Source organism: Gordonia sp. VNK21 (assembly GCF_046098115.1).
Lineage (GTDB): Bacteria > Actinomycetota > Actinomycetes > Mycobacteriales > Mycobacteriaceae > Gordonia.
Map to the genome: position 1 here is coordinate 372,123 of NZ_JBJURU010000001.1, position 56,227 is coordinate 428,349.

Consider the following 56,227-nt stretch of genomic DNA (forward strand, 5'->3'; position numbering starts at 1 on the left):
GTCCTGCCTGTCGTCGCAGCTGAATCCTGGCCCTGGTCGGGCCCAACGGCTGCGGCAAGTCGACGCTGCTGTCCGTCCTGGCGGGTATCCGCTCCCCCGAATCCGGCTCGGTGCACATCGGCGAGCAGCCGGTGGACGCCCTGTCCATGCGCGATCTGGCCCGCTACCGGTCGATGGTCACGCAGACCAACCGCATCGACACCCCGTTCACGGTGCGCGAGGTGGTCGAACTGGGCCGCTACCCGTGGACGCGCACCCCCCAGGCGCGGCTCAACGAGGAGATCATCGACGATGCCGTGGCCGCCTGCCAGATCGGCGAGCTGCTCACCCGCCCGTTCCCGGAGCTCTCCGGCGGCCAGCAGGCCCGGGTCTCGGTGGCCCGGGCCCTGGCCCAGGACGCCCCGGTGATGCTGCTCGACGAGCCCACGGCCGCCCTGGACATCGGGCACAGCGAACAGGTGCTGCAGATCCTGCGGCGCAAGGCCGCCGACGGCATCACCGTCGTGCTGGTGGTGCACGATCTGTCGCTGGCCGCGGCCTACGCCGACCGGATCGCGCTGATGAAGCAGGGCACTCTGCTGGCCACCGGCACCGTCGGCGAGGTGATGACCGCCGACCTGCTCGGCCGGACCTACGATCATCCGGTGTCGGTGGTACCGCACCCGGAGACCGGTGAACTGATCATCACGCCGCGGCGCGACTGACGCAGACCCTCTGACGCCGACCCGCTGGCGCCGACCCCCTCGAGACCACAACGCCGACGGCCGGCCCCGCTCCGGGACCGGCCGTCGGCGTGAGTGATCGCTGTGATCAGCGCGACGGGTACTGCTGTCCCGGGTACTGCTGCTGACCGGGGTACTGCTGCTGGCCGTACTGCTGGGCCTGCTGTCCCAGGTACGGCTGCTGACCATACTGCTGGGCCTGCTGACCGTACTGCTGGGCCTGGCCGTACTGCTGCTGAGCCTGGTGACCGTACTGCTGCTGGGCCTGCTGACCGTACTGCTGCTGGGCCTGCTGGGCGGCGGCGTACCCGGCGGCCTGTGCCGGGTGCTGCTTGCGCTCTTCGAGCACCACGTACAGCGCGTAGCCGCCGGCGGCGAGCAGACCGAGACCGGCGACCAGAGTCAGATACAGACCGAACGATGCACCGGCGTCGACGTCGACGCCCGACCCGGCCGGCACATCGGCCATGTCGGCGGCGTCGGCGAGGTCGGCGATGGCCAGACCGGCGATGATCAGGCCTGCGGCCAGGGCGCCGCCCGCCGCGGCCAGCCGCAGCTGCGGGGTCTTGGTCCACAGGAAGACGGCGGCTGCCGCCAACGCGGCCGCGATCAGGCCGAAGAGCAGGGTGACGACGCCGTCACTGCCGTCGGTCCCGGACACCGAGCCGCTGTCGCTGAAGGTGGCCCCCATCACGGAGCTGGACACATCCCAGCTGGCCCACGGCAGAAAGGCCGAGATGAAGGCGAGAATGCCGAACCCCGCGACGGCGTAGAGGGCCGGGGCCTCCTTGGGCTTGGGACCGCTGAACAGATCCGTGCCCGCGTTCTGCTGCCCGTAGGCCTGCTGGCCGTACTGCGGCTGCTGCCCGTACTGCGGTGTCTGCGCCTGACCGTACTGAGGAGCCTGCTGACCGTAACCGGCCTGCTGCTGACCGTAGCCGGCCTGCTGCTGTCCGTACTGGGGCTGCTGCTGCTGGGCAGGCTGACCGTACTGCGGGCTCTGCTGGCCGTACGGCGCTCCCCCCTGGTTCGGCTGCTGGGGGTTCTGGCCCCACTGCTGGCCTCCGGTGCCGGTCATTCGGCCGTCCTTTCGTCGGTAATTCGGTCCGAACATACCCGGCGCACCCGCACGGACGCGCGCCGACCCTCCCCCGAACGAATGAACACCGTCACCCCGGGGGTCGATATGTCCGGGTTCGCGGCGTCGCGGTCAGGGCCGGTAGCCACCGGGCAGCAGGCTGAAGAAGTCGCGGGTCACATTCACCGCATTGGTCGAGTCGCCGCCGAGCACGATCAGCGTCGCGAAGGCCAGGTCGCCGCGATAGCCCGCGAACCAGGCGTGCGATCCGCCGTCGACCTCCGCCTCGCCGGTCTTGCCGAAGACCGGTCCCGATCCCGCGATCGAGGTGGCGGTGCCCTCGGTGACCACCGCCCGCATCATCGGTCGGAGTTGCTGGTAGACATCGGCTTTCAGGTCCGGTCGCGGGCCGACGACGGCGGTCTTCCGGCCTTCGATCAGGTAGGGCACCGGAGGCTTTCCGGTCGCGGCGGTGGCCGCGACCAGCGCCATGCCCAGCGGCGAGGCGAGCACGGTGCCCTGCCCGAAGCCGTCCTCGGCCCGGAGAACCAGATCCGGCTCGATCGGCACCGAACCGGACTTGGACTCGATACCGGCGATCTCGTACTGTGCGCCGAGACCCATCGCGGCCGCGGCATGCGCCAGATCGGACGGGCCCATCCGGCTGGCCAGCTCGGCGAAGGTGGTGTTGCAGGAGTTCGCGAAGGCCCGCTCCAGCGAGACCGTGCCCAGCGAGAACCGGTCGTAGTTGGGGATGACGCGTGGTCCGATCTGGATCTCCCCGGGGCAGGGCACCAATGCGCCGGGATCGGTCAGCCCGCCGGACATGCCCGCCGCGGCGGTGACCATCTTGAAGGTCGAGCCGGGCGGATAGCTGCCCATGGTGGCCAGCAGGCCGCCTTTGTCGGCGGCCGGGTTCTGCGCGATGGCCAGCAGCTTTCCGGTGGAGGCCTGCATCACCACCATCATGGTCTGTTTGCCGATCGCATCGACCGCCTGCTGCGCGGCGTTCTGCACGGTCCGCGACAGGGTCAGCGACACCGCCGGCGCCGGGGTGGCCGGCTGATCGTCGAGCACGTCGGCGACCAGGCCGTTGGGATTCAGGACTGTGATCCGCCGGCCCGGCTGTCCGCCGATCTCATCGTTGACGGCCGTCTTGACCTGGGCGAGCACCGCCGAGGCGAACCTCGGGTCGCGCGCGGTGAGTACGGCCTGGTCCTGGGTGATCACTCCCGGTACGGCCAGCTGATCGCGCAGCCGGTTGTAGTCGGCCTCGGAGATCCGGCCGATCGGCAGCGGATCCGGGGCGGCCGTCGCCTTCTCGGTGATCGCCTGGGCGTCCAGGCCCGGGAGCAGCGGGCCGAGCACCGCCACCATGCGCTGCACGGACTCGAACGGGGAGACGCCCTTGTCCTGGGCCGCCTTGGCATCGAAGCTGATCGCGACGATCGTGCCGTCGCCCATCACCTCGGAGCCGTCGGACTCGTTGACCGCCGCCCGCGGTGCGGCATAGGTGTTCAGTGCCAGCCGTTGATCGGCGCCGAGTTCCGGGTGGACGTCGGTCGACGACCAGCGCACCGCCCAGCCGGTGTCACTGCGGCCCATCGTCAGCGAGGCGTCGTACTTCCACTTCTCGTCGCCGGGCAGGGTCCAGGTGTAGGTGATGTCGACGTCGGCGATGTCGTGATCCATCCGGACCCGGCCCACCCGGGTGTCGAGCCCGGTGGCCTGCAGTCCCGACCAGGCCGCCTCGAGGAAGGGTTCGGCGCGCTCGGGTGCGGTGGTCTTGGCGGCCGCCGCCGCGAGGTCCCGGTCGGCGAAGTCGTCGAGGAAGGCGGTCGCCACATCGCGCGGGCCGTCCTCGTCGCTGCCGCAGGCGACCAGTCCCACCGCCAGCACCACGGCCAGCAGCAGTCCCAGTCCGGCCCGGCCGGCCCGTTCGAATGCTCGCATCGTCTCGATCTTTTCAGACGCAGCGCCGGCTGCGGGCAAAGGACACGGCCGCAGGTCCGCGCCGCGCCGGGCCGCTCAGTCGACGAGCACCGTCGCAAAGGTGCCGACCTGCGCGAAGCCCACCCTGCGGTAGGTCTCCCGGGCGGCGGTGTTGAAGCCGTTCACATAGAGGCTCGCCGTGCGGCCCTGCCGGGCGATGGCGGCGGCCACGGCGGCGGTTCCGGCAGCGCCGAGTCCGCGGCCGCGCAGTTCCGGATCCACCCAGACCCCCTGCACCTGGCCCACCTTGCGCGACAGCGAACCGATCTCGGCCTTGTAGCTGACCCGACCGTCGTCGAACCGGGCGAAGACCCGGCGGGCAGAGATCAGGGTGGCCAGCCGGCGCCGGTACGAGCGGCCGCCGTCGCCGAGTCGCGGGTCCACGCCCACCTCACCGATGAACATCTCGACCGCCGCGGGAAAGTACGCGTCCATGTCGGCGGCGGTGACCAGCCGCACCTGCGGATCCGGTTCGACGGCCGGACCGCCGTCGAGGGCGAGCAGCGGCTGACAGTCCCGGATCTCACGGGGCGGACCCCAGGCGGGCGCCAGTCGCTCCCACAGCCCCATCGCCAGTCCGGCGTCGCCGACCACCGACGTGCACTGCCGCGGTGAGGCCAGCGCCCGCTCAGCGAAGTAGTCGAGCTGCCCCGGCGTCCCGGACAGGGGCATCAGGTTGGCGCCGGAGAAGCACAGCGAGTCCTCCGGGGCCGAGGCCGTCCAGAGTTCGCCGCCGAGGAAGCGCGGGGCCAGTCCGTAGGCCTCCACCCGGGCGGCCACCATGCAGGTGGAGACGGGGTCGGCGTCGAGGGCCCGCGTCACGGCCGCCGCATCGCGCGAGCCGAGAGGCTTGTCTCCCAGCAAACCGAGCATCCTCACCTCCTGATCGCGTCTGAAAGCACCGCTGCCGCACCGGAGTCCGGCGGACCGGAGGCGGCTAGCCGACGGTCACCACCGGGGCGCCACCTCCAGTGTCCCCCGACTCTTCGGCGATGCGCAGCGCTTCTTCGATCAGAGTCTCCACGATCTGCGCCTCCGGCACGGTCTTGATCACCTCGCCCTTGACGAAGATCTGCCCCTTGCCGTTGCCCGAGGCCACACCGAGATCGGCCTCCCGGGCCTCTCCCGGGCCGTTGACGACGCAGCCCATCACCGCGACACGCAGCGGCACCTCCATGCCCTCGAGCCCGGCGGTCACCTCGTTGGCCAGTTTGTAGACGTCCACCTGGGCCCGCCCGCACGACGGGCAGGAGACGATCTCGAGCTTCCGGGGACGCAGGTTCAGCGACTGCAGGATGGCGTCGCCGACCTTGATCTCCTCGGCCGGCGGCGCCGACAGCGACACCCGGATGGTGTCGCCGATGCCCTCGGAGAGGAGCGCGCCGAAGGCCACCGCGGACTTGATGGTGCCCTGGAAGGCCGGACCGGCCTCGGTGACGCCCAGGTGCAGGGGGTAGTCGCAGGCGGCGGCGAGCTGGCGGTAGGCCTCGACCATGATCACCGGATCGTTGTGCTTCACCGAGATCTTGATGTCGCCGAATCCGTGTTCCTCGAACAGACTCGCCTCCCACAACGCCGACTCGACCAGCGCCTCCGGGGTGGCTTTGCCGTACTTCTCCAGCAGGCGCTTGTCGAGCGATCCGGCGTTGACACCGATGCGGATCGGGATGCCGGCGTCACCGGCCGCCTTCGCGACCTCCTTGACCCGGCCGTCGAACTCCTTGATGTTGCCCGGGTTCACGCGCACCGCGGCACAGCCGGCGTCGATCGCCGCGAAGATGTACTTCGGCTGGAAGTGGATGTCGGCGATCACCGGGATCTTGCTCTTACGGGCGATGGCCGGCAGCGCCTCGGCGTCCTCGTTGCGCGGGCAGGCCACCCGGACCATGTCGCAGCCGGAGGCGGTGAGCTGCGCGATCTGCTGCAGCGTCGCGTTCACGTCGTGCGTGGGCGTGGTGCACATGGACTGCACCGAGATCGGGTGGTCGCTGCCGACCCCCACCGAGCCGACCATGATCTGCCGGGTCTTCCGGCGCGGAGACAGCACCGCCGGGGCCACCGGGATTCCGAGACCGATCGGTTCAGCCACGTGCACATCACTCCTTGTCAGCGGATCGCCCACCGGTCCCGGACGCGGCGCCGGCGTGGGCAGAACGACAGCGGGCGCCCGGCGGGGCACGTCCTCGATGGTACCCGCAGAACCGGCACCGGCGATCGCCCCCGTTGAGGCCTGCGCCACGTCGCCGATGCCCCCGATCCGGTCATGCGGTCAGAACACCCGGATGGGATTGATGATGTCGGCGGTGACGGTGAGGATCATGAAGGCGCCCATGACCACCACCACCGTGTAGGTGACCGGCATCAGTTTGTAGTAGTCCACCGGACCGCCCTTGATCTTGCCCCGCCGGCGCCGGACGGTGTCGCGGAGCTTCTCGTAGAGGGCGATCGCCATGTGCCCGCCGTCCAGCGGCAGCAGCGGCACCAGATTGAAGGCGCCGAGGAAGAAGTTCACACTCAGCAGCAGTCCGAGGAACATGTCCCAGTAGCCGCGTTCGACGGCCTCACCGCCGAGCCGGGAGGCGCCGACGACGCTGACCGGGGTGTCGTCGCCGCGATCGCCGCCGGTCACCGCCTGCCACAGGTCGTCCACCTTGGACGGCAGCGACAGCAGCGCGTTCCAGGTCTCCCGGAACATGTCGCCAGTGAAGCCGATCGCCCCGCCCCAGACGGTGACGGCATTGTAGTGCCGGATGGTCTCGGTGTCCAGGGTCACCCCGATCGCCCCGACGGTGGCGCTGTAGCGGGTGCCCTCGGAGTCCTGCACCATCCGCTGCACCTGCTGGACCGGCAGCTGCAGCCGGCTGCGGTGCCCGTCCCGTTCGATCGTCAGATCCACCGAGGCACCGGCGCTGGCCTGCACCTTGCTGATCAGATCTCCGCGGCTGCTCACGGTGTGCCCGTCGACGGCCAGGATCCGGTCCCCCGTCTGCAGTCCGGCCTGCGCGGCCGGGGCCGGTCCGGTGCACGGATCGAGGGTGCCGTCCGGCTGACTCGACGGCGCCACGCATTCCATGGCGGCGACGGTCACGGGCTGGTTGCCCAGAATCGGCAGACCCCAGCCCAGCCCGAGGACCACCACCAGCACAAAGCCGAGCAGGAAGTTCTGGAACGGACCGGCCGCCAGCACCACCAGTCGTTTCCAGGTCGGCTGGAGGTACATGGCCCGCTCGCGGTCCTCCTCGGCGAGCTCGTCGTACGGGGTCATGCCGGCGATGTCGCAGAAACCGCCGGCCGGAATCGCCTTGAAGCCGTACTCGGTCTCGCCGCGCCGGGTGGACCAGAGGGTGGGGCCGAAGCCGATGAAGTAGCGGCGCACCTTCATACCGGTCAGCTGTGCCGCCCACATGTGGCCGGCCTCGTGCCAGCCCACCGAGATCACCAGCGCCGCGGCGAACAGCACCACCCCGAGGACGAAGCTCACTTCCGGTGTCCTGCCTTACTGTGCTCGAGCGGTCCGGACCGCTCGGGTGATCGTGGGGGTCGGCGCCGGGCGCTCACGCCCGGGCTGCGGCGGCGACCAGGGCCGCGGCCCGTTCCCGGGCCCACCTGTCCGCTGCCAGCACCTCGTCCACACTACCCGGCTCGGTGCGCCACTGATCGGCCTCCGCCAGCACGTCGCCGATGATCCCGACGATACGCGGGAAAGCGATGGCGCCGGCGAAGAAGCCTTCGGCGGCCGCCTCGTTGGCCGCGTTGAAGACGGCGGTCAGACTGCCGCCGGCCTCACCGGCGCGGCGGGCCAGCGCGATGGCCGGGAAGACCTCCTCGTCGACCGGTTCGAAGGTCCACTGCGCGGCCGTGGTGAAGTCGCACGGGGCCGACGAGCCGGGCACCCTGTCGGGCCAGCCCAGCGCCAGTGCGATCGGCAGCTTCATCGACGGCGGCGAGGCCTTGGCGATGGTCGCGCCGTCGACGAAGGTCACCATCGAATGCACGATGGACTGCGGATGCACGGTCACGTCGATCCGGTCGTAGGGCACGCCGAAGAGCAGGTGCGCCTCGATCACTTCGAGCGCCTTGTTCACCAGGGTCGCCGAGTTGAGGGTGATCATCGGCCCCATCGACCAGGTGGGGTGCTTGCCGGCCTGCTCCGGGGTCACCTCCCGCACCTGCTCGGCGGTCCAGCCGCGGAACGGGCCGCCGGAGGCGGTGAGGACCAGCCGGTCCACCTCCTGCGCGGTGCCGCCGCGCAGGCACTGGGCGATGGCCGAATGCTCCGAGTCCACCGGCACGATCTGGCCGGGCGCCGCCGCCGCCAGCACCAGCGACCCGCCGGCCACCAGGGACTCCTTGTTGGCCAGCGCCAGCCGGGCCCCGGAATCGAGGGCGGCCAGCGACGGACCCAGTCCGATCGACCCGACCACCCCGTTGAGCACCACATCGGCCGGCGCCGCCTCGATCAGCCCGACCATGGCCTCCGGCCCGCTGTGCACCGCTCCCCCGAGTTCCCGGGAAAGCTCCTGTGCCGCAGCCGGATCGGCGACGGCCACCTGTTCGGGGCGCAGGCCCAGGCTGCGCACCTGCGCGGTGAGCTGAGGCAGGTTGGAGCCTCCCGCGCCGAGTCCGGCCACCTCGAAGCGTTCCGGGTGCTCGGCGATCACCTCCAGGGCCTGAGTTCCGATGGATCCGGTGGAACCGAGAATCAACACGCGTTTGGTCACACCGGTCATTGTCGCGCACCGCCGACGGGTTATGCTGAGACCCTGACTACTACCGGTCGTCATACCCGACGGATTGCATGAGGAGTGGACGTGGCAAGCACTGAGGTCGAGCAGATCGATACCGGCTGGGTTCGCGAGGATCCCGACGCCCCTTCGGCCCGCTTCGGCTGGTCCGGCACCGCCCCGCGCACCTACGCCGTCAGCGCCTTCGTCGTCGGCATCATTCTGTTCTGCATGTTCGTCGGCAACCACGTCGGCCACGTGGAGGACATCTGGCTCGGCGTCATCGGCGGCGTGCTGATCCTGTACGCGGGCTACAAGATGATTCCCCGCAAGAACGCCTGGAAACGCTGACCGGCGTCTCCCGTCCCACGCGCAACGCTCCCGCCTCCGCCCGGATGCGGGAGCGTTCTTCTGCCCGGGGCCGGCGCGGCTCTACGCCTCTTCGGCCGCCAGCTGACCGCAGGCCGCGGCGATCTCCTGACCGCGAGTGTCCCGGACGGTGCACGAGACGCCCTGCTCACGCACCCGGCGGACGAACTCGCGTTCCGCCGGCTTCGGACTCGCATCCCACTCCGAGCCCGGCGTGGGATTGAGCGGAATCAGATTGACGTGCACCAGTGAGCCCAGTGCCTTGTGCAGCTTCGCACCCAGCAGATCGGCCCGCCACGGCTGATCGTTGACGTCCCGGATCAGCGCGTATTCGATCGACACCCGGCGTCCGGTGCGGTCGGCGTAATAGCGGGCGGCCTCGAGCACCTCGGAGACCGGCCAGCGGTTGTTCACCGGCACCAGGGTGTCGCGCAGTTCGTCGTCCGGGGTGTGCAGGGACACCGCCAGCGTCACCGACAGCCCCTCGTCGGCCAGCCGCCGGATGGCCGGTGCGAGGCCCACCGTCGAGACCGTCACCGAGCGGGCCGAGATGCCCAGCCCGTCCGGCACCGGTGAGGTGATCCGGCGGACGGCGTCGACCACCCGCTTGTAGTTGGCCAGCGGCTCACCCATGCCCATGAAGACCACGTTCGAGAGCCGTCCGGGTTCGCCGAGCTCGCCGTCGCGCAGTGAGCGGGCCGCCGCCCGCACCTGGTCGACGATCTCGGCGGTGGACAGATTCCGTTCCAGACCGCCCTGACCGGTGGCGCAGAACGGGCAGGCCATGCCGCAGCCGGCCTGTGAGGAGATACACAGCGTATTGCGGTCGGTGTAGCGCATCAGCACCGACTCGAGCAGCGTTCCGTCGTGCAGGCGCCACAGGGTCTTGCGGGTGGAGCCGTCGTCGCAGGAGATCTGGCGCACCGGGGTCATCAGCTCCGGAAAGAGCTGGGCGCCGAGCTCGCCGCGCAGGCCGGCCGGCAGGTCGGTCATCTCCTCGACGTCGGCCGTGAGCCGGCCGAAGTAGTGCTTGGCCAGCTGATTCGCCCGGAACTTGGGCAGCCCGAGGTCGGCGGCGGCCGCGAGGCGGCCGGCCTCGTCGAGGTCGGCGAAGTGCTTCGGAGGACGCCCGCGCCGGGGCGCGTCGAACACCAACGGGAGAGACGTCATGGATCCATTCTCGCACGGGCGACGCGCCGGTCCGGACCACGCGTGTACACCGGAGATGCCCGGGTGCGCGTGCCATGATGGGCAGATGAGCACTCCGGACCCCCACACCGATCCCACCGCGGGCCCCGCCGGCGCCCCCGAACCGGTTCCGGCCCCCGCCGATCAGCATGTTGCCGATCAGCACGCCGCAGATCAGCATGACGAGAACTTCCTGCTGCGGGATGCTCAGCGGGCCGCGGCGAAGGTCAAACACACCCGGTCGCGGGCGACCTACCTGGGCTGGATCGTCGGCGTGGTGGTGGCGGTCCTGCTGCTGGTGTTCATCATCCAGAACGGCGACTCCCAGGAGATCGATCTGGTCTTCGGCAAGGTGGACCTGCCGGTGGGCGTGAGTCTGCTGATCGCGGCCCTGCTCGGCGCGATTCTCACCATGGCGGTGGCCGGCGCCCGCATCGTCGAACTGAACCGGGCGCTGAAGAAGGTCGGTAAACCCGCGAAGAAGCGGAAGAAGTAGCCGGTTCGGCCGGGTCAGTCCGGCGCTTCGGTGAGCTCGTCGCCGGCCGGGAAGGGCAGCACGTACTCCTCCCCGAGGTCCCCGACCGCATCGGTGAGCGCGGTGGTCACCACGATGTGCTCGTCGTCGACCGTGCGGATCCGCACTCGCCGGCCGCGATAACCGAATGCACCGGTCAGGAAGCCCAGTCCGATCTCCTCGATCCGCTCCTCGGCGGCGACCCAGTCGGCCACCGCCGGCATGGGGCGGCCGAGCCGGTCGACGGGAATGAGATCCGGCGCGGCGGAGGTCATGTCGATCCAGCCGACCAGTTCGCCGTCGGCACGTCGGTGGGCGATCCAGTGCCCGGGCACCCCGCTCACAGCAGTGCGGCGAGGATGCCCCAGGTGACCAGGGTGGACGGCAGGATGGAGTCGATCCGGTCCATGATGCCGCCGTGGCCGGGCAGTAGGGCTCCCATGTCCTTGATGTTCAGGTCGCGTTTGATCTGCGACTCCACCAGGTCCCCGGTGGCCGCCACGATCACCAGAACCGGGCCCAGCACCAGACCCACCCACCAGTGGGTCTCGAGCATCCACTGTGCACAGCACACCGCGCCCACGGTGCCGGCGACGAGCGATCCGCCCAGCCCCTCCCAGGACTTCTTGGGACTGATCGCCGGGGCCATCGGATGCTTGCCGAAGAGCACGCCGGCGGTGTAGCCGCCCACATCCGAGCAGACCACCACGATCATCATGGTGAACACCCGTTGAGCACCCTGATCCTGCTGAACCAGGTCGACGGCGAAGGCGCCCATCAGCGGCAGCCAGATCAGGACCAGCAGCGACATCGCCACATCGCGGGTGTAGTTCTCCGGGGGCGTCGTCAGCCCCTGCGCGAAGAGCTTGTAGACCATGATCGCCAGGCCGGTGATGGCCAGCGACACCAGTGCGCCGGTCATCCCCCACGGCCAGGTGGACCAGATGATCGCCTGAGTGCCCAGCTGCAGCGGGATCTCGGCGACCCGGTAGCCGCCCTCGCGCAGCCGCTTGCAGACCTCCCAGGTGGCGATGGCCAGGGCCACCGCCACCACGCCGAACCAGACGCGCGGCGCCAGAAGCAGGACGGCGATGACGCCGCCACCGAGGAGGACGCCGACGCCGATCGCCGCCGGCAGGTCCCGCCCGGCCTTGGAGGTCTTCTGCTGCGGCTGTGCGGTCATACTTCGAGCAGCTCGGCTTCCTTGTTCTTGACCAGTTCGTCGATCTGCTCGGTGTAGCCGTGCGTGGTCTTGTCGAGTTCCTTCTCGGCGCGGGTGACCTCGTCCTCGCCGGCCTCGCCGTCCTTCTGGATGCGCTTGAGCTCGTCGACGGCCTTGCGGCGGATGTTGCGGACCGCGATCTTGGCCTCCTCGCCCTTGCCGCGCGCCTGCTTGCCGAGATCCTTGCGGCGCTCCTCGGTGAGCTGCGGGATGGCCACCCGGATCACGTTCCCGTCGTTGGTGGGATTCACGCCCAGATCCGAGTTGCGGATGGCGGTCTCGATCTCGCTCATCAGCTGCTGCTCGTACGGCTTGATCACCACCAGCCGCGGCTCCGGGGTGTTGATGCTCGACACCTGGGTGATCGGGGTGAGAGTGCCGTAGTACTCGACCATCACCCGGCTGAACATGGCCGGATTGGCCCGGCCGGTGCGGATGGAGGCCATGTCGTCGCGCGCATGCGCCACGGCCTTCTCCATCTTCTCCTCGGCATCGAGCAGAGCGTCGTCGATCATCATGGTCCTATCGCTGTCGGGTGGCGGGTGGTGGTGCAGTGCTGCGGCGCCTGAGGGGCGCCGACGGTCGTGGGTGCCGGGTCAGGAGGCGACGAGCGTGCCGATCCGCTCGCCGGCCACGGCCCGGGCGATGTTGCCGCGCTGCAGAAGATTGAACACCAGAATCGGCATGTTGTTGTCCATACAGAGCGAGAAGGCGGTCGCGTCGGCCACCTTCAACTCCTTCTCCAGCACCTCGCGGTGGGTGATCTCGGTGAACAGCTCCGCGTCGGGCTGCACCCGGGGGTCGGCCGAGTAGACGCCGTCGACCGACTTGGCCAGCATGACCACCTCGGCCTTGATCTCCAGCGCCCGCTGGGCCGCGGTGGTGTCGGTGGAGAAGTACGGCATGCCCATGCCGGCGCCGAAGATCACCACGCGCCCCTTCTCCAGATGACGGACGGCCCGCAGCGGCAGATACGGTTCGGCCACCTGGCCCATGGTGATGGCCGTCTGGACGCGGGTGGTGACCCCGCGCTTCTCCAGGAAGTCCTGCAGGGCAAGGCAGTTCATGACGGTGCCGAGCATGCCCATGTAGTCCGAGCGGGACCGGTCGAGGCCGCGCTGCTGCAGTTCGGCGCCGCGGAAGAAGTTGCCGCCGCCGATCACGATGCCCACTTGAACACCGTCCGAGACCACCTCGGCGATCTGGTCGGCGACGGTGGCCACCACGTCCGGATCCAGGCCCACCTGGCCGCCGCCGAACATCTCACCACCGAGCTTGAGAAGTACCCGCCGATAACCGCCGCGCGGCGCACTGACCGGGGACTGCGAACTCATGGACCCTCTTCCGTCGACATCGCCCGCGACCAACCGGACATTCGGGTGTCCCGGCGACACGGGGTACGCCGGGACCGATCCCGTCCATCTTAGAAGAAGTCCGCCGCGCGGCGCCGACCGGCCGTGGAGCGCGTCGCGGAACGCTCTCCGGCGGTCACCGTCGCCGCATCCCGCTACACACCCCGGCCCCGATACACCCCGGCCCCGATGCACCCCGGCCCCGATGCACCCCGGCCCGGAACTCCACGCGGGAGTTCCGGGCCGGGGCGTGTTGCGGTCGGTCCGCAGCCGGGGCGGCTGTCAGGACTGGCCCACCTCGAAGCGGGTGAAGGCGGTGACGGTGGCACCGGCCTCGTCCAGGATGGCCTTGACCGTCTTCTTGGAGTCGGTCACCGACGGCTGGTCCACCAGGACGACGTCCTTGTAGAAGCCGTTGACGCGGCCTTCGACGATCTTCGGCAGGGCCTGCTCCGGCTTGCCCTCGGCCTTGGCGGTCTCCTCGGCGATGCGGCGCTCGTTCTCCACCACGTCGGCCGGGACCTCGTCGCGGCTGGCGTACTTGGCGCGCAGCGCAGCGACCTGCATGGCAGCGCCGCGGGCGGCCTCGGCGGCGGCGTCGCCGTCACCGGTGTACTGCACCAGCACGCCCACGGCGGGCGGCAGGTCCGAGGCACGCTTGTGCAGGTAGACGGCCACTGCGCCGTCGTAGGCGGCGACGCGGCGCAGGACCAGCTTCTCGCCGATCTTGGCCGAGAGCGCCTCGACCGCCGCGGCGACGGTGCCGTCGCCGAGCGGTGCGGCCAGCAGCGCGTCCACATCGTTCGAGCGCAGCTCGATGGCCGCGCCCAGGATGTCGTCGGCGAGCTGCTGGAACTCGTCGTTCTTGGCGACGAAGTCGGTCTCGCTGTTGAGCTCGATCATCACGCCGTCACGGGCGGCGACCAGACCCTCGGCGGTGGAGCGCTCGGCGCGCTTGCCCACGTCCTTGGCGCCCTTGATGCGCAGCTCTTCGACGGCCTTGTCGAAGTCGCCGTCGTTGTTCGCCAGGGCGTTCTTGCAGTCGAGCATGCCCGAGCCGGTCAGTTCGCGCAGACGCTTGACGTCCGCTGCGGTGTAGTTCGCCATCGGTGGCGACCTCCTTCGGTGAGGTAAGTCCGGTCCGCTCAGACCCCCGGGCTGGGGGTCTGAGCGGCTGAGGGTTCTTGCGGGTGACGAAAGCCGTCGGGGCGAGGGCTTACTCGGAGGCGGCGGGCGCCTCGGCGGCCGGGGCGCTCGCCTCGACCAGCAGATCCTTCTCCCACTCGGCCAGCGGCTCGCCGTCGCCGGCTTCCGGCTTGGCGTCGCCGGTGGTCTTGCCGGCGCGGGCCTGCAGGCCCTCGGCCACGGCGGAGGCGATCACCCGGGTCAGCAGCGCCGACGAGCGGATGGCGTCGTCGTTCGCCGGAATCGGGTAGTCCACCAGGTCCGGATCGCAGTTGGTGTCGAGGATGGCAACGACCGGGATGTTCAGCTTGCGCGCCTCACCGACGGCGATGTGCTCCTTGTTGGTGTCGACGACCCACACCGCGGAGGGCACCTTGGCCATGTCGCGGATACCGCCGAGCGTGCGCTCGAGCTTGTTCTTCTCGCGGGTCAGCATCAGGATTTCCTTCTTAGTGCGACCCTCGAAGCCACCGGTCTGCTCCATGGTCTCCAGCTCCTTCATGCGCTGGAGACGCTTGTGCACGGTGTTGAAGTTGGTGAGCATGCCACCGAGCCAACGCTGGTTGACGTACGGCATGCCGACGCGAGTCGCCTCGGCGGCGATCGCTTCCTGCGCCTGCTTCTTGGTGCCGACGAAGAGGATGGTGCCGCCGTGGGCGACGGTCTCCTTGACGAACTCGTAGGCCTGATCGATGTAGGTCAGCGTCTGCTGCAGATCGATGATGTAGATGCCGTTGCGGTCGGTGAAGATGAAACGCTTCATCTTCGGGTTCCACCGGCGGGTCTGGTGACCGAAGTGGGCGCCGCTGTCCAGCAGCTGCTTCATGGTGACGACAGCCATGAATGTTCCTTTTTCTCGCAGTTGTTCCCGGCTGCCGAGGTCCGGCGGCCGAGCCTGGCGCCTGCCGCCGAAGTCGCCCGGAGTCCGGGACCGCGATCTTCGGTCGGGGTGTCCCCGCCCCGCGCCGGAGGACCGGCGGTGACGGTGGACGCGCAGACGCGCGAAGTCACCTCATCCCCGGAGGGACGAGATGCAGTTGTCCAGTCTACGCGCCGACACGCCGGGGACAAAACGGATCCCGATGCCGCCGGCCTGCGTCCAACCTGTATGAACCGTATTCCGCTCCTTCGCGGCATCGCCGCCCCGCTGATCGCGCTGACCGTGCTGGCCGTTCCGGCCGGCAGCCTGCCCACACCACTCGCCCCGGGCCGGCCGGGCACCGTCGCGGCCGCCCCCTCGCCTGCCGGCTACGATTGGCCGCTCGCGCCCCGGCCCGCCGTGGTGCGCCCCTTCGATCCGCCGGCCCGGCGCTGGCAGGCCGGGCACCGCGGGGTGGATCTGGCTGCGCCCGAAGACGCGGCGGTGATCGCCGCCCGCGCGGGGACGGTGCGTTTCGCCGGATCGGTTGCGGGACGGCCGCTGGTCTCGGTCGGTCATTCCGACGGCCTGATCACCACCTACGAGCCGGTCCGTGCCACCGTGCGGGCCGGCCAGCAGGTCAGCCGCGGGCAGGTGCTCGGTTTCCTCGATACGGGCCATCCCGGCTGCCGCGCCGCCGCCTGCCTGCACTGGGGCGCCCGGATCGGGTCGGGGAAGCAGGCCCGCTACATCGATCCGCTCTGGCTGCTGGGCCTGCTGCGGATCCGGCTCAAGCCGTGGGAGTAGAGGCCGGCGTTCACGCCCGCGGGTGGGCCTGCTCGTGCGCCTTGCGCAGCCGCTCCACAGACACATGGGTGTAGAGCTGCGTGGTGGCCAGCGAGGAGTGGCCGAGCAGTTCCTGCACCACGCGCAGGTCCGCGCCGCCCTCGAGCAGGTGGGTGGCGGCACTGTGCCGCAGACCGTGCGGGCCGATGGAGGTGCCGGCCTCGCCGGTGGCGCGGTGCACCACGGTGCGGGCCATGCGCTGGTCGAGGCGGCCACCGCGGACGCCGAGCAGCAGCGCCTCTCCCGAGGCCGCCGTCGCCAGTTCCGGCCGTCCGCGGGTCAGCCAGTCCTGCAGTGCCCGGGCCGCCGGCGGACCGTACGGCACGCTGCGCTGCTTGTCGCCCTTGCCCACCACGCGCAGCACCCGCCGGTCGGCGTCGACGTCGCCGCAGTCCAGACCGCACAGTTCACCGACCCGGATGCCGCACGAGTAGAGCAGCTCCAGGATCAGGCGGTCGCGCAGGGCGACGGGTTCGTCGGGCTCATCTCCCGCGGCGGCGGTCACCGCCCGGTCGGCCTCGTCGGCGTCGAGCACCGTCGGCAGCACCCGATGCGCCTTGGGCGCCTGCAGCCGCAGCGCCGGATCGGCCGGCAGCACGGATTCGCGCGCCGCCCAGGCACAGAAGGTCTTGGCCGAGGACACCTGACGGGCGACGGTGGTGCGGGCGGCCCCGCGGCGGGTGTGCTCGGCCAGCCAGGCACGCAGCAGCGGCAGATCGATGTCCCCCACCGGGACTGCCCGTGCCCCGGCGAAGGCGATCAGGCCCTTCACGTCGCCGGTGTAGGCGCGCACGGTGTGCTCACTGTGCCCCTTCTCGAAGCGCAGGTAGTCCGCGAACCGCGTCAGCACCCCGGCCATGAGCCGAGCCTACTTGGCCCCGCCCCGCTTGCCGAAGACGGCGCGCGCCACCGAACGCGGGCCCTTGGCGGTGTCACCGCCCGCGGCGGCCCGCTCGTCGGCCTTCCACTGCCGGAAGCCCTCCTCGGTGCGGCCCCGGCGCCAGTAGCCGGAGATCGAGGCGGCCCGTTTCGCGCTCACGCCGCGCTCCTTGCGGATGTACGGGCGCAGGTTCTTCATCACCGTCTGGGCTTCACCGTGGACGAAGACCTGCGGCTCGCCGTCGAGCCAGTGCGCCGTGCGCACCGCTTCGATCAGCGGCGCATTGTCGCCGGCCACCTCGTCGCCGGCCGCATCGGAGGACGCGCCGCGGTGCACCCAGGTGATCTCGGCGCCGGCCGGGGCGGTCAGGGGCAACTCGTCCTCCGGTCCGCCCACCTCCAGGAAGACCTTGGCGACGGTATCGGCGGGCATCGCCTCGAGAGCCGCGGCCACCGCGGGCAGACCGGACTCGTCGGCGACGAGCAGGTGCCACGGAGCCTCCGGGTCGGGCCGGTAGCCGCTGCCCGGGCCGAAGAAGTTCACCGTCTCCCCCGGCTGCGCACGGGCCGCCCACGGTCCGGCGATGCCCTCGTCGCCGTGGACCACGAAGTCGATGGCGAGCTCCCGGGCGGCCGGGTCGTAGCGGCGGATCGTGTAGGTCCGCAGGATCGGCTGCTGGTCCTGCGGATAGTCCCGCGCGATCGCCTCCGGATCGAACGGCTGCGGGTACTCGACACCGGCCGGTGCGAAGATCAGCTTCACGTACATGTCGGTGTCGGGCGCCTCGGCGGAGCCGGCCGGGGTGAAGCCGTCGAAGCCGTCACCGCCGAGCCAGACCCGCACGAAGTGCCCGGAAAGCTGCTCGGTTCGCAGCACTGTCATCGTGTTCAGTTCACGCGCCATGACATCCACGCTACCCGTCGGACGACGGCAAGTCAGGGTGCCCTAAGTTACATCCCGAGGGCCGGTCAGGCCCGCCGGTCGCAGTGACCAGCGGCCCGAGGCGCCGTCGATCAGACCCTCCACCTCCAGCATGGCCAGCGCTGCCCGCACCCCGGCGGTGGGCAGCCCGGAGACGAAAGCGATCTCGTCGATGCCCAGTGCCCCGCGGGCCGGCAGCGCCTCGATCACCTTGAGCTGGTCGGGCGCGAGCCCGTCGAGCGGCCGCGGCGCCGACGGACGGTGGTTGTCGTGCCCGTCCGGCTCGATCAGGGCCAGCACCGCATCGGCGTCGGTCACCAGCGCCGCCTCGCCGTCGGCGATCAGTTGGTGGCAGCCGACCGAGGTGGCGCTGGTGACCGGTCCGGGCACCGCCCCCAGCGGCCGGCCCAGTCCGCGCGCCCAGGCCGCGGTGTTCGCGGCCCCGGAGCGGCGGCCCGCCTCGACCACGACCACCGCCCCGGCCAGGGCCGCGACGAGCCGGTTGCGGGTGAGGAATCGGTACTTGGCCGCGGTGGTGCCGGGTGCGTACTCGCTGATCACCAGTCCGGTGCGGGCGATCTCGGCGAGCAGCCCGGCGTGTCCGCTGGGATAGTCCCGGTCGATGCCGCAGGCTAGGATGGCCGCCGTCGATCCGCCCGCGGCCAGGGCTCCGCGATGGGCGGCGCCGTCGATTCCGTAGGCGCCGCCGGAGAGCACCACCCGATCCCGGGCAGCCAGCTCGCCGCTGAGCCGGCCGGCCACGTAGTCGCCGTACGAGGAGGCGGCCCGCGAGCCCACCACCGACACCGCCCGGTCGCCCAACCCGGTCAGCGGGCCGGGACCGCGCACCCACAGGGCCAGCGGAGCCCCGGCACGTGCGGCGCTGCCGGCCCGGTCGAGCGCCAGCAGCGACCAGGCGGGCCAGTCGTCGTCGTCCCGGGTGACCAGCCGTGCCCCGATCTTCGCGCAGGTCTGCAGATCCTCCGCCGCCGTGTCGATTCCGGCGCGCGCCTCGGTGGCTTCGAGCAGCCCGCCGGCCGGGAGCCGACGCGCGCGGATCAGCTGCGCGGCGTCCTCCGGACCGATCCGTTCGGCCAGCGCGATCAGCGGCGTGCACGGCGGTTCAGCCACCGCGGCGAGGTAGGCCCAGGCCCGCAGCCGCGCGTCGTCGCCGCTCACGCCGCACCGGCCCGGTCGCGGTACATCAGTGCCTGGGCGACGTCGTCGACGCCGGGCCCGTCGGCGCCGCGCAGATCGCACAGGGTCCAGGCCAGTCGCAGTGCACGATCGGCGCCGCGGGCGGTGATCCGGCCTTCGGCGAGATAGCGCTCGACCGGGGCCCGCACCGCCGGCGGCAGCGCATACCGGCGGCGTAGCGCACTGCCGGGCACCTCCGAGTTGCTCAGCCAGCCCTCGGCGCGCCAGCGCTCCCGCGCCGCCTCCCGGGCCGCGGCCACCCGCGCGGCGATGGCCGCGCTCGGCTCCCCCGGCTCGGACATCAGGGCCGCGTTGCCGGGCGGCTCCATCTGCACCCGGATGTCGATGCGGTCCATCAGCGGTCCCGAGAGCCGCCCCAGATAGCGGCGACGCACCACCGAACTGCACACGCAGTCCACGTCCTGCGCCGGTGCGCACGGGCAGGGATTGGCGGCCAGCAACAGCAGAAAGCGCGCCGGATAGGTGGCCGTCGCATCCCGCCGGGAGATCCGCACCTGTCCTTCCTCGAGCGGCTGACGCAGGGCGTCGAGCACCTTGGGTCCGATCTCGGCGCACTCGTCCAGGAACAGCACCCCGCGGTGAGCGCGGGAGACCGCGCCCGGCCCGGCCACGCCGGTGCCGCCGCCGAGCAGACCGGCCACGCTCACACTGTGGTGCGGGGCCACGAACGGCGGTGCGGTGATCAGCGGATGGCGTTCGGGCAGTGTGCCCGCCACCGAATGTATGGCGGTCACCTCCAGCGACTCCTCGGGCTGCAGCGGCGGCAGGATCCCGGGCAGGCGGCAGGCCAGCATGGTCTTGCCGATGCCGGGCGGCCCGGTCATCAGCACGTGGTGGCCCCCGGCCGCGGCCACCTCCAGCGCATGCCTGGCCTGATTCTGGCCGGCCACGTCGGCCATGTCCGGTACCGGTGGGGGCGGCGGCACCACGCTGCCGTCGACGGCGTCGAGCGCGGCGGCCCCGGCGAGCCAGGCCACCACGTGCGAGAGCGAACCGGCCCCGCCGACGGCGATCCCGTCGACCAGCGCGGCCTCGGCGGCGTTGCCCGACGGCACCACCGCCCGTTCGAAACCCGCATCGCGGGCGTGCAGGAGCAGCGGCAGCACTCCGCGCACCGGCCGCAGCCGCCCGTCCAGCGCGAGCTCGCCGAGAAAGACCGTGCCGGCCAGCCGGGAGGTCTCGGTCTGCCCGGTGGCCACCAGTAACGACAGGGCCATCGGCAGATCGAAGCCCGATCCGCTCTTGGGCAGATTGGCCGGCGCGAGGGCCACGGTGACCTTCAGATCGGGGAACTTGAAGCCCGAGTTGGTGATCGCCGCCCGCACCCGGTCCCTGGCCTCCCGCAGCGACGGGTCGACGTTCCCGCTGACGGCGAAGCCGGGCAGTCCGGACGCCACATTGCCCTGGATCTCGATGATCCCGGCGGAGAAGCCGCACAGGCCCACCGAATGCACATTGCCCACCGTCCGGCTCATCACTCCACCAGCCCGGTGTGGTGCCGCAGAGTGGCCTGCTCCCGGTCCTGCGGGTGCCGGTAGTCCAGCCGCAGCGAGATCACGTCGAAGCGGATCTCCTCCCACCACGGGGAGCCGTCCGGCTGGGCCGCCAGCCACTGCCGGGTCAGCAGCCGCATCCGCCGCAGCTTCTGCGCGGTCACCGCCGCCACCGGATCGTCATACGTGGCCGACATCCGGGTCTTGACCTCGACGATCACCAGCCGGGCACCGTCGGCGGCGATCAGATCGAGTTCGCCGAAGCGGGTGCGCCAGTTCCGGTCCAGGATCCGCCAGCCCAGCGACTCGACGTACTCGGCGGCGAAGTCCTCGCCCACCTGCCCCACCCGTCCGCAGCGATCACGCCGCGCCGGCTGTCTGCTCTTCGCCTGCTCCCCCATACCGCTCAGCGTGCCCGCCGGGCGAGACGTGCGAAACCGGGCCGGCCGTCCCGGGCCGACATCTGTGGACAGTCGCGGACTCGTCCACAGGCCGGGTCAGATCACGGCTCGTCGGGCAGCCGCAGTTCCGACCGCTCGAGCTCCTCGATGTTGACGTCCTTGAAGGTCACCACCCGGACCTGTTTGACGAAGCGGGCCGGCCGGTACATGTCCCACACCCAGGCGTCGGTCAGGTGGATCTCGAAGTACACCTCGCCGTCGGCGTTGCGCGGCACCAGATTGACCCCGTTGGCCAGGTAGAAGCGGCGCTCGGTCTCCACCACATAGGAGAACTGACCGACGATGTCCTTGTACTCCCTGTACAGGGACAGTTCCATCTCGGTCTCGTACTTCTCCAGGTCCTCTGCGCTCACCCGGTCAGCCTATCGCGAACGTTCCGGTAGGACATGCGGTGCTCCGGCGACGGGCCGTGCCGGTCCAGGCACTCCATGTGCCGGGCGGTGCTGTAGCCCTTGTGCACGGCGAAGTCGTAGCCCGGATGCGTGCCGTCGAGGGCGACCATCATCCGGTCGCGGGTCACTTTGGCGATCACCGACGCCGCCGCGATGCAGGCCGCGCGGGCATCCCCGCCGATGACCGGCAGTGACGGGGCGGCCAGGCCCGGCACCGCGAAACCGTCGGACAGCACATAGCCCGGACGCACGGAGAGTCCGGCCACCGCCTGCCGCATGCCGCGGATGTTGGCCACGTGGATCCCGATGCGGTCGATCTCGGCTGCGTCGATCACCACCGCGCTCCAGGCGACCGCATGCCGGGTGATCGCGCCGTAGAGGCGCTCGCGCGTCGGCTCGCTGAGCTTCTTCGAATCGTCCAGGTCGGCGAGGGATTTGAGCCTGCTGCCGTTGAGCACGCAGGCGGCCACCACCAGCGGCCCGGCGCAGGCGCCGCGGCCGGCCTCGTCGACCCCGGCCACCGGCCCCAGTCCGTGCCGGCTGAGGGTGACCTCGAGGGTGCGCAGCCCGGCGGCGTTGCGGACGATCGCCCGCGGCGGCCAGCGGCCCGGTTGCTCGCTCACAATTGTTCTCTCACTGCTGCTCGATCAGCGACGACGGGTCAGCGTCGCCGCATCACTGCGGGTCGACGGAGCCCACCCCGCCGATCCGCGAGAACGGATACATGATGAAGCGGACCTTGCCGCGGATGTCGGAGACCGGCACCGTGCCCTGGAACTCGTCGTCGATGTGGGCGCGAGAATCCGCCGAGTTGCTGCGGTTGTCGCCCATCACCCAGACATGGTCCTTGGGAATGGTGATCGGGCCGAAGTCCGAGCCGTAGCAGGTGCCGCCGCCGAGTGTCCCGTCGGAATTGCCGTACTCCTGATTCTGCAGGTCCTGGTCGATGTACGGCTCGTCGAGCGACTTGCCGTCGACCGTCACGCCCTTCCCATCGGCCTCGTGGCACTCCACGGTCTGCCCGCCCACCGCGACGACCCGCTTGACCAGGTTGTTCTCGTCCGGCGGGGCGAGTGCAATCCAGCTGAGCGCGTCCTGCAGGCCGTGGATCACCGGATTGGACGAGCGCGGCGAGGTCCACGCCCCCTGCCAGGAGTCAGTCGGCGCCTTGAAGACCACCACGTCACCGGGCTCGGGATCGGAGAAGCGGTAGGTGATCTTGTCGACGACGATCCGGTCGTTGCTGCAACCCTCGCAGCCGTGCAGCGTCGGCTCCATCGACTCGCTCGGCACCACATACTGGCGGAAGAAGAACTGGGTGATGATGAACATCAGGCCGATGACGATCAGGACGATGATCACCAGCTCGCGCCAGAAGCCGCCCTTCTTGGCCGGCTCGTCTGTCTGGTCGGTGTCGGTGTCCTCGGCGGTCTCGCCGGCAGAGACCTGCTCGGCGTCGGATCGGGCCGGACCGGCGTCTGCCGGGGTCTGCTCGGGTGCCGCGGCGGGATCGGGCTGCGATCCCGCGGTGTTCACCTCGTCCGCACCCGCGGCGGCGTGCCTGCCGCCGGCGCCCTGGTCGCGAGGGTCGGCCGCGTCGGGACCGGATGCGGCCGGCTCGCCGGAGTTCTCCGGGCGATCGGCGTCGGAATCATGTGCTGCCACGAGATATCAGAGTAGCGAAGTGTGGCCGGTGCGCGTCGCCGTGCATCGCCGGCTGCGGCACCGGATGCGCGACGCCGGCGAACCGGAATCCGGTTCGCCGGCGTCGGGAACGCTGTGTTCAGCGCGTGATCAGCGCTTCTCCTTGATCTTGGCAGCCTTGCCGCGCAGGTCTGGCCTTCATTTTTGCGGTCTTGCAGGTAGTCGATACATTTGACCGGCGGTTCGGTTCAGTCGAGAGCCGGAGCGAACCTGGGCACTCGGCGCAGCGGAAAGTGATGCTGATAGGCGTGCGCATACGACAACAGCCGAGCATCCGACATGGATGTACCCATGAGGTCGAAACCCAGCGGGAGGCCGTCCCGCGTTAAGCCGCCGGGAATCGAGACCGCCGGCAGGCCGCAGACGGGCGCGACGTCGGCGGTATGGGACCGGGTGAGCCGCTCCTCGGGGATGGGCGGTGGCGGAGTCTGCGTCGTCGGATACAGCAGCGCGGAGACGTCGTGGGCCCGGTAGAGACCGAGGACCTTCTGCCGGACCGCTGCCCGCCGCCGCATGATCTGGCGATACGCGGCGGAGCCGGTTCCGGGTGAGACCTTGCTCGCCATCATCCTCGACTGTGCGTAGAAGACCGCGGTGTTCGAGACCAAGGCCTGGTCGAAGTCGCGCAGCCGCCGCTCGGGCCCCAGGGAACGCAAGTAGGTGTTCAGGCTCTCCTCGAACTCGAACAACACGGTGTCGGCGGCGAGACTCTCCAGTTCGTCCACCTCGGGAACCTCGACCAGCGTCGCTCCGAGCCGACGGAGATTCGCCTGCACGGTCGCCAGCATGGTGTCGACCTCCCGGTCCCCCGAAGGCGCGGCCGCAGCACGAAACATGCTGGTGGCCAGGCCGATGCGCTGGCCCTCCAGCGACGACGTCGAGAGTTGCCGAACGAATCCGTTCCCCGGCCGCCCCGACAGAGCGATCGCGGTCGCCGGATCGCGCTCGTCACGAAAGCCGGCGATGACGTCCATTACCACGGCGACGTCCGCAGCGGTGCGGCCCATCGGTCCGACGACATCCTGCGTCGGGCAGAGCGGTACGACTCCGCCGATGCTGGTCAGCCCCTTAGTCGGACGCAATCCGACCAGCCCGTTGTACGCGGACGGGATACGGATGGAACCCGAGGTATCCGACCCGAGCCCGACCGCGGCGAAGCTGGCGGCGATCGCGGCTCCGGTCCCGCCCGACGACCCGCCCGGATTGTGCTCCAGGCCATACGGGTTGCGAGTCTGCCCAGTGACCGACGAATCTGTGGAGATGAATATCGCCCATTCACTCATGTTCGCTTTGCCGAGAATCACCGCGCCTGCGTCACGCAGACGCTTCGTCACGGTCGCATCTCGCGGAGGCACCGAGTTCCTCAACAGAATAGACCCGGCGCTCGTCGGCATATCGGCGGTGTCGTAATTGTCCTTCAATATCACCGGTATTCCGTGCAATGGTCCGCGGACTCTCCCCGATCGACGTTCACGATCAAGTGCGACGGCCTGAGTCACCGCCGCCGCGTTCATCGACACCATGGAATTCAGGGTCGTGTCGTACGCCCTGATTCGACGCAGGTAGGCCCGCACGAGCCGCTCTGCGGTCACCGCCCCCGATCCCAGATCCCGCTGCAGTTCAGCAATGGTCCTCTCCTCCACGCGGTACCCACTCCGCGCGACGGGAGCGGCAGCGGCGGCACCCGCCTCCCAGCCGGCGGCAGAGAAGTACGCGGCACCGACCGCTCCGGCCTTCAGAGCTGATCTCCGATTCAAGCGCAAATGGCGCGCAACTGGCATTGTCACTCCTGCGATAGATAGAATTCGGCGCAATCGCCAACGGCGAGTATTCGCCACTTCCGCCGAGTCATTCAATCGCGTGGATCACACAATCCGTTAACCTTTCGTTACGGCGCTTCAGGCCCCTTCCGGCCAAGTGCGCAAGGCCTGTTACGGACACGTGAACACCGATTCGCCGAGCCCGCCGCACCACACCGGGAATCGCGCCGCCGGGCCGCACGGATCGCGCCGCGCCGCGGGGCGTTGGGCCGGCGACTGGAACGTGTTCCAATTGGCGCGTGTCCTTCGACCCGTTCTTCCCTGCCCGGCTCGGCCCGCGCACCCTGCGGAACCGGCTGATCACGTGCGCGACCTTCGAGGTCGTGACCCCCAACACACTTGTGACCGACGAGCTGATCGAATTCCACCGCGAGCACGCCGCCGGCGGAGTCGCGATCAGCACGGTGGCGTACTGCGCGGTCTCCGGCGAGGGCCGTACCGACCGGCATCAGATCTGGATGCGCGAGGAGGCGGTTCCTGGTCTGCAGCGGCTGACCGGGACCACTCACGCCGAGGGCGCGCTGGCGGCGGCACAGCTGGGCCACGCCGACGCGGTGGCGACTCGGCGTCGAACCGGGCAAAGGCGCTGGGGCCGGGGGCGATGCCGGCGCCCATGGGCACGTCGCTGACGTGCAAGGTGTCCGACGACGAGATCCCCGCGCTGCGTGCGAAGTTCGCCACCGCGGCCAAGCTCGTCGTCGACTCCGGATTCGACGCCCTCGAAGTCCACTTCGGTCACAACGACCTGATCAGTTCGTTCCTCTCCCCTCTGCTCAACCATCGCCGCGACGGTTACGGAGGACCGCTGGTGAACCGCGCGCCTGGCGCGCGAGGTCCTCGAGACGGTCCGGGAAGCTGTCCGCCCCGACGCCGCAGTGTGGCCAAACTCAACATGTACGACGGTGTCGGGGCTCCGGGACCCGGACGCGGGGCGAAGCCGCGGCTCGGGTTCAATGTCGACGAGGCCTGTGAGACTGCGCGGCTCTTCGAAGCCGACGACTACATCGACGCGATCGATCCCACCGCGGGCAGTTCGCTGCTCAATCCGATGTACCTGTTCCACAGGCGACCGCCGCGTGCGTCGTTCGCCGCCGCATTCACCGGCGCCATGCGGGCTGGCCTCAAGACGGCGGGGACCGCTCCTCCTGAAGTACTAGCCGTACCACGACGCCTATCTGCTGCCGTTGGCCCGGGAACTCCGCGCCGCGACCGTGCTCATCGCGACGATCTCGAATCCCTCGGCCATCGCCAGGTCCAAGCTCCCCCGGGACGGCAACCCCGACGTCTGGACCGCACCCGTAACGGCCTCTCTCGCCCGCGAGGCTCTCGACGCCCAGCGCCGCACCATGTTCGACGACCACGGAGGCTCGGCGAACCTCGTCCGCACACTGATCGCCGCACCGTTTACACACCGACGACACCAGCGCCGAAGTGCTCGTAGTCGCCACCGCCCGGCAGCCCGGCCCGGGCCAGATCGGCGCCCTCACCAAGGTCGCCAACTACGCTGCCACCCAGCTCGAGCTCGCCGAACTCGACGCCTCCCGCGCTCGTTCGTACTGCGCCGAGGTGCTCGCCCTGCGCTCCCAGATCGACCCGCACTTCATCTACAATGCCCTCGGCACCACCGCGTCGTTCGTCCGCACCGATCCCGCGCGCCCGCGAGCTGATCCTCGACTTCGCCGACTTCACCCGCTTGTCGTTCCGCGCCGCCGGCCAGTACACCGCACTCGCCGACGACCTCCGCAACCATCGACTGGTACCTCGCCCTCGAACGCGCCCGGTTCGGCGAGGGGCTGGACAGGCTCCCGCGGAGGTAGGATCGCCGCCGGAATCCGCGCGAACCAGGCCCAGGAAGGACTGCCCCGAGGACGGCACTGCGCGTCCTGGCCGTCGACGACAAGGCCCCGGCCCTCGATGAGCTGACGTACCTCCTCGGAGAACACTCGGCCGTCGGCGAGGTGGTCGGCGCTTCGGACGCCACCGAAGCCCTCCGGCTGCTCTCCGAACAATCCGTCGACGCGGCCTTCCTGGACATCTCGATGCCCGGCCTCAACGGCATGGAACTCGCCGCCGGCCTCGCCCGCTACGCGAGCCCGTCGGCCCTGGTCTTCGTCACCGCGCGCGACGACCGCGCCGTCCAGGCGTTCGAGGTCGGCGCCGTCGACTATCTCCTGAAGCCCCTGCGCGCGGGGCGACTCGCGCAAGCGATTGTACGGGTGTTGGCAAGCCGTCCGGACACTGCCGCCGATGAGACAGCGGCAGCACCCGGCGCCGAGCCCAGCTCCGCGGGAGCCCGTCCAGCCGCCGCCGCACCGCCGGCAAAGCGGACACGTCAGCGGGATCGGGGCATCCCGCTGCGCCGGAGACCGACGCGAGCGCTCCGGCGGAGCTCCGCACCGGCACTTCGACGGGACTGTGCACCAGCGTGATCCCCGTCGAGCTCGGCGGCGTGACGTCGCTAATACAGCGGGACACGATCTCGTGGGTCGAGGCCGCCGGCGACTACGCACGCCTGCACACGGCGACCGGCGCCTACCTGGTGCGCGTGAATCTGTCCACACTCGAATCCCATTGAGCCGAGGCCGGATTCGCGCGCATCCATCGGTCGTACCTGGTCGCACTTCCGATGGTGACCGGGCTGCGCACCGCGGGCACCGGCACTTAGGTGGTGATCCGCGCGAACGGCCAGACGCCGAGGTGGAACTGCCCGTCAGCCGACGGCAGGTTCGCGAACTGAAAGACCGCCTGGTCCGCGATCCTCTGCGCTCCTTCCGCTCCGGCCACGGCGCCGCACCGTCATGAGCACGCGGTGAGCCGGCAGACATGGCCCCGGACACCCCACGCCGCGAGCGTGAGAAAGCCGTCGACCTGGCCTTCCTTGTATCCGCTCCGGCCGAAGAGCGGTTTGCCGAAGGCGAAGTCCTGTATGTCGTCGGCCGTCAGTCCGGCGCAAGCGTTCGCTCCGGCGGGCGCCCGTCATTCGTGATCGACCGGGACCTCGCCGACCAGGTCCGCCAGGTCGTCGGCTCACGGGCCGAGGAACTCGTCGACCTCGCCGGGGTGGTAGCCGCGCTGTCCCATCGGCGATGCGCTGAATCTTACCCGTCGAACCTGATCGGGCGTGATGTGCGCCAGGGCGGGATCGGCCGGATCGCGGAACTTGGCTTCGAGGGCGTCGAGGAAGGCATCGACCTGATCTTCGTGGTATCCGCGCTGCAGGACCGGCGGCTTGGAGATGGCGATGTGGTAGACGCCTTCGGCGGGGAGTAGCGGCTGGTCGGAACTCATGGGCGTGAGATCGTCAATCCGATCGCGCGCTGGATTCACAGCGACCACCCCGACGAGGCCGCACTGATCGATGAGTTCATGGCTCAGCTCGCGGCCACGGTGGATGAGGTTTCCGGTGGTTGATTCCTCGATGGATGGTGCGGTGGTGGTCACGCAGAAGCAACAATCTCGGCGCCGAAACCCCTGCTGGCGCTATCGACGCGGCCGAGCGGCTGGAGTTGCTGATGGGTCGTCGCAAGAACCCCGGCGACGACATCTTGATCAGCTTCGGCCCGTACCGGTTCGATCCGGCGAACCCCGAGCACGTCACCGAGGCCCGCGAAATCGCCGCCACTACGCTGCGCCGGGGTGCACCGGACACCCCGCACCTGACCGCGTTGCAGGGCGACGACGGCGTGCTGCACGCACACGCCCTGCCAACCACGACATGGCTACCGGCCTCGCACGGCGTGTCGGATGCCACCACGAATGCTGGCGAGACCTCAACCACGAAGTGCTGCGCGAGCACGGTATCGAGCCGATGGTCCCCGGCCAGCCCCAACGGTCCGAGATCGACCGGATTGCGGCCGCGCGCGGGCAGCGTATGCCCGAGCACGCCGAGTTGGTGGCCAAGGCCCGGCCGAGGTCACCGCGTGAGCGGTCGATTCGTCTCTCGCCGCACACATCATTGAGGCGCTGATCGACGGCCGTCTGGCCACGGTTCCCGAACCTGGACGGACGGCCCTGCTGCCGATCGACGCCGAGCACTGCCTGTCGGCGCTGTGCGGCACCAAAGGCGGCCTGTCGTACGCCATCACCGACGAGGCCGGCCAGCCCGCGATGACCGGCCCCGTCAAGCGCGGCGACAAGCCCAGTCGATCGCGCACAGCGCGGGCATACTCGACCATTCCCACCACACCGGCGCCGACGGCGACGCTCTACGGCCCGCAGCGGCTGGGTGCGCAGATCGCGCCACTGTCCGCAGAACAGGAGATGACCAATGAGCGAGACCGAGAAGCCGATGAGCGCCGCCGAGAAGCTGAGGCGCTTGAAGCAGCAGCGCGAGACGAAGCAGCCCGCACCGCCGAGCACGCCGCCGCAGCCGAGCGCTTCACCCACGACGGCCGATCAGTCGACGCCAGCGCCGCCACAACCAGGCCACGCCGCCGACGCCAGCGACGACCGCCCCCCGAACCTTCGCTGAAGCCGTCGGGCGCGAGCGCCCCGCCGCCGGTGCCGAAACGGCCGCGCAGTCGAACGTGAAGCTCTAGGTGGGGGCGCGCGTTGGGTCGGGTGCGGACGGGTGTACAAATCCGCGAGGACGACGGGAAGACCCGGCCGGAAACGATGTGGGACTGGGCGCACCTCAAAGCCCAACGCCGATACGACGCGGGCGAAGCGGACACCCCGGTGCCGCGATGAGGGCGACACCCGACAGTATGCGGTTCAGGAGCGGCCGAACCGTCGGCGATGTGGTCCGCGAACAGACCGCGCCTGATCCGCAGCTGGGTCGCGATGATCGGACGGACGGCCGGTTGATGAGCGACGTTCGGGAAGGACAGAAGCGGATGGACCGGGTGAACGCCAGACTCCAGGCCGATCGTCAGAATCGGCCCCAGGGCCACGGCATGTCGATGTGCCCATCGGCCCGCCACGTGCGGCCGGACGATGGGCGCCCCACGGCAATGCCGAGGGACCGAAGAAGAACCCGGAACCAGGTGTTCCTAGGGGACTTCTTCAATTCCGCGCTTACCGTAGTCTGTTCCGTAGATTTTGCGGTTTACGGTCCATCAAATTCACATTAGTGAAGATCAGCGCTTCTCCTTGATCTTGGCAGCCTTGCCGCGCAGGTCGCGCAGGTAGTACAGCTTGGCGCGACGGACGTCACCGCGGGTGACCACGTCGATCTTGGCGAGGTTCGGGCTGTGCACCGGGAAGGTGCGCTCCACGCCGACGCCGAAGCTCACCTTGCGGACGGTGAAGGTCTCGCGCACGCCGCCGCCCTGACGGCGGATCACGACGCCCTTGAACACCTGGACGCGCTCCTTGGAGCCCTCGATGACCTTGACGTGCACGTCAAGGGTGTCGCCGGGGCCGAACTCCGGGATGTCGTCGCGGAGGGACTGCTTGTCGAGGAAGTCGAGGGTGTTCATTGTCGGTCCAATCTGGCGTGGATGATGGACAGAGGAACCTGGCGGCCCGGCCGGATGACCAGCGGGTTCGACCGGTTCGTGCCCGTGTCAGTTCGCGTCTGCCCGCACTGGCGGCGGGCAACGACGGTCAATTCTGCCAGAGACGGGCCGCAGATGAGAAATCAGCGCCGGTCAGAGGGTGAAATCCCGGTCCTGATCGTCCTGCACCGGCCCGTCTGCCCCACCGTCGGCATACTCGGGCCCGTCATCGGCGGCGCCGTTCTCACCGTCGGCCGCGTCACCGTCGCCCGCATCGGGCCAGACGCCGAGCACCGCCGGTCCGGCCACCGGCAGCGTGCCGAGCAGCCCGACGCCCTCGCCGGCCGACAGCAGGTACGCGGGCCGGCGGTGCCGGCGGTCCTCCTGTGCGCCGGGGCGTCCGCCGCCCGCCGGATAACCGCTGGCCGGCCCGCCCCGGCCGGCCGGCGATGTGGGCGAAGAACCGGCCGCGCCGCCCGGGACAGACGGCACAGACGGCGTGGCGCCGGCGGCCCGGACCGCGGCCGCGGGGCCGGCGGCGCCGCCCGGACCGGGCATCGGTGCGGCCGGGAGCAGGGTCGCCGCGGCCGCGAGAGGGTCGACGCCGTGCAGACCGCCGACACGCCGGTCTCCGGGGTCGGGGTCGCGCGGGGACGGATCGGTCCGGCCCACGACGGTGGCGGCCGGTCCTGCGGGCGGGTCGTCATCCGGACCCGCGCCCGGCGATGCGGCGGTCGGCCCGGCACGGCCCGGTGCCGCCGCGCTCCACGGGGCGCTCGGCGCCGGATCCGGTGCCGAGGCTCCCGGAGCGGTGGTGCGCACCACCGGGGTCGTTGCGGCGCCGTCGGGCATCGCCACGACGCCGGCCGGTGCCGGGGTATCGCCGGTGCCGGTGCCGGTGCCTGCGGACTGCGACACCGGGTCTCCGGTCGTCAGGGTGCCGGCCGTGCGGGGGCCGGCCGCCGGATCGGCGGTGCCGGGGCCCGGCGCCGTCGTCTCGACGGCGATGCCGTCGGTGTGCCCGGACATGGGGCCGTTGTAGAGGGTCGTGAGCGTCTCCGCGACCGCCGCGAGTTGTGCGGCGTGCAGTCCGTCGGTGCTGCCGAGGGCCGGGGCCGGGTCGATCATCGCGACCTGTGGCCGCAGGCTCTGGGACCGGCTCAGGTCGCCGGCTGCTCCGGCGAGGGCCTGCTGGACCGGGGCCAGCTGAGCGGCCGCGGCGGTGAGCCGGCCGGCCAGCGATCGGCCCGAGGCTTCGGCGGCGGCCGCACCCGCACCGGCGAGAGTCGTCGTCCCCGCCCCGCTGCCGCCGCCGACGCCTCCGGAATCGCCGAACACCCAGTCGAGACGGTCGGCGACGGCCTTCACCGCCGCCAGGATGCGGCCGATCTCAGCGGCATCGGCGGAGGCCGCGCCGGGATCCATGGAGTCGAGCCGGGCCAGAATGGTGGTCACCGGCACCAGCCACTCGGTCGAGAGGTTCAGCATGCTGGTTTGGACGCGGCGCGGGCGCCGCCGGTTCCATGACACGCCGCAGCGTCAGTCGGCGTCCTCGTCGGGAAGCAGGTCGGGGCGGCGCGCGCGGGTCCGCTCGAGCGACTGTTCGTGGCGCCAGGCGGCCACCTTGGCATGATCGCCGGAGAGCAGCACCGGCGGGACGTCGAGTCCGCGCCAGCTCACCGGACGGGTGTAGCTGGGGCCTTCGAGCAATCCGTCGGAGAACGAATCCTCCTGGTGCGACTGCGGATTGCCGAGGACGCCGGGCAGCAGCCGGGTGGTCGCCTCGACCATGGCCAGCACCGCCGCCTCACCACCGATCAGCACGAAGTCGCCGAGGGAGACCTCTTCGACGCGCACCCGCCGGGCGGCGTCGTCGAAGACGCGCTGGTCGATGCCCTCGTAGCGGCCGCACGCGAAGACCAGATGGTTTTCGGTGCTCCAGCGTCGGGCGGTGGCCTGGGTGAACGGCACACCGGCCGGGGTGGGCACCACCAGCAGGGCGTCGTCCGGGCACACCGCGTCCAGCGCATCGCCCCACACCTGGGGTTTCATCACCATGCCGGGCCCGCCGCCGTAGGGGCTGTCGTCGACGCTGCGGTGCACGTCGGTGGCCCAGTCCCGCAGATCGTGGATGTCCACGTCGATCAGCCCGGCGTCGACGGCCTTGCCGAGCAGCGCCACCCGCAGGGCATCGAGGTATTCGGGGAAGATGGTGACGACGTCGATGCGCACGGTGTCACTGCCCGCCGTCGAGCAGACCCTCGGGCGGGTCGACGACGATGCGCTCACGGGTCACCGTGGGCACGATCGCCCGCACGAACGGGATCAGCACCTCGGCGCCGCCGGAGGTGCGCACCGAAAGCACCTCCCCGCCGGGCAGGTGCAGCACGTCCGCGAGTTCACCGACCTGCTCGCCGTCCACCGTGCTGACCGGCAGGCCGATCAGCTCGTGGTCGTAGAACTCGTCCGGATCGTCGCCGGAATCGACGTCGTCGGCGTCGATCAGGAACAGGGTGCCGCGCAGCGCCTCGGCCGCCCCCCGATCGGCGACTCCGGACAGCGACAGCAACAGCCGCCCGGCGTGGGGCCGGGCGGCTGTCACCGTGTAGTCGGTCTCGCCGCCGCCGCGCGGTGCGCGACCGCGCAGCACGGCGCCGACCGCGAAACGCTCATCGGGCGCATCGGTGCGGACGTCGACGACGAGCTCGCCGCGGACGCCGTGGGTCTTGACGACCCGGCCGACCACCAGATCCATCAGCGCGGATCAGCGATCGGTGTCGACGATGTCCACCCGCATGCCGCGCCCGCCCAGTCCGGAGACCAGGGTGCGCAGTGCGGTGGCGGTGCGGCCGTTGCGGCCGATCACCTTGCCGAGATCCTCGGGGTTCACGTGCACCTCGATCATCCGGCCGCGACGGCCGGTGATGAGCTCCACCCGGACGTCGTCCGGGTTGGTGACGATGCCGCGAACCAGATGCTCGACGGCGTCAGCGACGACGACGCTCACTTGGCGTCCCCGTCACCGGCCTCGGCGACCGCCTCAGCGACGGTCTCACCGTCGGCGGCCAGGTCCGCTTCGACGGCCTTGGTCTCGGGCTCGGCGGTCTCCGGAGCAGCCTCGGCCTTGTCGGCCTTCTTGGCCTTCTTCTTGGCGGTGGTGGCCTCGACGGCCGGCTCGTTCTCGGCGGCGGCCAGTGCAGCGGCGAACAGCTCCTGCTTGCTGGTCTTGGCCTCGGCGGTCTTGAGGGTGCCCTCGGCGCCCGGCAGGCCCTTGAACTTCTGCCAGTCACCGGTCACCTTGAGGATGGCCGCCACCGGCTCGGTGGGCTGTGCGCCCACGCCCAGCCAGTACTGCGCGCGCTCGGAGTCGACCTCGATCAGCGAGGGCTCTTCCTTCGGGTGGTACTTGCCGATGGTCTCGATGACCCGGCCGTTACGGCGGGTGCGGGCGTCGGCGACGACGATGCGGTACTGCGGGTTGCGAATCTTGCCCAGACGGGTGAGCTTGATCTTGACAGCCATGATGTCCTTTGTGTCACTGCGCAATTCAGCGACCCGCCCGTTCGGCGAGCCCGGTTTTGCGATCTCTGATGGGGTGACCGCCGGGCGGCGCGTGACCGGCACCGGCGAACCAGCGGTCCATTCTGCCAGATCAGCACCCGCGACCAAAATGCACACGGCCCGCCGCGGATCATCGACGCCGGGCCCGCCGGGTGCCAGAATGTCCCTATGAGTGAGGACCAGCAGAATCCCTTCGGGAACCAGCCCGGCCCCGACCCCGAGCGACGTCCGGACCCGGCGGACGAGCCGACCACCGTCGACCAGCCGAGCAGCGCCGACCAGCCGAGCAGCGCCGACCAGCCGACCACCGTCAACCAGCCGGGCGGTGTCGACCAGCCGGCTGGGGGATCCACCGGCGGCGGCACCGGCGATGGCGCGTGGGCGGCCACCGAGTTCGCCCCGATCCCACCCGGCTCGGGCGATCCCCAGGCCGGTGGCACTCCGCAGAGTCCGCCGGATCCGTGGAGTTCGGCTGCCACCGAAGCGGTGCCGCAGCCCGCTCCGGACGGCTCTCAGTACCCGACCTATCCGGCCGGCGCTCCCTCGGGCCCCGGCTACGGCGAGCCGCCGGTCTACGGCTCGACACCCGGCTACGGCACCACGCCGGGGTACGGCGCAGCTCCCGGCTACGGCGCGGCCCCCGGTTACGGTGCAGCCCCCGGGTACGGCGAGTCCGGGCAGCCGGCCGGTTTCGGGCCGGGCCCGGAGATCGGCCCGGCAGCCGGATACCCCGGCATCCCCGCCGCCGGGATCCCGGGGTATCCGGCTGCCGGGCCGCAGGGCCCGCTCCCCCGGCCCGGCTGGGTGGTGGTCTCGGTGGTCCTGCAGATCATCGCGTCGGCGTTCACCATCCTGTCCGGCATCGCTCTGATCGTGGTCGGCGCGATGTACAACAGTTCCGACTCGCTGCAGAACTCGAGCGCGGTGCAGGACCTGCTCGACGAGACGCCCGGCCTGACCCGCGACGATCTCAGTTCGCTGGCGGCCATGTTCGTCGTCATCGGCGTGATCATGTGCATCATCGCCGCCGTCATGATCTGGGTGGCGACGCAGTCGGGCGCCGGGAAGAACTGGGCGCGGATCACGGCCACCGTGATCTGGGGCATCCTCGGCCTGCTCTCGATCACCGCGATCATCTCGATCATCTGGGCCGTGGCGATCATCGTCTGCCTCTGGCTGCCGAATGTGAACGCCTGGTACAAGAGCAAATCCCTGGTCTGACCTCGTCCGGTCGACCACCTCGTCTGCCAGATCCCGGCTGATCCGGGGTCTGGCAGACCTGTCTCCCGAACGCCACGCCGACGGGGCCGCGACGGCGCACCGCTAGACTCGGTCGTCGGGGCTCCCGCCCCCAGGGACGTCGGACGAGGAACGGAAAGCACACACCTTCATGCTCAACGCCCTCGGCTATGCGTTCATCGACGCGATCAATGTGCTGCTCATCGGCGTGCTCGTGGCGCTGGCGATGATGGCCGCGCCGGGCCGCTACCGCCGCGTCGCGAGTCTGCTGCTGCTCGGCGACTGGCTCGGCGTGCTGGTGCTCGCGCTGATCGTGCTGCTGGCCTTCGACGGGCTCGGCGACGTGATCACCCACATCGTGGACTCTCCGGTCTTCGGCATCCTGCTCATCCTCACCGGTGTGGCCACGGCCCTGCTGACGCTGCGCGGCGACGACTCCTCGGGGCTGGTGGACCGGATACTCACCCCGCTGCGTTCACCGGGTCCGCTGACCGTCCTGGTCGGCTTCATTCTGGGCCTGATCCAGTCCGGTACCTCGGTGCCGTTCTACGCCGGTCTGGCGGTGCTCTCGGCAGCCGATATCCCGGCCGCCGAACGCTACGGCGCGCTGCTGCCCTACGCCACCGTGGCGCTGAGCCTGCCGCTGCTCGCCGCCCTGCTGCTCGGCCTGGTGCGGCACAATCCGCATTCGTTCGTCGGGCGGCTCTTCGGCAGGGCCCGCGCCAACAAGACCGCCGTCGCGATGGGCGCCGGCTACCTCGTCTCGGTGCTGCTCATCGGGATCGGCATCGTCCGGCTGTTCTGACCGTCTGTTCCGACCGCCGGTTGTGACCGGCGATCATGGCCTCCGTGCGCCCCAGACCTCAGAGCCCCAGAGCTCAGAGCCCCAGAGCTCAGAGCTGCAGGCCCGAGCACACGACGTGCCGGGGCCGGCGCAGCGTCGACAGATCCCGAGCCGGATCGGCGTCGAGCACCAGGAAGTCCGCGCGGTCCCCGTCCTCGAGCCCGTCGGCGCCGAGCCACCGGCGCGGCGCCGACGAGGCCGCCGCCAGCGCCTCGAGCGGGCGGAAGCCGATACCGGTCAGCGCATCCACCTCGTCGACGATGCGGCCGTGCTCGACGAAGCCGCCGGCATCGGTGCCGGCGTAGATCGCCACCCCGGCCTCGCGGGCGGCCGCGTACACCGCCGGCGCACCGGCGTAGAGCGCACGCATATGGGACTGGTACACGGGGAACCGGTCGGCGCCGTCGGCGATGCCGGGAAAGTTCTCCACCTGGATGAGCGTGGGCACCAGGGCGATCTGCTTCTCGACCAGCCGGTCGATCAGGTCCTGGGTGAGGCCGGTGCCGTGTTCGATGGAGTCGAAGCCGGCGTCGATGAGGTCCGGCAGCGCGTCGTAGCCGAAGACATGCGCGGTGATCCGTGCGCCCTCCTCGTGCGCGGCGGCCACGGCCGCCTGCAGCTGCGCCGACGTCCACAGCGGCGCCAGATCGCCGGCCTCCCGGTCGATCCAGTCCCCGACCAGCTTCACCCAGCCGTCACCGGCCCGGGCCTGCCGGCGCACCTCGTCGGCCAGGCGGTCCGGATCGTCGAGTTCGACGCCGTAGTCGCGCAGGTAGCGCTTGGGGCGGGCGATGTGCTTGCCGGCGCGCAGGAAGCGGGGGCAGCGCGGATCGTCGTCGAGCGGATGCGTGTCGACCGGTGAGCCGACCTCGCGCAGCAGCAGCGCACCTGCCCGCGCATCCTGGTAGGCGAAGCCGCGCGCCCGGTCGATGGTCACACCCAGCCCCGGCGCGATGCCGACGTGATTGTGCGCGTCGACCAGGCCGGGCACGATCCAGCCGCCGTCGGCGACGGTCTGCGCACCCGCCAGCGCGGTGCGGCTGATCCGGCCGTCACGCACCCACAGGTCGAGCGGCTCGCCGGTGAACGGATCGATGCCCCGGTAGTGGTCGGCAGCCATGGCGCGCCCTCTACTTCTTGGGGAACTTCAGGTCGTTCAGGTCGATGCCCTCCAGGCCGGGCGGCAGTTGGTCGAGACCGGGCGGCATCTGCGACAGATCCATCCCCGGCGGCAGCCCCATGCCGGGCATCATGCCCGGCATGCCGCCGCGCATGCCCTTCGGCGGCGTCGGCCCCCTGCCCTTGCCCTTGCCCTTCTTGGCGTTCTTACCCTTCTTGCCCTTGCGCGCATTGCGCTTGGCGCCGCCCATACCCATCCGGCCGGACATCTGCGACATCATCTTGCGGGCCGCGAAGAACCGGTCCACCAGCTGGTTGACATCGGTGACGGTGACACCCGAGCCGTTGGCGATGCGCAGCCGCCGGGAGGCGTTGATGATCTTCGGATCGTCGCGCTCGGCGGGGGTCATGCCGCGGATGATCGCCTGGATCTTGTCGAGCTGCTTGTCGTCGACCTGCGAGAGCGCGTCCTTCATGTCGCCGGCGCCGGGCAGCATGCCCAGCAGGTTCCCGATCGGACCCATCTTGCGGATCATCAACATCTGCTGCAGGAAGTCGTCGAGGGTCAGCTCCCCCTGGCTGATCTTCTCCGCGGCCTTCTCCGCCTCGGCGGCATCCCAGTGCTGCTCGGCCTGCTCGATCAGCGAGAGCACATCGCCCATGCCGAGGATCCGGCTGGCCATCCGGTCCGGGTGGAAGACGTCGAAGTCCTCGAGCTTCTCACCGGTGGACGCGAACTTGATCGGCCGGCCGGTGATCTCGCGCACCGACAGCGCGGCGCCGCCGCGGGCGTCGCCGTCGAGTTTGGTCAGCACCACGCCGGTGAAGTCGACACCCTCGGCGAAGGCCTGTGCGGTGGCCACCGCGTCCTGGCCGATCATCGCGTCGAGGACGAACAGCACCTCGTCGGGGTCGGTGGCATCCCGGATGTCCGAGGCCTGACGCATCAGCTCCTCGTCGATGCCCAGACGGCCGGCGGTATCGATGATCACCACGTCGTACTGCTTGGTCCGGGCCTGTGCCACACCGTCGAGCGCCACCCTGACCGGATCGCCCGAGCTGACGCCGAGGGTGCCCTCGCTGCCGACGGCGGCGCCGGCCTCGGGAGCGAAGACCGGCACGCCGGCGCGCTCGCCGACGATCTGCAGCTGCTGGACCGCGCCCGGGCGCTGCAGGTCACAGGCCACCAGGAGCGGCGTGTGACCCTGCTTGACCAGCCAGGCGGCGAGTTTGCCGGCCAGGGTGGTCTTACCGGCGCCCTGCAGGCCGGCGAGCATGATGACGGTCGGCGGGTTCTTGGCCAGCGACAGCCGGCCGGTCTCCCCGCCGAGGATCCCGACGAGTTCCTCGTTGACGATCTTGACGATCTGCTGGGCCGGATTGAGCGCCCCGGAGACCTCGGCGCCCTTGGCGCGCTCCTTGATCCGTGCGATGAAGGTGCGCACCACCGGCAGCGAGACGTCCGCCTCGAGCAGGGCGAGCCGGATCTCCCTGGCGGTCGAGTCGATGTCGGCGTCGGTCAGCCGGCCTTTGCCGCGCAGGTCTTTGAGCGCACCGGTCAACCGATCGGAGAGAGATTCGAACATGCCTCCATCTTTCCATGACGCCCGGCGGGCCCGGCCGCGAGGCGCTCGCGCGTCGCGGCCGGGGCGCGGCTATGCGGTCGAACCGGCCGCCGGACAGACCGTGAGCACGGCGTCGGCGATGGTCTCCCGCACCGCCGGAGTGTCCGGCGCCAGATCCACACAGAAGGTGTCGACGACGGTCGAGCCCAGCGTGGAGACCTTGGCCCAGCGCACATCGGCGCCCTCCCGCTCGAGGACCCCGGTGACCCGGGCGAGCAGACCCGGCCGGTCCACCGAACGCAGCTCGAGCAGAACCGTGCCGGAGGCGGCGTCGTTCACCCACGATGCCCGTGGCGGCGCCAGCACCCGTGCCACCGGGACCGCGGATCCGCCCGGGTTCCGGGCGGCCGCCGCGGTGTCCCGTTCGTCGAGTTGCGCGGTCACGTCCAGCCGGCCGTCGATGGCCGCCAGCAGACGCTGCCGGAGCACCTGCACATCCGGCGGGTCGCCGAAGGTGGGCATGACGACGAAGCTGTTGACCGCCGAGCCGGCGTGCGAGCACACCTGCGCACTGTGCGCGTGCAGTCCGGCCAGCGCGATCACCCCGGTCATCTTCGACAGCAGTCCCGGCTGGTCCGGTGCGATCAGAGTGGCCAGGTAGGTGGTCGGCCCCTCCCCGGCCTCGAGCCGGACGTGCACCCCGCCGCTCTCCGCCTGCGCGGCCAGTTCGGCCGACAGTGCCTCCTGCTGCGGGATCACCGCCCCACCGATGTGTGCGCAGACCCGTCGCACCAGAGTCCCGATCAGCGACGCCTTCCAGTCACTCCACACGCCCGGACCGGTGGCCTTGGAGTCCGCTTCGGCCAGCGCCCCGAGCAGTTCGGTGAGCACCCGGTCGTCGCCGAGGGTCTCGGCCACCGACTCGATCACCGCCGGATCGCTCGGATCGCGGCGGGTGGCCACCGCCGGCAGCACCAGATGGTGGGCCACCATGTCCGAGAGCGTCCGCACGTCCTGCGGCCACAGTCCGAGCCGGCTGCCGATGCCCACGGCCAGTTCCGCGCCGACCTCGCTGTGGTCGCCGCCGCGCCCCTTCCCGATGTCGTGGATGAGGGCGCCGAGCAGCAGCAGGTCCGGCCGCGACACGCTGGTGGTCAGTGAGGCGGCGTTGGCCACCGTCTCCACCAGGTGCCGGTCGACGGTCCAGGTGTGCACCGAATCGCGCGGCGGCAGATCCCGGACCCCGGCCCACTCCGGGAACATGGTCTCCCACAGGCCGATCCGGTCGAGCGCCTCGATGGGCGCCGCCATCGACGGACCGGACGAGAGCAGCACCAGCAGGTCGCTGAGCGGTTCGGCCGGCCACGGCTCGGGAATCGGCTGCGCGTACCGGGCGAGCCGTTCGAGGGTCGGTCCGTTGATCGGCAGCTCGTTGCGCGCCGCCGCGGCCGCCACCCGCAGCACCAGACCGTAGTCCTGGCTGGGCATGGCCCCGCGGGCCAGCACCACCTCACCCTGATGTTCGACGACGCCCTCGTCGAGCGGCCGCCGGGCGGGCAGCCGCCGCAGTCGCGACACCCCGCGCCGGCCCACCGCGTTGGCGGCGGTGCGCAGCCCGGTGTCGACGGCGAACTCGGTGGTGCGGCCGGCCCCGCTGATCACCCTGGCCAGATCGAATCGGTCGCCCAGGTCGAGTGCGGCGGCGATCTGGTCGGCGTCCTGGGCCCGCACCTGTTCGCGGGCCCGTCCGGCGATCAGATGCTGTTCGGTCCGCACGTCGAGCAGTCGTTCGTAGGCGTGCGCGACCGGCGACCCGGAGCGTTCCGGCGAGAGCCGGGCCAGTCCGTCGGTGAGCTGTGCCAGGGCCAGCGCGTTGAGCAGTTGCACATCGCGCATGCCCCCGCGCCCGTTCTTCAGGTCCGGTTCGGCGCGCTGGGCGATGTCCCCGGCCCGCTCCCAGCGGGCCCGGGCCGATTCGACCAGTTCGGGCAGCCGGGTGCGGGCTTCGATCCGCCAGAGGTTGCGGACCGAGGCGATCATCAGGGCTGCGAGGTCCTCGTCGCCGGCGATGAACCGGGCGTCGAGCAGTCCGAGCACCGCGCTGGTGTCCTCGCGGGCCACCCGCAGGACCTCCGGAATGCTCCGCACGCTGTGATCGAGACCCACGCCGGAATCCCAGATGGGATACCAGAGCCCGTCGGCCTTCTCGGCGATCTGATCCGGGTAGCGCTCGTCGTGCAGCAGCACCAGATCCAGGTCCGAGTAGGCCACGAGTTCCCGCCGCCCCAATCCCCCGACGGCGACCACGGCGAAACCGCTGCCGTCGACGATGCCCAGTTCACGGGCACGCTGCACCAGCCAGGCCTCGTAGACGGTCTCGAGTTCCCGGCGGAACTCTCCGCCGATGATCCGGCCCGCCCGCGCCTCGGCGATGACCTCGGCCCGGGCCGCGGAGAGGGCGCCCGCCGGATCCCGGCCGGCGCCCGCCGCGCCCGCCTCAGACCGCTTCGGTGCCGCGTTCACCGGTCCGCACCCGAATGATCGAGTCGACCGGCGAGACCCACACCTTGCCGTCACCGATCTTGCCGGTCCGGGCGGCGTCCACGATCACCTCGGCGACCTTGTCCACGTCCTCGTCGTCGATCACGACCTCGACGCGGACCTTCGGCACGAAGTCCACTGCGTACTCGGCGCCGCGATAGACCTCGGTGTGGCCCTTCTGCCGCCCGTACCCCTGCACCTCGCTCACCGTCATACCGACGACCCCGATCTGCTCGAGCCCGGACTTGACGTCCTCGAGGGTGAACGGCTTGATGATGGCGGTAATCAGCTTCATGGGTTCAACAACCTTCCTGTGTCCAGATTCAGCCTAGTGCGGCAGGCTGCTGCCGGGTCCGGTGACGGGACCGGAGTGGCCCGTCGGGCCGACATGGCGTCAGACCGGCTCATAAGCGGTCTCCGCGTGTTCGGCGCTGTCGATGCCGCGGGCCTCGTCCTCACGGTCGATCCGCCAGCCGATCGGCTTGAGGACCAGGGCGATCACAGCGGTGAGCACACCGGTGAAGGCGAGCGCGAAGAGGGCGATGACCACCTGGACGGCGAGCTGCTTGGCGTCGTGACCGTAGAAGATGCCGGTCTCCTTGGCGAACAGGCCGATACCCACGGTGCCCCACAGGCCGGCGACCAGGTGCACACCCACCACGTCGAGCGAGTCGTCGTAGCCGAGCTTGAACTTCAGGCCGATGGCCAGCGCGGCGAGGATGCCGGCGATCACACCCAGACCCATCGAGCCCACCGGGGTGAGGTCACCGCAGGCCGGGGTGATGGCGACCAGACCGGCGACGATGCCCGATGCGGCGCCGACGCTGGTCGGCTTGCCGTCGCGCAGCCATTCCACGGCCAGCCAGCCGATCATCGCGGCGGCGGTGGCGACGGTGGTGTTGACCCAGACCAGGCCGGCGGTCATGTCGGCGGCCAGTTCCGAGCCCACGTTGAAGCCGAACCAGCCGAACCACAGCAGGGCGGCGCCGAGCATGACGAACGGGATGTTGTGCGGACGGTAGGCGGTACGGCCGAAACCGATCCGCTTGCCCACCAGCAGAACCAGCACCAGGGCGGCCATACCGGCGTTGATGTGGACCACGGTGCCGCCGGCGAAGTCGATCGGCGCCACATTGGCCTCCCCGTCGGTGGAACCGAACATCCAGGAGGCGAAGCCGCGCTCGGCGCCGGACATGATGCCGCCGCCCCAGACCATGTGGGCCAGCGGCAGATAGATGATGGTGGTGAACAGCACGGTGAAGATCAGCCAGGTGACGAACTTGACGCGCTCGGCCAGCGCACCGCTGATCAGCGCGACGGTGATCACCGCGAAGGTCAGCTGGAAGGCGAGGAAGACGATGGCCGGGACGGTCGAGTCTCCCCACATCACCACCTCGTCGCCGCGAGTCTGCGTGAGCTGATCGGAGCCGAACAACGAGAACGGGTTGGCGAAGATGCCGCCGATGTCACTGTCGCCGGTGAGCGAGTCGCCGAAAGATGTGGAGAAACCCCACAGCACATAGACCACCGTCACCGTCGCGATCGAGGCGAACGACATCATCATCATGTTCAGGACGGATTTGCCGCGCGAAAGACCACCGTAGAAGAACGCCAGCGCGGGCGTCATCAGCAGCACCAGGGCCGCGCTGATGATCACCCACGCGGTGTCACCGGTGTCGAACGTGCCGAACACTTCGTCCGGTAGAGCCACAGTCACTTCTCAAGACCTCCTGTCACCGTCGTGATTCGACGTGTGAGGAAACTCTGTCGCGGCGACGTTTCCGGCACAGTGCCGGAAATGTTTCGCCTACGTGACGCGGCCCGGCGGTGGGTTAAGCGCTCGTTTCGCCCCGTCCGGGGCGGAGGTCAGAGGCGTTCACGCAGGACGTGCTTGACGATCTTGCCGCTCGGATTGCGCGGCAGCGCGTCCACGGTGAGCACCTCGCGGGGCAGCTTGTAGCGGGCCAGCTTGTCCGCGAGGAATTCACGCACCTCCTCGACGGTCACCTCGGCGCCGTCGGACGGGACGCAGGCGGCGACCACCGTCTCACCCCACTCCGGGTGGGGCCTGCCCACGACGGCCACGTCCGCGACCCGCGGGTGGCCGCGCAGGACCTCCTCGACTTCCTGCGAGTGCACGTTCTCGCCGCCGACGATGATGATGTCCTTGAGCCGGTCGACGACGTACAGGTAGCCGTCGTCGTCGATCCGCGCCACGTCGCCGGTGCGGAACCACGGCCCCTCGAAGGCTGCGGCCGTGGCCTCCGGGTTGTTCAGGTAGCCGGTCATCGCGGTGTCGGCGCGCAGCCAGATCTCCCCGATCCCGCCGGGCCCGACGTCAGTGCCGTCGGCGTCGACCACCCGCAGATCCACCCCGAACATGCCGCCGCGGCCGATGGAACCGGCCTTGCTCAGCTGCTCGTGCGGGTACAGCGCGGTGCCCACCGGTCCCATCTCGCTCATCCCGTACACCTGGAAGAAGTGTTCGCTGCGGTAGCTGTCGATGAGCAGCCGGGCGGTCGGCTCCCCCAGCGAGGCTCCGCCGTAGAGCCACCTGGTGACGGTGGACAGGTCGTAATCGGCCAGGTCCAGCCGGCCCGCCTCGGCCAGCTGCACGGGCATCAGGTAGGCGATCGGCGAACCGAAGAAGGCGGTGATCCGGTGCCGCTGCACCGCCTCGAGGAAGTGCTGCGGATGGTATTCGCGCTGCAGCACGGTGGTGGCGGCCAGCGAGATCATCGTGAGCAGCCAGTCGTTGAGCGGGGCGGCGTGCCAGATGGGCATGGACAGCAGGAACCGTTCCTCGCTGGTGAAGCCGAGGGTGGTGGCGATCAGCGGGGACACGGTCGAGAGCGTGCGGTGGGTGTGCACGCAGCCCTTGGGCGAACTGGTGGTCCCGGAGGTGTAGAGGATCTGTGCCGGCGCGTCCAGGTCGTCGTCGACGGCGGCGGGGATCGGCGCCGCCGTCGCCAGCAGGTCGTCGAAGGAGTCGAGCCCGTCGTGACCGGCTTCGGTGGTGAGCCACGGGATGTCGGTGGCTCCGTCGGCGGTCGCTGCGAGCTCGCCGGCCGCCACACCGAGCCGGGCGCCGCTCTGCTGCACCGCGAAGGCGATCTCCGGTCCGGCCAGCTTGTGGTTCACCGGGACCAGTACGGCGCCCGCGTACCAGGCGCCGAAGGCGGCGATGACGAAGCCGGGCGTGTTGTAGGTGAGCACCGCGACCGCCTCGCCGGGCGCCACACCCCGGTCGATGAAGACCGTGGCCGCGCGGCGTGCCGCGTCCTTCAGCTCGGCGTAGGTGATCTCGGTGTCGTCGGTGACCAGTGCCGGCTTGTCCGGTGCGATCCGGGCGGCGCGTTCGAGGGTCGAGGTCAGATGCATTCCGCTGCTCCTGTTCAGGCGCGTGCGGCCACGGCCGCGAGGTCGAGGGCGGGATCGAGGACGCCGTACATCTGGCCCGGGTTCTCCAGTCGCCCGGCGACGAAGGCGTCGGCGACCGCGTCCGGGGCCTGCCGGATCAGGATCGAGCCCTGCAGGGCGAGCGCGAGGGACTCGGTGAGCCGGCGCGCAATGGCCGGCGCCGCGGTCGGGTCGGCGGCGGCCTGGGCCACCAGTTTCCGGGTGGCCTCGACGTGCAGGTCGTAGCCGCGGTGGCTGCCCAGCGCGAGCTCGAACTCGTCGTCGAGTGCCTCCACCGAGAGCGGATCGCGGGCCATCGCGCGCAGGACGTCCAGCGCGATCACATTGCCCGAACCCTCCCAGACGGCCATCACCGGCTGTTCGCGGTAGCGGCGGGCCAGCGGGAAGCCGTTCTCGGTGTACCCGTTGCCGCCCAGGCATTCGAGCGCCTCGTAGGCGTGGTTGGGTCCGCGTTTGCACACCCAGTATTTGCCGACGGCGGTCGCCAGCCGGCGGAAGGCCTGCGACTGCTCGGAGTCGTCGTCGTAGGCGGCGGCCAGGCGCATCGCCGTCCAGGTGGCCGCCTCCGACTCGAGCTGCAGATCGGCGATCACCGCGGTCATGGCCGGCTGGTCGATGAGCAGCGCACCGAAGGCCGAGCGGTGGCGGGTGTGCCAGGCGGCTTCGGCGACGGCCTGGCGCATACCGGCGGCGCTGCCCAGGGCGCAGTCGAGCCGGGTCTGGTTGACCATCTCGATGATGGTCCGCACCCCGGCGCCCTCGTCGCCGAGTCGCCAGCCGACCGTCTCGTCGAACTCGACCTCCGAGGAGGCGTTGGACTTGTTGCCGAGCTTGTCCTTGAGCCGCTGAACGTTGAAGACGTTGCGCTCGCCGTCGGGCAGGGTCCGCGGCACCACGAAGCAGGTGACCCCGTCCGGCGCCTGCGCCAGGACCAGGAAGGCGTCGGACTGGGGTGCCGAACAGAACCACTTGTGTCCGGTGATGCGGTAGGTGCCGTCCCCGGCATCGACCGCGCGGGTGGTGTTGGCGCGCACGTCCGAGCCGCCCTGCTTCTCGGTCATCGCCATCCCGAAGATCGCCGACCGCTTGGCCGGATCACCCAGGGCCGGGTCGTAGTCGTGGGAGTACACCCGCGGAAGCCACTGCTCGGCGAGCACCGGGTCGGTCCGCAGCGAGGGCACCACGGCATGGGTCATGCTCACCGGGCAGGAGTGGCCGGGTTCGATCTGGCCGAACTGACTGAACAGCGCCGCACGCGCCACGTGGGCGCCCGGACGGGGATCGGACCAGCAGCTGGTGTGGGCGCCGCGGGCGATCGCGTCACCGATGATGCGGTGGTAGGCCGGATGGAATTCGATCGCGTCGACCCGGTTTCCCCACCGGTCGTGGGTGTGCAGGATCGGCGTGATGGTGTTGGCCAGTTCGGCGTCGCGCTGGAAGTCCTCCCGCCCCACCAGTGCACCGGCCTCGGTCAGCCGGTCGGTGGCCCAGTCGGCGCCGTAGGCGGCGACGGCTTCGGTGAGTGCGAGGTTGGTGGTGTACTCGTTGACGCCGACGCGGGCCGGTGCCTGGTTGAAGACCTGGTGGGTGGCGGTCATGGGATGCTCCTCGGGTCGGGGTGGGTGGTCTCAGGTGTGTGCGCCGGCGCGCCCAGTGCGCGGAAGCAGAAGTCGGTGATGGTGGCCAGCAGAGCGTCGGGATCGTCGCCGGCCAGCGGCGCCGTATCGGGGTTCAGTGCGCCGACGAGCGCCTCGGAGATGGCCCCCATCAGGGCCGCCGCGGCGACGGGCGCATCCTGGTCGACGAACCGGCCCTGCGCGATACCGTCGACGATGATCGCCTCGCCGAGGTCGCGATAGGACTGGCGCAGCCGCAGGCGTTCGCGGTCGACGGCCGGGTCGACCGACTCGAAGAGCAGCGACCAGGCAAGCCGCCGGCCGCGCAGCGCACGATCGGCGAAGGTGTCGATCAGCGCCCGGAGCCTGTCGTCGGGTCCGGGACCGGCGGCCTCGACGGCGGCCTCGACCCGGCCGAACTCGTATTCGGCGGCGTTGCGGAAGACCTCGGCGAGCAGGGCCTCGCGATTGTCGAAGTACGAGTAGACCGAGCCCACGGAGACGCTGCCGCGCTCGGCGATCGCGGCCACCGCCGCACCGGCGAAACCGGACTGCGCCACCACGGCCCGGGCGGCGCCGAGCAGCGCCTCCCGTTTGGCCTGCGCGCTGCGGCGGGTGGCCGCGGTCGGTCGGTACGCCATCGCCGTCTCCTGTCGCCCTGTGCTTCAACAAAGAGTTGAACTATGGTTCATTTCTTCTCACAAGGATTGAACCACGATTCAATCCATCTGACAAGAACGCCCGCCCGGCAGATCCTGCCGGGCGGGCGTCCGAGGGTCGGCGGTGAGGCGCTCAGCGATCAGGCACCGCGCCGGTGATCAGAGCAGGGCGTCGACGAAGGCCTCCGGAACGAACGGCGCCAGATCGTCAGCGCCCTCCCCCAGTCCGACCAGCTTGACCGGGACTCCCAGCTCCTCCTGGATCCGGAAGACAATGCCGCCCTTGGCGGTGCCGTCGAGCTTGGTCAGCACCACACCGGTCAGATCCACGACCTCGGCGAAGACCTTCGCCTGGGTCAGCCCGTTCTGGCCGACGGTGGCGTCGAGGACCAGCAGCACCTCGTCCACCGGCGCCTTCTTCTCCACCACGCGCTTGACCTTGCCGAGCTCGTCCATCAGACCCGCCTTGGTGTGCAACCGGCCCGCGGTGTCGATGAGCACCACGTCCACGCCGTCGGCGATGCCCGAGGACACCGCGTCGAAGGCCACCGACGCCGGATCGGCGCCCTCCTTGCCGCGCACGATGCCGGCCCCGACTCGCTCACCCCAGGTCTGCAGCTGGTCGGCAGCCGCCGCACGGAAGGTGTCGGCGGCCCCGAGCAGCACCCGGCGGCCGTCGGCGACCAGGACCCGGGCCAGTTTGCCGGTGGTGGTGGTCTTGCCGACGCCGTTGACGCCCACCACCAGCACCACGGCCGGTCCCCCGGCGTGCGGCAGCGCCCTGACCGAGCGGTCGAGCTCCGGGTGCAACTGGGCGATCAGCACCTCCCGCAGGGCCGAGCGCGCCTGCTCGGCCGTACGGACCTTGCCGCTGGCCAGTTCGGCGCGCAGGTTCTCCACCACCGCGGTGGTGGCCGCGCTGCCGAGGTCGGCCATCACCAGGGTGTCCTCGATCTCCTCCCAGCTGTCCTCGTCGAGGTCGCCGGCACCGAGCAGACCGAGCATGGAACCGCCGATGGCGCCCTGACTGCGGGCCAGCCGGCCGCGCAGCCGGGACAGCCGCCCCTCGGTCGGCGCGATCTCGTCGAGCGCCGGGGCTTCGGGCTCGGGCTCGGACTCGGGCTCGGCGACTGTTTCCGGTGTCGCCGGTGCTTCCGGCTCGGCAGGGGTTTCCGGCTCGACGGGCGTCGCGGCCTCCGCCTCCGCGGGCGCCTCCGACTCGGCTTCGGGTGCAGCCGTGCCGGTTCCAGGCGCGGCGGTTTCAGGCGCGGCCGCCGGTTCCGGAGCGCGCTCGGGCTCGGGTTCGGGAGCCGGTTCCGCCGCGGCCGGTTCCCGGTCGAGAGTGGCGGCACCGCCCTGGCTGAAGGAGAAACCCGATCCAGCCTGATAGCCGCCGGACTTGTCCACCTGCCGGGCACCGTCGTCGGTGATCGTCGGGGTGGCGTCGGTGATCGAGATCTGCCGACGGCGGCGCAGCATCAATCCGATGCCCAGCAGCAGGGCCAGGACCACGACCACACCGACGACGATGCCGATGATGACTTCAGTACTCACGCAGAGGACCTTTCAGTGTTGTGCTCTTCGTCGTTGTTCTCTTGATCGCCGGGGCCGTGACACGCCGCCGGCACGCTGTCAGTTCGCGGGGGCGGCGATGTCCACGCCGCGCATCCGCTGCGAGATCACCTGGGTGATGCCGTCGCCGCGCATACTCACCCCGTAGAGGGCGTCGGCGATCTCCATAGTGGGCTTCTGGTGGGTGATCACGATCAGCTGAGACTTCTCCCGCAGCTGTTCGAACAGGCTGATCAGCCTGCGCAGGTTGGCGTCGTCGAGGGCGGCCTCGACCTCGTCCATCACATAGAACGGCGAGGGCCGGGCCCGGAAGATCGCCACCAGCATGGCCACCGCGGTCAGCGACTTCTCACCACCGGAGAGCAGCGAGAGCCGTTTGACCTTCTTCCCCGGCGGACGCGCCTCCACCTCGACGCCGGTGGTGAGCATGTCGCCGGGATCGGTCAGCACCAACCGGCCCTCGCCGCCCGGGAAGAGCGTGGCGAAGACCTGCGAGAACGCTTTCTCCACGTCGGCGTAGGCGTCGGTGAAGACCTGCAGGATGCGGGCGTCGACCTCGGCGACCACGTCGAGGAGATCGGCGCGGGCTGCTTTGACGTCTTCGAGCTGTGCGGAGAGGAAGTTGTAGCGCTCCTCGAGAGCCGCGAACTCCTCGAGGGCCAGCGGATTGACCTTGCCCAGAGTGTTGAGGTCCTTCTGAGCGGACTTGGCGCGCGCCTCCTGTGTGCGCCGGTCGTAGGGCATCGGTGCCGGGGCCACCACCAGTTCGCCGCGCTCCTTGGCCTCGGCGTATTCGCGCAGTTCCAGCTCGGACGGCGGCATCGGCACGTCCGGCCCGTATTCGGCGACCAGATCGTCCGGGGCGATGCCGAACTGCTCGGTCACCTGCTCCTCGAGCTGCTCGATCCGCAGCGCGGCCTGGGCGCGGGCGAGTTCGTCGCGGTGCACCGCATCGCGCAGGGTGTTCAGTTCGGCGGTGAGTGCGTCGACGGTGCCGCGGAGCTCCTCGGTCTCGGCGGTACGCGCGGTGCGGGTCTCCTCGAGCCGGTCGCGGCCGGCCTGCGCCTGCGCGACACAGGCGGTGACCGCGGTCAGAGTCTGTTCGGCGGCGGCGGCCACGGCGGCGGCCACCCCTGCCGCGTACCGGCGCTGCGCGTCCTGCCGGCGGGCGCGTTCGCGGGCGGCGCGCTCGGCTCCGGCCTGCCGGCGCAGTCCGTCGGCCTTGCCGCGGATCGAGGCGAGGCGTTCCTCGGCGGTGCGCAGGGCCAGCCGGGTCTCCACCTCCACCGACCGGGCGGTGGCCACCTCGGCGGCCGCGGCCTCGCGCAGCTGACGGTCGGCGTCGCCGTCCGGGGCGTCTGCGCCCTCGTCGGCGGCCAGCCGCAGCCGCTCGTCCACCTCGGTGAGCTTCGTCAGATTCTCCGCGCGCCCCTCCTCCGCCTTATCGCGCTGGTGCAGCAGCCGCTGGGCCTCCTGTTCGGCGCTGCGGATGTCGGCCCCGAGCCGGCCGAGCAGTTCGTAGGCTGCGCCGACGTTGGCGTCGGACTCGCCGAGTGCGGCCAGGGCGCCCTCGGCCGCCTCGGAGGCGTCGTGCTCGTCGGCCACGGCCTGGGCCAGTTCGGCTTCCAGACGCTCGGCATCGCCGCGAGCCCGGGCCAGATCCTCGGTGGCGGTGTCGATGGCCGACTGCACCTCGAGAGTCGACGGGCGCCGCGCCGAACCGCCCTCGACCGTCGCACGCGAGATCCGGTCGCCGCTGCGGGTCACCGCCAGCACCTCGTAGTCGCGGGCGATCGTCATCGCCTGCTCGGCGTCGTCGACCAGCACGATCCCCTCGAGCAGGACGTCAATGGCCCCGGCGATCGAACCCGGTGCGGTGACGGCGTCGCGCGCCCAGATCACCCCCGACGGCAGCTGCGGCGCGGTGCCGCGCGCGCGGTCGGGCAGTCCGCCGACGATCAGTGCGGCCCGTCCCCCGTCGCCGCCGTGCAGTGCGTCGAGTGCGCGGACAGCCGCGAGTTGGTCGACGGTGGCGATGGCATCGACGGCCGGGCCCAGGGCGCCGGCGATCGCGGCCTCGTAGCCGGGTTCGACGGTGAGCAGTTCGGAGAGCGGGGCCAGCAGCCCGTCGGTCTGCTTCTCCAACAGCCAGGCGCCGCCGTCGGCACGTTCGAGGCCCACCGCGAGGGCGTCGATGCGGGCGGTCAGCGACGCGATGCGCTGCTGGGCCTCGCGTTCGTCCACGCGCAGCTGTTCCACCCGCTCGGTGGCGGCGGCCAAGGCGGCCACGCACCGTTCGTGGTGCTCGTCGAGGCCTTCTTCGCGGCTTTCGAGTTCGGCCATCTTCTCCGCAGCGGCCGACATCTCGGCTTCGGCGGCGGCGGCGCGTTCGCGGGCCGCTTCCACCGCAGCGGTCAGCCGCTCGGCCTCGGCGTCGACGGATTCGATGCGGGTACGCAGATTGGCGGCCTGGCCCTCGAGCCGGGCCAGCCCCTCGCGCCGGTCGGCGACGGCCTGCACCGCGGCCAGATGCGCCTTCTCCGCGGAGGTGGCCACCTGCTCGGCCGCGGCCAGGGCGGCGGTGGCCTCCTGCAGCGCCTCGGCGGCGGCTTCGACGGCGGCGGCCTGTTCGGCCTCGGCCAGGGCGGCTTCCTCGGCGCGCCGCTCCAGTTCGTCCGGGTCCGGCCCGCTGGGAGCCGGCGCGGCGGTGGCCAGGTTCGCGGCACGTTCGGCGGCCACCCGGCGGGTGCCCTCGACGCGTTCGGCCAGGGCGCTGAGCGCGTAGAAGACCCGGCCCGCCTCGGCGGCGGCCGGCGCGACGGTGCTGAGCTCTGCCTGCGAGGCGGTCAGCGCCTCGGTGGCGGCATCGACCTGGGCGGCCAGCTCGTTGCGGCGGGCGGTGATCTGTTCCTCGACGGCGGTGTGCTCGGCCATCTCCGCACGCCGGGTCACCAGATCGTCGGCGGCCAGCCGCAGCCGCGCGTCGCGCAGTTCGGCCTGCACGGTGGCGGCGCGGCGCGCCACCTCCGCCTGCCGGCCGAGCGGTTTGAGCTGGCGCCGCAGTTCGGCGGTCAGGTCGGTGAGCCGGGCGAGGTTGGCGGCCATCGCATCGAGTTTGCGCACCGCTTTCTCCTTGCGGCGGCGGTGTTTGAGGACGCCGGCGGCCTCCTCGATGAAGGCGCGGCGTTCCTCGGGACGCGATTCGAGGATCTGCGACAGGCGGCCCTGGCCGACGATGACGTGCATCTCGCGGCCGATACCGGAGTCGGAGAGCAGTTCCTGGACGTCCATCAACCGGCAGGAGGAGCCGTTGATCTCGTATTCGCCGGCGCCGTCGCGGAACATCCGGCGGGTGATCGAGACCTCGGAGTATTCGATCGGCAGCGCACCGTCGGAGTTGTCGATCGTCAGTGTGACCTCGGCGCGGCCGAGCGGCGCGCGCTCGGAGGTGCCGGCGAATATGACGTCGGCCATCTTCCCGCCGCGCAGCGCCTTGGCGCCCTGTTCACCCATGACCCAGGTGAGTGCGTCGACCACATTGGACTTACCCGAACCGTTGGGGCCCACCACGCAGGTGATGCCCGGCTCGAAGCGCAGCGTCGTGGACGACGCGAACGACTTGAAGCCTTTCAGGGTGAGACTCTTGAGGTGCACGACGATCAACCCTACCGGTCAGGACGCTGCGGGGATGCGCTCAGACCCCGAACGGCGCACCGGTGCCGCGGCTCAGCGCTCGACGAATCCGGCCAGGTCACCGCGGGCGGGACCGAAACTCTCCACCACCAGGTCCACCCGGCCCGGCGTGGTGCCCGAACGCAGCAGGCCCAGCAACGTCTCGAGGGCGGGCCGCGGCCCCTCGGCCACCACCCGCACCTTGCCGTCGGCCTGGTTGGCGGCATAACCGGTCAGTGCGAGCTCCAGGGCTCGCGACCTGGTCCACCAGCGGAAGCCGACGCCCTGGACGTGTCCGTGCACGAATGCTGTCAGCCGCTGGTTCCCCGTGTCCGGAGCGCTCATCGGGCTACTCCGTCTCGATGGTCAGCGAGACCTCGGTGCCGGCCTTGAGGGTGCGGCCGACCGTGCAGACCCGGTCTACCGCCCGCTCGACCACGGTCAGCAGCCGCTGCGCGGCCTCCGGATCGAGTTCGGACAGGTCCAGTTCGAAGACCTCGTCGAGCTTCGGATAGCGCTCGTTCTCGCGGTCGGCGTCGCCGGAGACCCGGACGGTGGCGTCGTAGTCGTCACCGAGCCGGCGGGCCAGCGGAACGTCGGTGGCCATGCCGGTGCAGGCGGCCAGCGCCACCTTCATCAGCTCTCCGGGCGTGAAGACGCCGTCGACGTCCTCGCTGCCGATGAGGACCTGCGCCCCCCGCGAGCTGTGCCCGCTGTAGCGGCGGCTTCCGGTGCGCTGCACCCAGAGCTCTGTCATCGTCTCGTCTTCCTCTCGATCACCGACGTGCATCGCGGCACAACGCGCGGTGCGCCCCGAACCTTCCCGTTCGCGGTCCCATCTCCGGCACCAAGCGTATGGGACGGGGTGTGCACCGGGGCGCGAGGCCGATCACGGCGCTTGCGCTCGCGCCCACAGCGCACAGTCGTTCGGCATCGTCGCCGCCCGGAGCCGCCGCGCCCGCAGCGTCCGGCTCACCGGTCCCCGGGTACCTGCCGTGGTGACCGAGGTGACCCGGTATCGCGACGACGTCCAGCGACTCTGGAAGGCGACTCTCCGGTTCGAGGACTCGCAGGGCACACAGCGGTGGCACCGGTGCGTGCACCACCGCAGAGCAGCGGTCGGCAGCAGACACTGGATCCGCTACGACCCGCGGCGGCCGGGACGGAAGTCGACCCTGTTCGTCGACTGGCAGCAGCGGTGACGCGCTGCCGGTGACCCGCGGTCAGAGCGCCGGGCCGGCCGCCGCCCCGGGAGCACCGGACTCGCCCTGCGGCGCGGTCCGCGATCCGTGCCGCGGAAAGAACAGCGCCGGGATGATGATCAGCGCGGTCAGACCGAAGGCCACCCAGAAGGCGACGCCGAAGGCGTCGGCCAGCGGCGTAGGCCGAGGAGATCGTCGGCATCATCACGGCACCGAGCCCCATGCCGCGCACGAAGAGCGCGATGCTCAGCCAGACATAGGAGCTATCGACGCTGAGCTGGGTGAACGGAAAGGTTCCGATCAGCGCGATCACCACGCCCACCGGCACCACGTACCCGGCGCCGATCCGGTCGGTCAGCCGCCCGCCGATGATCATCGCCACGATGGCGCCGAGCCCCTGGGGAGCCAGGAGCAGCCCGGCGTCGAACGCCCCCTCCCCGCGGAGGATCTGATAGTAGAGCGGGAGCAGCAGCATGCCGCCGAACAGGCCGATGGCCACCAGAAACACGGCCACGGTGGCGGACGGTACCGATCGGCGAGGGCGGCCGTACGCAGGTCCCGTGCGTCCCGGACCGTCTGCATCTCGGGCGCCACCGACGGCAGATCAGGCCCACACGGCGGCTCCAGCAGGATCACGGTGTCCGGCTCACCGCCCGGCGGCTGAACTTCGACGAGCGCCGAATGACGGCGGTGACCGCGATCGACGTCGAGCACCATCGCCCGCGCGTACACCGGCTCGGCGAGATCCGGAACACCGACGTCGGCGAAGGAGCGGGCTGCGGCGCGGGACCGGGCGGCGGCGGACGACTCGGCGGTGACCGGATCGGGCGGCGTCGTGCGGCCGCCTCTGCGCCATCGAGTCGTCCAGCCCATACGGACCAACTTATTTCATGGCCCTCACGCCGCTCATCGGCGTCGCTGGCATCGCGGGCAGAAGTGACTCGAACGATTCATGAACTGCTCTTTGACGAGCAGCGTCCCGCATCGCGAACACGGCTCGCCCGTGCGACCATAGGCCTGGAGACTGCGGGCGAAGTATCCGGATTCTCCGTTGACGTGCCGGTAGAGCGAGTCGAACGACGTGCCGCCTTCGGCGAGCGCATCGGTCATCACCTCCCGGGACGCATTCAGCAGACCGGTCAGCTTGGTGACCGGGACACTGGCGCCTTCACGCGCACCGTTGATCTTCATCCGCCACAGCGCCTCGTCGGCGTAGATGTTCCCGATCCCGGAGACCAGCCCCTGCTGCAGCAGCAAGCTCTTCACCGCTGCCCTCGAGCGCTTCATCCGCCGCGCCACCGCACCGGCATCGAAGACCGCCTCGAAGGGATCGGCAGCGATGTGCGCCATCTCCCTGGGGACGCGCCGGCCGTGGGCCTCGACCTCCCCCTCGGACAGAGACCACCCGCCGAAGAGTCGTTGATCGACGAAATCCAGCCGCAGGCCGTCGTCGAGGTAGGCGCTGATCCGGGTGTGCCGATGCAACGCCGCCCCCGGCTGCTGCTGCGACCGGTCATCGCGGCCGTCGGCGGCGATGAGCATCTGACCGCTCATCCCCAGGTGCACCATCAACTGTTCCTCGACGACGCTCTCGCCAGAGGATGGAGAGCCGGCACTGATCCAGAGGAACTTCCCGCGCCGGTCGACCGCGACCACCTTCAGGCCCTGCAGCCGGGCCTCGAGGTCGCGGGGTCCGTACGGATGGCGCTTGAGCGCACGCTCGTCGAAGATCCGCACCTGCTCGATGGTCCGATCGAGGATGTGCGCATCCAGGCCCCGACGGACCATCTCGACTTCTGGCAGTTCAGGCATGCACGTGATTCTCTCAGGCTCACCGGCAACGAACCGGAGCAGGCGGGGTGGGCCCGGGAACCGCTCAGGCGACCGGATCGCCGGCGTCGTCGTCCGCCGGCTGGCCGGACAGCGCATTCCACGCCAGCTCGGCGGCGTGCTGCTCGGCTTCCTTCTTGGTCCGCCCCTGGCCGGAGCCGAGCTCATCACCGCCGATCACCGCGGTCGCCGTGAAGTGCTTCGCATGATCCGGGCCGGTGGAGGTGATCTGATAGTGCGGCTGCCCCAGCCCCCTCTCGGCGACCAGTTCCTGCAGCGAGGTCTTCCAGTCCAGGCCGGCGCCCATCGTCCCGGCGCGGGTGATCACCGGCTCGAACAGATCCATGATCACCCGCTTGGCCACCTCCATACCGTGGTCGAGGAAGACCGCGCCGAACAGCGATTCGAGGCCGTCGGCCAGAATGCTCGCCTTGTCGCGCCCGCCGGTGAGCTCCTCACCGCGGCCGAGCAGCAGGTGCGCGCCGAGCCCGCCCGCTCCGAGTTCCCGGGCGATGGCCGCAAGAGCATTCATGTTCACCACCGAGGCGCGGATCTTGGCCAGCTCCCCCTCCGGACGGTCCGGGAAGCCGAGATACAGCCGTTCGGTGACCACCACCCCGAGCACCGAATCGCCGAGGAACTCCAGCCGCTCATTGGTGGGCAGCCCACCGTGCTCGTAGGCGTACGACCGATGCGTCAGGGCCAGTTCGAGTAGCTCGTCGCTGAGCTCCACCCCGAGGGCGGCGGTCAGCAGACTGCGGTCGGGCTTCTTCACGCTTTCCCCTGTCCGTCGGCCTCCGGTGTCTCGCCGGCGAACTTCGCCAGGCCCGCCCAGCGCGGATCGATGAGGTCGTGGCCGTGATCGGGGCCGGCGTCGGCCAGCTTGACCCCGCACTCCGGGCACAGCCCGGGGCAGTCCTCGCGGCACAGCGGGGACAGCGGCAGGGTGGTCGCCACCGCGTCGATGATCGTCTGCTCCAGCGCGATCTGTTCGTCGACGATGCGTTCG

At 70.5% G+C, this 56,227-nt stretch carries 53 protein-coding genes and 5 pseudogenes (1 of these 58 running past the window's edge); 11 read left to right on the forward strand and 47 right to left on the reverse strand.

Annotation, left to right across the window (positions count from 1 at the left end; all coding sequences use genetic code 11):
- Positions 1 to 23: 23 nt before the first annotated feature.
- Positions 24 to 801: pseudogene (locus tag ACJMNC_RS01875) on the forward strand (ABC transporter ATP-binding protein); the annotation flags it as partial.
- A 9-nt stretch (positions 802 to 810) separates the two neighbouring features.
- Here ACJMNC_RS01875 and ACJMNC_RS01880 read toward each other — a convergent pair.
- The 6 genes from ACJMNC_RS01880 to dxr form a co-directional block, all read right to left on the reverse strand.
- Entirely contained in the window at positions 811 to 1,800 is a 990-nt protein-coding gene (locus tag ACJMNC_RS01880) for a hypothetical protein (RefSeq protein WP_408946251.1), read from the reverse strand.
- Positions 1,801 to 1,932: 132 nt separating this feature from the next.
- A complete protein-coding gene (locus ACJMNC_RS01885) occupies positions 1,933 to 3,753 on the reverse strand; it encodes a penicillin-binding transpeptidase domain-containing protein (RefSeq protein ID WP_408946252.1) in 1,821 nt (606 codons plus the stop codon).
- A 75-nt stretch (positions 3,754 to 3,828) separates the two neighbouring features.
- Positions 3,829 to 4,665: a GNAT family N-acetyltransferase gene (locus tag ACJMNC_RS01890; RefSeq protein ID WP_408946253.1), complete on the reverse strand. Its 837-nt coding sequence runs from the start codon at positions 4,663 to 4,665 to the stop codon at positions 3,829 to 3,831.
- A gap of 64 nt (positions 4,666 to 4,729) precedes the next feature.
- Entirely contained in the window at positions 4,730 to 5,881 is a 1,152-nt protein-coding gene (gene ispG / locus ACJMNC_RS01895; protein WP_408946254.1) for a flavodoxin-dependent (E)-4-hydroxy-3-methylbut-2-enyl-diphosphate synthase, read from the reverse strand.
- 180 nt (positions 5,882 to 6,061) lie between these two features.
- On the reverse strand, positions 6,062 to 7,273 hold the full coding sequence (locus ACJMNC_RS01900; RefSeq protein WP_408946255.1) for a M50 family metallopeptidase: 1,212 nt from the start codon (positions 7,271 to 7,273) through the stop codon (positions 6,062 to 6,064).
- Between the two features lie 73 nt (positions 7,274 to 7,346).
- Positions 7,347 to 8,522, reverse strand: a complete 1,176-nt coding sequence (gene dxr, locus ACJMNC_RS01905; RefSeq protein WP_408946256.1) for a 1-deoxy-D-xylulose-5-phosphate reductoisomerase — start codon at positions 8,520 to 8,522, stop codon at positions 7,347 to 7,349.
- A gap of 81 nt (positions 8,523 to 8,603) precedes the next feature.
- Between dxr and ACJMNC_RS01910 the strand changes: the two genes are divergently transcribed.
- Positions 8,604 to 8,867, forward strand: coding sequence for a DUF2631 domain-containing protein (locus ACJMNC_RS01910; protein WP_408946257.1), 264 nt, complete (start codon positions 8,604 to 8,606; stop codon positions 8,865 to 8,867).
- 81 nt (positions 8,868 to 8,948) lie between these two features.
- Here ACJMNC_RS01910 and rlmN read toward each other — a convergent pair whose 3' ends face one another.
- The gene (rlmN, locus tag ACJMNC_RS01915; protein ID WP_408946258.1) at positions 8,949 to 10,055 is read right to left on the reverse strand and encodes a 23S rRNA (adenine(2503)-C(2))-methyltransferase RlmN; all 1,107 of its coding nucleotides are present in this window, start codon (positions 10,053 to 10,055) and stop codon (positions 8,949 to 8,951) included.
- Between the two features lie 85 nt (positions 10,056 to 10,140).
- On the opposite strand from rlmN, the gene ACJMNC_RS01920 reads away from it, so the two are divergent.
- Positions 10,141 to 10,569, forward strand: coding sequence for a lipopolysaccharide assembly LapA domain-containing protein (locus tag ACJMNC_RS01920; protein ID WP_408946259.1), 429 nt, complete (start codon positions 10,141 to 10,143; stop codon positions 10,567 to 10,569).
- Between the two features lie 14 nt (positions 10,570 to 10,583).
- On the opposite strand, the gene ACJMNC_RS01925 is transcribed toward ACJMNC_RS01920, so the two are convergent.
- The 6 genes from ACJMNC_RS01925 to rpsB all read right to left on the reverse strand — a co-directional run bounded on the left by ACJMNC_RS01925 (position 10,584) and on the right by rpsB (position 15,187).
- The gene (locus ACJMNC_RS01925) at positions 10,584 to 10,931 is read right to left on the reverse strand and encodes a hypothetical protein (RefSeq protein WP_408946260.1); all 348 of its coding nucleotides are present in this window, start codon (positions 10,929 to 10,931) and stop codon (positions 10,584 to 10,586) included.
- Positions 10,928 to 11,770 (reverse strand): phosphatidate cytidylyltransferase, encoded by an 843-nt coding sequence (locus ACJMNC_RS01930; RefSeq protein ID WP_408946261.1) that lies wholly within the window; start codon positions 11,768 to 11,770, stop codon positions 10,928 to 10,930. Before ACJMNC_RS01930 ends, ACJMNC_RS01925 begins: the two co-directional genes overlap by 4 nt.
- Positions 11,767 to 12,324: a ribosome recycling factor gene (gene frr / locus ACJMNC_RS01935; protein ID WP_408946459.1), complete on the reverse strand. Its 558-nt coding sequence runs from the start codon at positions 12,322 to 12,324 to the stop codon at positions 11,767 to 11,769. The genes ACJMNC_RS01930 and frr overlap by 4 nt, the downstream gene beginning before the upstream one ends.
- 81 nt (positions 12,325 to 12,405) lie before the next feature.
- Positions 12,406 to 13,143, reverse strand: a complete 738-nt coding sequence (gene pyrH, locus ACJMNC_RS01940) for a UMP kinase (protein ID WP_408946262.1) — start codon at positions 13,141 to 13,143, stop codon at positions 12,406 to 12,408.
- Positions 13,144 to 13,443: 300 nt separating this feature from the next.
- Positions 13,444 to 14,268 (reverse strand): translation elongation factor Ts, encoded by an 825-nt coding sequence (tsf, locus tag ACJMNC_RS01945; RefSeq protein WP_408946263.1) that lies wholly within the window; start codon positions 14,266 to 14,268, stop codon positions 13,444 to 13,446.
- Between the two features lie 109 nt (positions 14,269 to 14,377).
- Positions 14,378 to 15,187: a 30S ribosomal protein S2 gene (gene rpsB / locus ACJMNC_RS01950; protein ID WP_408946264.1), complete on the reverse strand. Its 810-nt coding sequence runs from the start codon at positions 15,185 to 15,187 to the stop codon at positions 14,378 to 14,380.
- A gap of 267 nt (positions 15,188 to 15,454) precedes the next feature.
- Between rpsB and ACJMNC_RS01955 the strand changes: the two genes are divergently transcribed.
- A complete protein-coding gene (locus tag ACJMNC_RS01955) occupies positions 15,455 to 16,012 on the forward strand; it encodes a M23 family metallopeptidase (protein WP_408946265.1) in 558 nt (185 codons plus the stop codon).
- A gap of 10 nt (positions 16,013 to 16,022) precedes the next feature.
- Here ACJMNC_RS01955 and ACJMNC_RS01960 read toward each other — a convergent pair whose 3' ends face one another.
- The 9 genes from ACJMNC_RS01960 to ACJMNC_RS02000 all read right to left on the reverse strand — a co-directional run bounded on the left by ACJMNC_RS01960 (position 16,023) and on the right by ACJMNC_RS02000 (position 24,763).
- Entirely contained in the window at positions 16,023 to 16,910 is an 888-nt protein-coding gene (locus ACJMNC_RS01960) for a tyrosine recombinase XerC (protein ID WP_408946266.1), read from the reverse strand.
- Between the two features lie 9 nt (positions 16,911 to 16,919).
- Positions 16,920 to 17,834, reverse strand: coding sequence for a siderophore-interacting protein (locus ACJMNC_RS01965; RefSeq protein ID WP_408946267.1), 915 nt, complete (start codon positions 17,832 to 17,834; stop codon positions 16,920 to 16,922).
- Between the two features lie 42 nt (positions 17,835 to 17,876).
- Positions 17,877 to 19,031, reverse strand: coding sequence for a DNA-processing protein DprA (gene dprA, locus ACJMNC_RS01970; RefSeq protein WP_408946268.1), 1,155 nt, complete (start codon positions 19,029 to 19,031; stop codon positions 17,877 to 17,879).
- Entirely contained in the window at positions 19,028 to 20,545 is a 1,518-nt protein-coding gene (locus ACJMNC_RS01975) for a YifB family Mg chelatase-like AAA ATPase (RefSeq protein WP_408946269.1), read from the reverse strand. The genes dprA and ACJMNC_RS01975 overlap by 4 nt, the downstream gene beginning before the upstream one ends.
- Positions 20,545 to 20,964: a YraN family protein gene (locus ACJMNC_RS01980; protein ID WP_408946270.1), complete on the reverse strand. Its 420-nt coding sequence runs from the start codon at positions 20,962 to 20,964 to the stop codon at positions 20,545 to 20,547. The genes ACJMNC_RS01975 and ACJMNC_RS01980 overlap by 1 nt, the downstream gene beginning before the upstream one ends.
- A gap of 101 nt (positions 20,965 to 21,065) precedes the next feature.
- Positions 21,066 to 21,377 (reverse strand): DUF2469 domain-containing protein, encoded by a 312-nt coding sequence (locus tag ACJMNC_RS01985; protein ID WP_408946271.1) that lies wholly within the window; start codon positions 21,375 to 21,377, stop codon positions 21,066 to 21,068.
- Positions 21,374 to 22,039 carry a ribonuclease HII gene (locus tag ACJMNC_RS01990; protein WP_408946272.1) on the reverse strand — a complete coding sequence of 222 codons (666 nt, stop codon included), beginning with the start codon at positions 22,037 to 22,039 and terminating at the stop codon, positions 21,374 to 21,376. The genes ACJMNC_RS01985 and ACJMNC_RS01990 overlap by 4 nt, the downstream gene beginning before the upstream one ends.
- 52 nt (positions 22,040 to 22,091) lie before the next feature.
- Complete coding sequence (gene lepB, locus ACJMNC_RS01995; RefSeq protein WP_408946460.1) at positions 22,092 to 22,952, reverse strand: signal peptidase I; 861 nt, start codon at positions 22,950 to 22,952, stop codon at positions 22,092 to 22,094.
- A gap of 356 nt (positions 22,953 to 23,308) precedes the next feature.
- On the reverse strand, positions 23,309 to 24,763 hold the full coding sequence (locus ACJMNC_RS02000) for an amidase (RefSeq protein WP_408946273.1): 1,455 nt from the start codon (positions 24,761 to 24,763) through the stop codon (positions 23,309 to 23,311).
- A gap of 416 nt (positions 24,764 to 25,179) precedes the next feature.
- Between ACJMNC_RS02000 and ACJMNC_RS02005 the strand changes: the two are divergent.
- The 3 pseudogenes from ACJMNC_RS02005 to ACJMNC_RS02015 form a co-directional block, all read left to right on the forward strand.
- Positions 25,180 to 26,157: pseudogene (locus ACJMNC_RS02005) on the forward strand (NADH:flavin oxidoreductase); the annotation flags it as partial.
- 217 nt (positions 26,158 to 26,374) lie between these two features.
- Positions 26,375 to 26,736, forward strand: a pseudogene (locus tag ACJMNC_RS02010) (histidine kinase); the annotation flags it as partial.
- A gap of 78 nt (positions 26,737 to 26,814) precedes the next feature.
- Positions 26,815 to 27,742 (forward strand): annotated as a pseudogene (locus ACJMNC_RS02015) (LytR/AlgR family response regulator transcription factor).
- Here the strand turns inward: ACJMNC_RS02015 and ACJMNC_RS02020 are convergent.
- The 3 genes from ACJMNC_RS02020 to ACJMNC_RS02030 all read right to left on the reverse strand — a co-directional run bounded on the left by ACJMNC_RS02020 (position 27,737) and on the right by ACJMNC_RS02030 (position 28,632).
- A complete protein-coding gene (locus ACJMNC_RS02020; RefSeq protein ID WP_408946461.1) occupies positions 27,737 to 27,883 on the reverse strand; it encodes a DivIVA domain-containing protein in 147 nt (48 codons plus the stop codon). The pseudogene ACJMNC_RS02015 and the gene ACJMNC_RS02020 sit on opposite strands and share 6 nt — an antisense overlap.
- A gap of 84 nt (positions 27,884 to 27,967) precedes the next feature.
- On the reverse strand, positions 27,968 to 28,381 hold the full coding sequence (locus ACJMNC_RS02025; RefSeq protein ID WP_408946274.1) for a DivIVA domain-containing protein: 414 nt from the start codon (positions 28,379 to 28,381) through the stop codon (positions 27,968 to 27,970).
- A complete protein-coding gene (locus ACJMNC_RS02030) occupies positions 28,378 to 28,632 on the reverse strand; it encodes a hypothetical protein (RefSeq protein ID WP_408946275.1) in 255 nt (84 codons plus the stop codon). Before ACJMNC_RS02030 ends, ACJMNC_RS02025 begins: the two co-directional genes overlap by 4 nt.
- Before the next feature lie 575 nt (positions 28,633 to 29,207).
- Here ACJMNC_RS02030 and ACJMNC_RS02035 point away from each other — a divergent pair.
- Positions 29,208 to 29,411: a hypothetical protein gene (locus ACJMNC_RS02035; protein WP_408946276.1), complete on the forward strand. Its 204-nt coding sequence runs from the start codon at positions 29,208 to 29,210 to the stop codon at positions 29,409 to 29,411.
- Positions 29,412 to 30,018: 607 nt separating this feature from the next.
- On the opposite strand, the gene rplS is transcribed toward ACJMNC_RS02035, so the two are convergent.
- From rplS to rpsP, 6 genes are all read right to left on the reverse strand, one after another.
- Positions 30,019 to 30,360, reverse strand: a complete 342-nt coding sequence (rplS, locus tag ACJMNC_RS02040; RefSeq protein ID WP_235722285.1) for a 50S ribosomal protein L19 — start codon at positions 30,358 to 30,360, stop codon at positions 30,019 to 30,021.
- Between the two features lie 171 nt (positions 30,361 to 30,531).
- Complete coding sequence (locus ACJMNC_RS02045; protein WP_408946277.1) at positions 30,532 to 31,866, reverse strand: hypothetical protein; 1,335 nt, start codon at positions 31,864 to 31,866, stop codon at positions 30,532 to 30,534.
- 51 nt (positions 31,867 to 31,917) lie between these two features.
- Positions 31,918 to 32,610: a tRNA (guanosine(37)-N1)-methyltransferase TrmD gene (gene trmD / locus ACJMNC_RS02050; RefSeq protein ID WP_408946278.1), complete on the reverse strand. Its 693-nt coding sequence runs from the start codon at positions 32,608 to 32,610 to the stop codon at positions 31,918 to 31,920.
- Positions 32,611 to 32,614: 4 nt separating this feature from the next.
- Positions 32,615 to 33,133, reverse strand: coding sequence for a ribosome maturation factor RimM (gene rimM / locus ACJMNC_RS02055; RefSeq protein ID WP_408946279.1), 519 nt, complete (start codon positions 33,131 to 33,133; stop codon positions 32,615 to 32,617).
- A gap of 9 nt (positions 33,134 to 33,142) precedes the next feature.
- Complete coding sequence (locus ACJMNC_RS02060) at positions 33,143 to 33,385, reverse strand: RNA-binding protein (protein ID WP_408946280.1); 243 nt, start codon at positions 33,383 to 33,385, stop codon at positions 33,143 to 33,145.
- Positions 33,382 to 33,900 (reverse strand): 30S ribosomal protein S16, encoded by a 519-nt coding sequence (rpsP, locus tag ACJMNC_RS02065; RefSeq protein ID WP_408946281.1) that lies wholly within the window; start codon positions 33,898 to 33,900, stop codon positions 33,382 to 33,384. The genes ACJMNC_RS02060 and rpsP overlap by 4 nt, the downstream gene beginning before the upstream one ends.
- Positions 33,901 to 34,107: 207 nt before the next feature.
- Here rpsP and ACJMNC_RS02070 point away from each other — a divergent pair, with 207 nt between their 5' ends.
- Complete coding sequence (locus ACJMNC_RS02070; RefSeq protein ID WP_408946282.1) at positions 34,108 to 35,160, forward strand: hypothetical protein; 1,053 nt, start codon at positions 34,108 to 34,110, stop codon at positions 35,158 to 35,160.
- Positions 35,161 to 35,329: 169 nt separating this feature from the next.
- Entirely contained in the window at positions 35,330 to 35,983 is a 654-nt protein-coding gene (locus ACJMNC_RS02075) for a hypothetical protein (protein ID WP_408946283.1), read from the forward strand.
- Positions 35,984 to 36,071: 88 nt separating this feature from the next.
- Here the strand turns inward: ACJMNC_RS02075 and ACJMNC_RS02080 are convergent, their stop codons facing one another.
- From ACJMNC_RS02080 to ACJMNC_RS02135, 12 genes are all read right to left on the reverse strand, one after another.
- Positions 36,072 to 37,142 carry an amidohydrolase family protein gene (locus ACJMNC_RS02080; protein ID WP_408946284.1) on the reverse strand — a complete coding sequence of 357 codons (1,071 nt, stop codon included), beginning with the start codon at positions 37,140 to 37,142 and terminating at the stop codon, positions 36,072 to 36,074.
- A 10-nt stretch (positions 37,143 to 37,152) separates the two neighbouring features.
- Complete coding sequence (gene ffh / locus ACJMNC_RS02085; protein ID WP_408946285.1) at positions 37,153 to 38,727, reverse strand: signal recognition particle protein; 1,575 nt, start codon at positions 38,725 to 38,727, stop codon at positions 37,153 to 37,155.
- A 69-nt stretch (positions 38,728 to 38,796) separates the two neighbouring features.
- On the reverse strand, positions 38,797 to 41,229 hold the full coding sequence (locus ACJMNC_RS02090; protein ID WP_408946286.1) for a [protein-PII] uridylyltransferase: 2,433 nt from the start codon (positions 41,227 to 41,229) through the stop codon (positions 38,797 to 38,799).
- Positions 41,204 to 41,542: a P-II family nitrogen regulator gene (locus ACJMNC_RS02095; RefSeq protein ID WP_408946287.1), complete on the reverse strand. Its 339-nt coding sequence runs from the start codon at positions 41,540 to 41,542 to the stop codon at positions 41,204 to 41,206. Before ACJMNC_RS02095 ends, ACJMNC_RS02090 begins: the two co-directional genes overlap by 26 nt.
- Before the next feature lie 99 nt (positions 41,543 to 41,641).
- Positions 41,642 to 42,964 carry an ammonium transporter gene (locus ACJMNC_RS02100; RefSeq protein ID WP_408946288.1) on the reverse strand — a complete coding sequence of 441 codons (1,323 nt, stop codon included), beginning with the start codon at positions 42,962 to 42,964 and terminating at the stop codon, positions 41,642 to 41,644.
- A 149-nt stretch (positions 42,965 to 43,113) separates the two neighbouring features.
- A complete protein-coding gene (locus ACJMNC_RS02105; protein ID WP_408946289.1) occupies positions 43,114 to 44,628 on the reverse strand; it encodes a class I adenylate-forming enzyme family protein in 1,515 nt (504 codons plus the stop codon).
- 14 nt (positions 44,629 to 44,642) lie between these two features.
- The gene (locus ACJMNC_RS02110) at positions 44,643 to 46,265 is read right to left on the reverse strand and encodes an acyl-CoA dehydrogenase family protein (protein WP_408946290.1); all 1,623 of its coding nucleotides are present in this window, start codon (positions 46,263 to 46,265) and stop codon (positions 44,643 to 44,645) included.
- Positions 46,262 to 46,924 (reverse strand): TetR/AcrR family transcriptional regulator, encoded by a 663-nt coding sequence (locus ACJMNC_RS02115; RefSeq protein ID WP_408946291.1) that lies wholly within the window; start codon positions 46,922 to 46,924, stop codon positions 46,262 to 46,264. The genes ACJMNC_RS02110 and ACJMNC_RS02115 overlap by 4 nt, the downstream gene beginning before the upstream one ends.
- A 177-nt stretch (positions 46,925 to 47,101) precedes the next feature.
- Positions 47,102 to 48,496 carry a signal recognition particle-docking protein FtsY gene (ftsY, locus tag ACJMNC_RS02120; protein ID WP_408946292.1) on the reverse strand — a complete coding sequence of 465 codons (1,395 nt, stop codon included), beginning with the start codon at positions 48,494 to 48,496 and terminating at the stop codon, positions 47,102 to 47,104.
- A gap of 78 nt (positions 48,497 to 48,574) precedes the next feature.
- Complete coding sequence (gene smc / locus ACJMNC_RS02125) at positions 48,575 to 52,168, reverse strand: chromosome segregation protein SMC (protein WP_408946293.1); 3,594 nt, start codon at positions 52,166 to 52,168, stop codon at positions 48,575 to 48,577.
- Positions 52,169 to 52,240: 72 nt separating this feature from the next.
- A complete protein-coding gene (locus ACJMNC_RS02130) occupies positions 52,241 to 52,531 on the reverse strand; it encodes an acylphosphatase (protein ID WP_408946294.1) in 291 nt (96 codons plus the stop codon).
- 4 nt (positions 52,532 to 52,535) lie between these two features.
- Entirely contained in the window at positions 52,536 to 52,943 is a 408-nt protein-coding gene (locus ACJMNC_RS02135; RefSeq protein ID WP_408946295.1) for an OsmC family protein, read from the reverse strand.
- Between the two features lie 250 nt (positions 52,944 to 53,193).
- Here ACJMNC_RS02135 and ACJMNC_RS02140 point away from each other — a divergent pair, with 250 nt between their 5' ends.
- The gene (locus ACJMNC_RS02140; RefSeq protein ID WP_408946462.1) at positions 53,194 to 53,388 is read left to right on the forward strand and encodes a hypothetical protein; all 195 of its coding nucleotides are present in this window, start codon (positions 53,194 to 53,196) and stop codon (positions 53,386 to 53,388) included.
- 244 nt (positions 53,389 to 53,632) lie between these two features.
- On the opposite strand, the pseudogene ACJMNC_RS02145 reads toward ACJMNC_RS02140, so the two are convergent.
- The 4 genes and pseudogenes from ACJMNC_RS02145 to ACJMNC_RS02160 form a co-directional block, all read right to left on the reverse strand.
- A pseudogene (locus tag ACJMNC_RS02145) lies at positions 53,633 to 53,863 on the reverse strand (MFS transporter); the annotation flags it as partial.
- Positions 53,864 to 54,294: 431 nt separating this feature from the next.
- On the reverse strand, positions 54,295 to 55,200 hold the full coding sequence (gene mutM, locus ACJMNC_RS02150; RefSeq protein WP_408946296.1) for a bifunctional DNA-formamidopyrimidine glycosylase/DNA-(apurinic or apyrimidinic site) lyase: 906 nt from the start codon (positions 55,198 to 55,200) through the stop codon (positions 54,295 to 54,297).
- A gap of 64 nt (positions 55,201 to 55,264) precedes the next feature.
- Positions 55,265 to 55,993, reverse strand: a complete 729-nt coding sequence (gene rnc, locus ACJMNC_RS02155) for a ribonuclease III (RefSeq protein ID WP_408946297.1) — start codon at positions 55,991 to 55,993, stop codon at positions 55,265 to 55,267.
- On the reverse strand, positions 55,990 to 56,227 hold the 3' portion of the coding sequence (locus tag ACJMNC_RS02160; RefSeq protein WP_408946298.1) for a YceD family protein. Its footprint extends 326 nt past the window's final position; the window shows 238 of its 564 coding nt (coding positions 327-564); its start codon lies off the right edge, out of view; its stop codon occupies positions 55,990 to 55,992. Before ACJMNC_RS02160 ends, rnc begins: the two co-directional genes overlap by 4 nt.

Bases quoted from the DNA above. Each gene is read 5' to 3' on its own strand.
- ACJMNC_RS01880 (WP_408946251.1), bottom strand. From the start codon at position 1,800: ATGACCGGCACCGGAGGCCAGCAGTGGGGCCAGAACCCCCAGCAGCCG.
- ACJMNC_RS01885 (WP_408946252.1), bottom strand. From the start codon at position 3,753: ATGCGAGCATTCGAACGGGCCGGCCGGGCCGGACTGGGACTGCTGCTG.
- ACJMNC_RS01890 (WP_408946253.1), bottom strand. From the start codon at position 4,665: ATGCTCGGTTTGCTGGGAGACAAGCCTCTCGGCTCGCGCGATGCGGCG.
- dxr (WP_408946256.1), bottom strand. From the start codon at position 8,522: ATGACCGGTGTGACCAAACGCGTGTTGATTCTCGGTTCCACCGGATCC.
- rlmN (WP_408946258.1), bottom strand. From the start codon at position 10,055: ATGACGTCTCTCCCGTTGGTGTTCGACGCGCCCCGGCGCGGGCGTCCT.
- ACJMNC_RS01920 (WP_408946259.1), top strand. From the start codon at position 10,141: ATGAGCACTCCGGACCCCCACACCGATCCCACCGCGGGCCCCGCCGGC.
- ACJMNC_RS01930 (WP_408946261.1), bottom strand. From the start codon at position 11,770: ATGACCGCACAGCCGCAGCAGAAGACCTCCAAGGCCGGGCGGGACCTG.
- frr (WP_408946459.1), bottom strand. From the start codon at position 12,324: ATGATCGACGACGCTCTGCTCGATGCCGAGGAGAAGATGGAGAAGGCC.
- pyrH (WP_408946262.1), bottom strand. From the start codon at position 13,143: ATGAGTTCGCAGTCCCCGGTCAGTGCGCCGCGCGGCGGTTATCGGCGG.
- tsf (WP_408946263.1), bottom strand. From the start codon at position 14,268: ATGGCGAACTACACCGCAGCGGACGTCAAGCGTCTGCGCGAACTGACC.
- rpsB (WP_408946264.1), bottom strand. From the start codon at position 15,187: ATGGCTGTCGTCACCATGAAGCAGCTGCTGGACAGCGGCGCCCACTTC.
- ACJMNC_RS01955 (WP_408946265.1), top strand. From the start codon at position 15,455: ATGAACCGTATTCCGCTCCTTCGCGGCATCGCCGCCCCGCTGATCGCG.
- ACJMNC_RS01960 (WP_408946266.1), bottom strand. From the start codon at position 16,910: ATGGCCGGGGTGCTGACGCGGTTCGCGGACTACCTGCGCTTCGAGAAG.
- ACJMNC_RS01965 (WP_408946267.1), bottom strand. From the start codon at position 17,834: ATGGCGCGTGAACTGAACACGATGACAGTGCTGCGAACCGAGCAGCTT.
- ACJMNC_RS01975 (WP_408946269.1), bottom strand. From the start codon at position 20,545: ATGAGCCGGACGGTGGGCAATGTGCATTCGGTGGGCCTGTGCGGCTTC.
- ACJMNC_RS01980 (WP_408946270.1), bottom strand. From the start codon at position 20,964: ATGGGGGAGCAGGCGAAGAGCAGACAGCCGGCGCGGCGTGATCGCTGC.
- ACJMNC_RS02035 (WP_408946276.1), top strand. From the start codon at position 29,208: ATGAGCGAGACCGAGAAGCCGATGAGCGCCGCCGAGAAGCTGAGGCGC.
- rplS (WP_235722285.1), bottom strand. From the start codon at position 30,360: ATGAACACCCTCGACTTCCTCGACAAGCAGTCCCTCCGCGACGACATC.
- ACJMNC_RS02045 (WP_408946277.1), bottom strand. From the start codon at position 31,866: ATGCTGAACCTCTCGACCGAGTGGCTGGTGCCGGTGACCACCATTCTG.
- rimM (WP_408946279.1), bottom strand. From the start codon at position 33,133: ATGGATCTGGTGGTCGGCCGGGTCGTCAAGACCCACGGCGTCCGCGGC.
- rpsP (WP_408946281.1), bottom strand. From the start codon at position 33,900: ATGGCTGTCAAGATCAAGCTCACCCGTCTGGGCAAGATTCGCAACCCG.
- ACJMNC_RS02070 (WP_408946282.1), top strand. From the start codon at position 34,108: ATGAGTGAGGACCAGCAGAATCCCTTCGGGAACCAGCCCGGCCCCGAC.
- ACJMNC_RS02075 (WP_408946283.1), top strand. From the start codon at position 35,330: ATGCTCAACGCCCTCGGCTATGCGTTCATCGACGCGATCAATGTGCTG.
- ACJMNC_RS02080 (WP_408946284.1), bottom strand. From the start codon at position 37,142: ATGGCTGCCGACCACTACCGGGGCATCGATCCGTTCACCGGCGAGCCG.
- ffh (WP_408946285.1), bottom strand. From the start codon at position 38,727: ATGTTCGAATCTCTCTCCGATCGGTTGACCGGTGCGCTCAAAGACCTG.
- ACJMNC_RS02095 (WP_408946287.1), bottom strand. From the start codon at position 41,542: ATGAAGCTGATTACCGCCATCATCAAGCCGTTCACCCTCGAGGACGTC.
- ACJMNC_RS02105 (WP_408946289.1), bottom strand. From the start codon at position 44,628: ATGCATCTGACCTCGACCCTCGAACGCGCCGCCCGGATCGCACCGGAC.
- ACJMNC_RS02110 (WP_408946290.1), bottom strand. From the start codon at position 46,265: ATGACCGCCACCCACCAGGTCTTCAACCAGGCACCGGCCCGCGTCGGC.
- ACJMNC_RS02115 (WP_408946291.1), bottom strand. From the start codon at position 46,924: ATGGCGTACCGACCGACCGCGGCCACCCGCCGCAGCGCGCAGGCCAAA.
- ACJMNC_RS02130 (WP_408946294.1), bottom strand. From the start codon at position 52,531: ATGAGCGCTCCGGACACGGGGAACCAGCGGCTGACAGCATTCGTGCAC.
- ACJMNC_RS02135 (WP_408946295.1), bottom strand. From the start codon at position 52,943: ATGACAGAGCTCTGGGTGCAGCGCACCGGAAGCCGCCGCTACAGCGGG.
- mutM (WP_408946296.1), bottom strand. From the start codon at position 55,200: ATGCCTGAACTGCCAGAAGTCGAGATGGTCCGTCGGGGCCTGGATGCG.